This is a genomic window from Kineosporia sp. A_224, from assembly GCF_002198655.1.
GTDB lineage: Bacteria > Actinomycetota > Actinomycetes > Actinomycetales > Kineosporiaceae > R-H-3.
Window position 1 is genome coordinate 1 of record NZ_MWLN01000178.1, and the last position, 56,936, is coordinate 56,936.

General features: G+C 75.0%; 47 protein-coding genes and 1 pseudogene (1 of these 48 running past the window's edge). 18 read left to right on the plus strand and 30 right to left on the minus strand.

Annotated elements, in window-relative coordinates; translation table 11 throughout:
* The coding region (locus tag EDJALFJO_RS34415; protein WP_088287670.1) for a hypothetical protein at positions 1–1,026 on the plus strand (1,026 nt) is incomplete at its 5' end.
* Positions 1,027–1,083: 57 nt separating this feature from the next.
* On the opposite strand, the gene EDJALFJO_RS17850 is transcribed toward EDJALFJO_RS34415, so the two are convergent.
* Both EDJALFJO_RS17850 and EDJALFJO_RS17855 read right to left on the minus strand, forming a co-directional pair.
* Positions 1,084–3,444 carry a (Fe-S)-binding protein gene (locus tag EDJALFJO_RS17850; RefSeq protein ID WP_088287671.1) on the minus strand — a complete coding sequence of 787 codons (2,361 nt, stop codon included), beginning with the start codon at positions 3,442–3,444 and terminating at the stop codon, positions 1,084–1,086.
* Positions 3,445–3,623: 179 nt separating this feature from the next.
* The gene (locus EDJALFJO_RS17855; protein WP_088287672.1) at positions 3,624–6,185 is read right to left on the minus strand and encodes a beta-glucosidase; all 2,562 of its coding nucleotides are present in this window, start codon (positions 6,183–6,185) and stop codon (positions 3,624–3,626) included.
* Positions 6,186–6,298: 113 nt separating this feature from the next.
* Here EDJALFJO_RS17855 and EDJALFJO_RS17860 point away from each other — a divergent pair, with 113 nt between their 5' ends.
* Complete coding sequence (locus EDJALFJO_RS17860) at positions 6,299–7,510, plus strand: FAD-dependent oxidoreductase (protein WP_088287730.1); 1,212 nt, start codon at positions 6,299–6,301, stop codon at positions 7,508–7,510.
* A 28-nt stretch (positions 7,511–7,538) separates the two neighbouring features.
* On the opposite strand, the gene EDJALFJO_RS17865 is transcribed toward EDJALFJO_RS17860, so the two are convergent.
* Together EDJALFJO_RS17865 and EDJALFJO_RS17870 are read right to left on the minus strand one after the other, a co-directional pair.
* Positions 7,539–7,988, minus strand: a complete 450-nt coding sequence (locus tag EDJALFJO_RS17865; RefSeq protein WP_088287673.1) for a DUF3291 domain-containing protein — start codon at positions 7,986–7,988, stop codon at positions 7,539–7,541.
* Between the two features lie 4 nt (positions 7,989–7,992).
* Complete coding sequence (locus EDJALFJO_RS17870) at positions 7,993–8,376, minus strand: helix-turn-helix domain-containing protein (protein WP_088287674.1); 384 nt, start codon at positions 8,374–8,376, stop codon at positions 7,993–7,995.
* 112 nt (positions 8,377–8,488) lie between these two features.
* Between EDJALFJO_RS17870 and EDJALFJO_RS17875 the strand changes: the two genes are divergently transcribed.
* The 3 genes from EDJALFJO_RS17875 (at position 8,489) to EDJALFJO_RS17885 (ending at position 11,092) form a co-directional block, all read left to right on the plus strand.
* The gene (locus tag EDJALFJO_RS17875) at positions 8,489–9,616 is read left to right on the plus strand and encodes a sensor histidine kinase (protein ID WP_088287675.1); all 1,128 of its coding nucleotides are present in this window, start codon (positions 8,489–8,491) and stop codon (positions 9,614–9,616) included.
* Positions 9,613–10,302 carry a response regulator transcription factor gene (locus EDJALFJO_RS17880; protein ID WP_233149929.1) on the plus strand — a complete coding sequence of 230 codons (690 nt, stop codon included), beginning with the start codon at positions 9,613–9,615 and terminating at the stop codon, positions 10,300–10,302. Before EDJALFJO_RS17875 ends, EDJALFJO_RS17880 begins: the two co-directional genes overlap by 4 nt.
* Before the next feature lie 118 nt (positions 10,303–10,420).
* Positions 10,421–11,092, plus strand: coding sequence for a DUF2306 domain-containing protein (locus EDJALFJO_RS17885; RefSeq protein ID WP_088287676.1), 672 nt, complete (start codon positions 10,421–10,423; stop codon positions 11,090–11,092).
* Here EDJALFJO_RS17885 and EDJALFJO_RS17890 read toward each other — a convergent pair.
* The 7 genes from EDJALFJO_RS17890 to bktB all read right to left on the minus strand — a co-directional run bounded on the left by EDJALFJO_RS17890 (position 11,050) and on the right by bktB (position 17,298).
* Positions 11,050–12,279: a DUF3141 domain-containing protein gene (locus tag EDJALFJO_RS17890; protein ID WP_158220471.1), complete on the minus strand. Its 1,230-nt coding sequence runs from the start codon at positions 12,277–12,279 to the stop codon at positions 11,050–11,052. The two genes, EDJALFJO_RS17885 and EDJALFJO_RS17890, sit on opposite strands and share 43 nt — an antisense overlap.
* Positions 12,276–13,046: a 3-hydroxybutyrate dehydrogenase gene (locus EDJALFJO_RS17895; protein WP_088287678.1), complete on the minus strand. Its 771-nt coding sequence runs from the start codon at positions 13,044–13,046 to the stop codon at positions 12,276–12,278. Before EDJALFJO_RS17895 ends, EDJALFJO_RS17890 begins: the two co-directional genes overlap by 4 nt.
* Before the next feature lie 169 nt (positions 13,047–13,215).
* Positions 13,216–13,506, minus strand: coding sequence for a hypothetical protein (locus EDJALFJO_RS17900; protein ID WP_088287679.1), 291 nt, complete (start codon positions 13,504–13,506; stop codon positions 13,216–13,218).
* Between the two features lie 138 nt (positions 13,507–13,644).
* Positions 13,645–14,502: a 3-oxoacyl-ACP reductase family protein gene (locus tag EDJALFJO_RS17905; protein WP_088287680.1), complete on the minus strand. Its 858-nt coding sequence runs from the start codon at positions 14,500–14,502 to the stop codon at positions 13,645–13,647.
* Complete coding sequence (locus EDJALFJO_RS17910) at positions 14,499–15,677, minus strand: alpha/beta fold hydrolase (RefSeq protein WP_198950410.1); 1,179 nt, start codon at positions 15,675–15,677, stop codon at positions 14,499–14,501. Before EDJALFJO_RS17910 ends, EDJALFJO_RS17905 begins: the two co-directional genes overlap by 4 nt.
* Complete coding sequence (locus EDJALFJO_RS17915; protein ID WP_088287681.1) at positions 15,674–16,090, minus strand: hypothetical protein; 417 nt, start codon at positions 16,088–16,090, stop codon at positions 15,674–15,676. The genes EDJALFJO_RS17910 and EDJALFJO_RS17915 overlap by 4 nt, the downstream gene beginning before the upstream one ends.
* Positions 16,087–17,298, minus strand: a complete 1,212-nt coding sequence (bktB, locus tag EDJALFJO_RS17920; protein ID WP_088287682.1) for a beta-ketothiolase BktB — start codon at positions 17,296–17,298, stop codon at positions 16,087–16,089. The genes EDJALFJO_RS17915 and bktB overlap by 4 nt, the downstream gene beginning before the upstream one ends.
* A gap of 1,123 nt (positions 17,299–18,421) precedes the next feature.
* Here bktB and EDJALFJO_RS35050 point away from each other — a divergent pair.
* Complete coding sequence (locus tag EDJALFJO_RS35050; RefSeq protein ID WP_198950411.1) at positions 18,422–19,126, plus strand: G5 domain-containing protein; 705 nt, start codon at positions 18,422–18,424, stop codon at positions 19,124–19,126.
* 13 nt (positions 19,127–19,139) lie between these two features.
* Here the strand turns inward: EDJALFJO_RS35050 and EDJALFJO_RS17930 are convergent, their stop codons facing one another.
* The 7 genes from EDJALFJO_RS17930 to EDJALFJO_RS17960 all read right to left on the minus strand — a co-directional run bounded on the left by EDJALFJO_RS17930 (position 19,140) and on the right by EDJALFJO_RS17960 (position 27,917).
* Positions 19,140–20,291, minus strand: a complete 1,152-nt coding sequence (locus tag EDJALFJO_RS17930) for a ring-opening amidohydrolase (RefSeq protein ID WP_088287683.1) — start codon at positions 20,289–20,291, stop codon at positions 19,140–19,142.
* A 36-nt stretch (positions 20,292–20,327) separates the two neighbouring features.
* Positions 20,328–21,284 (minus strand): carbamate kinase, encoded by a 957-nt coding sequence (locus EDJALFJO_RS17935; RefSeq protein WP_088287684.1) that lies wholly within the window; start codon positions 21,282–21,284, stop codon positions 20,328–20,330.
* A 10-nt stretch (positions 21,285–21,294) separates the two neighbouring features.
* Positions 21,295–22,398, minus strand: a complete 1,104-nt coding sequence (locus tag EDJALFJO_RS17940) for a hypothetical protein (RefSeq protein ID WP_143448636.1) — start codon at positions 22,396–22,398, stop codon at positions 21,295–21,297.
* Positions 22,399–22,521: 123 nt separating this feature from the next.
* On the minus strand, positions 22,522–24,513 hold the full coding sequence (locus EDJALFJO_RS17945) for an alpha/beta fold hydrolase (protein WP_088287686.1): 1,992 nt from the start codon (positions 24,511–24,513) through the stop codon (positions 22,522–22,524).
* A 74-nt stretch (positions 24,514–24,587) separates the two neighbouring features.
* Positions 24,588–25,772: a CaiB/BaiF CoA-transferase family protein gene (locus tag EDJALFJO_RS17950; RefSeq protein ID WP_088287734.1), complete on the minus strand. Its 1,185-nt coding sequence runs from the start codon at positions 25,770–25,772 to the stop codon at positions 24,588–24,590.
* A gap of 84 nt (positions 25,773–25,856) precedes the next feature.
* Positions 25,857–27,035: a pyridoxal phosphate-dependent aminotransferase gene (locus EDJALFJO_RS17955; RefSeq protein WP_088287687.1), complete on the minus strand. Its 1,179-nt coding sequence runs from the start codon at positions 27,033–27,035 to the stop codon at positions 25,857–25,859.
* 51 nt (positions 27,036–27,086) lie between these two features.
* Positions 27,087–27,917 (minus strand): tetratricopeptide repeat protein, encoded by an 831-nt coding sequence (locus tag EDJALFJO_RS17960; protein WP_088287688.1) that lies wholly within the window; start codon positions 27,915–27,917, stop codon positions 27,087–27,089.
* Between the two features lie 229 nt (positions 27,918–28,146).
* Between EDJALFJO_RS17960 and EDJALFJO_RS17965 the strand changes: the two genes are divergently transcribed.
* The gene (locus EDJALFJO_RS17965) at positions 28,147–29,844 is read left to right on the plus strand and encodes a formate--tetrahydrofolate ligase (protein WP_088287689.1); all 1,698 of its coding nucleotides are present in this window, start codon (positions 28,147–28,149) and stop codon (positions 29,842–29,844) included.
* 24 nt (positions 29,845–29,868) lie between these two features.
* Here the strand turns inward: EDJALFJO_RS17965 and EDJALFJO_RS17970 are convergent, their stop codons facing one another.
* From EDJALFJO_RS17970 to EDJALFJO_RS17980, 3 genes are all read right to left on the minus strand, one after another.
* Complete coding sequence (locus EDJALFJO_RS17970) at positions 29,869–31,812, minus strand: glycosyltransferase (RefSeq protein ID WP_088287690.1); 1,944 nt, start codon at positions 31,810–31,812, stop codon at positions 29,869–29,871.
* 147 nt (positions 31,813–31,959) lie between these two features.
* Positions 31,960–32,577 carry a hypothetical protein gene (locus tag EDJALFJO_RS34420; RefSeq protein ID WP_088287691.1) on the minus strand — a complete coding sequence of 206 codons (618 nt, stop codon included), beginning with the start codon at positions 32,575–32,577 and terminating at the stop codon, positions 31,960–31,962.
* Positions 32,578–32,762: 185 nt separating this feature from the next.
* Positions 32,763–33,929, minus strand: a complete 1,167-nt coding sequence (locus EDJALFJO_RS17980; RefSeq protein WP_088287692.1) for an IPT/TIG domain-containing protein — start codon at positions 33,927–33,929, stop codon at positions 32,763–32,765.
* A gap of 418 nt (positions 33,930–34,347) precedes the next feature.
* On the opposite strand from EDJALFJO_RS17980, the gene EDJALFJO_RS17985 reads away from it, so the two are divergent.
* The gene (locus EDJALFJO_RS17985; protein ID WP_088287693.1) at positions 34,348–35,331 is read left to right on the plus strand and encodes a hypothetical protein; all 984 of its coding nucleotides are present in this window, start codon (positions 34,348–34,350) and stop codon (positions 35,329–35,331) included.
* A 79-nt stretch (positions 35,332–35,410) separates the two neighbouring features.
* On the opposite strand, the gene EDJALFJO_RS35055 is transcribed toward EDJALFJO_RS17985, so the two are convergent.
* Positions 35,411–39,445, minus strand: coding sequence for a hydantoinase B/oxoprolinase family protein (locus tag EDJALFJO_RS35055; protein WP_198950413.1), 4,035 nt, complete (start codon positions 39,443–39,445; stop codon positions 35,411–35,413).
* 229 nt (positions 39,446–39,674) lie between these two features.
* Between EDJALFJO_RS35055 and EDJALFJO_RS17995 the strand changes: the two genes are divergently transcribed.
* Entirely contained in the window at positions 39,675–40,370 is a 696-nt protein-coding gene (locus tag EDJALFJO_RS17995) for a hypothetical protein (RefSeq protein WP_088287694.1), read from the plus strand.
* A 9-nt stretch (positions 40,371–40,379) separates the two neighbouring features.
* Here the strand turns inward: EDJALFJO_RS17995 and EDJALFJO_RS18000 are convergent, their stop codons facing one another.
* The gene (locus tag EDJALFJO_RS18000) at positions 40,380–41,780 is read right to left on the minus strand and encodes a WD40 repeat domain-containing protein (RefSeq protein WP_088287695.1); all 1,401 of its coding nucleotides are present in this window, start codon (positions 41,778–41,780) and stop codon (positions 40,380–40,382) included.
* Positions 41,781–41,955: 175 nt separating this feature from the next.
* Between EDJALFJO_RS18000 and EDJALFJO_RS18005 the strand changes: the two genes are divergently transcribed.
* The 4 genes from EDJALFJO_RS18005 (at position 41,956) to EDJALFJO_RS18020 (ending at position 45,079) form a co-directional block, all read left to right on the plus strand.
* Positions 41,956–43,023: a type III polyketide synthase gene (locus EDJALFJO_RS18005; RefSeq protein WP_088287696.1), complete on the plus strand. Its 1,068-nt coding sequence runs from the start codon at positions 41,956–41,958 to the stop codon at positions 43,021–43,023.
* A gap of 51 nt (positions 43,024–43,074) precedes the next feature.
* A complete protein-coding gene (locus EDJALFJO_RS18010; RefSeq protein WP_088287697.1) occupies positions 43,075–43,608 on the plus strand; it encodes an isoprenylcysteine carboxyl methyltransferase family protein in 534 nt (177 codons plus the stop codon).
* Between the two features lie 61 nt (positions 43,609–43,669).
* Positions 43,670–44,689: an NAD(P)/FAD-dependent oxidoreductase gene (locus EDJALFJO_RS18015; RefSeq protein ID WP_233149930.1), complete on the plus strand. Its 1,020-nt coding sequence runs from the start codon at positions 43,670–43,672 to the stop codon at positions 44,687–44,689.
* A gap of 96 nt (positions 44,690–44,785) precedes the next feature.
* Complete coding sequence (locus EDJALFJO_RS18020; protein ID WP_088287698.1) at positions 44,786–45,079, plus strand: hypothetical protein; 294 nt, start codon at positions 44,786–44,788, stop codon at positions 45,077–45,079.
* A gap of 79 nt (positions 45,080–45,158) precedes the next feature.
* Here the strand turns inward: EDJALFJO_RS18020 and EDJALFJO_RS18025 are convergent, their stop codons facing one another.
* Both EDJALFJO_RS18025 and EDJALFJO_RS18030 read right to left on the minus strand, forming a co-directional pair.
* Entirely contained in the window at positions 45,159–47,633 is a 2,475-nt protein-coding gene (locus tag EDJALFJO_RS18025; protein WP_233149931.1) for an ATP-binding domain-containing protein, read from the minus strand.
* A gap of 113 nt (positions 47,634–47,746) precedes the next feature.
* Positions 47,747–48,259 carry an NUDIX domain-containing protein gene (locus tag EDJALFJO_RS18030; RefSeq protein WP_158220472.1) on the minus strand — a complete coding sequence of 171 codons (513 nt, stop codon included), beginning with the start codon at positions 48,257–48,259 and terminating at the stop codon, positions 47,747–47,749.
* 179 nt (positions 48,260–48,438) lie between these two features.
* Here EDJALFJO_RS18030 and EDJALFJO_RS36480 point away from each other — a divergent pair.
* Both EDJALFJO_RS36480 and EDJALFJO_RS36485 read left to right on the plus strand, forming a co-directional pair.
* The coding region (locus EDJALFJO_RS36480; RefSeq protein ID WP_369812553.1) for an alcohol dehydrogenase catalytic domain-containing protein at positions 48,439–48,685 on the plus strand (247 nt) is incomplete at its 3' end.
* 1 nt (position 48,686) lies between these two features.
* Positions 48,687–49,413, plus strand: a pseudogene (locus tag EDJALFJO_RS36485) (NAD(P)-dependent alcohol dehydrogenase); the annotation flags it as partial.
* Positions 49,414–49,420: 7 nt separating this feature from the next.
* Here EDJALFJO_RS36485 and EDJALFJO_RS18040 read toward each other — a convergent pair.
* The 3 genes from EDJALFJO_RS18040 to EDJALFJO_RS18050 form a co-directional block, all read right to left on the minus strand.
* The gene (locus EDJALFJO_RS18040; RefSeq protein ID WP_143448637.1) at positions 49,421–49,696 is read right to left on the minus strand and encodes a hypothetical protein; all 276 of its coding nucleotides are present in this window, start codon (positions 49,694–49,696) and stop codon (positions 49,421–49,423) included.
* A 175-nt stretch (positions 49,697–49,871) separates the two neighbouring features.
* Entirely contained in the window at positions 49,872–50,543 is a 672-nt protein-coding gene (locus tag EDJALFJO_RS18045) for a carbon monoxide dehydrogenase subunit G (RefSeq protein ID WP_088287702.1), read from the minus strand.
* Between the two features lie 127 nt (positions 50,544–50,670).
* Positions 50,671–52,671, minus strand: coding sequence for an ATP-binding cassette domain-containing protein (locus EDJALFJO_RS18050; RefSeq protein ID WP_143448638.1), 2,001 nt, complete (start codon positions 52,669–52,671; stop codon positions 50,671–50,673).
* 92 nt (positions 52,672–52,763) lie between these two features.
* Here EDJALFJO_RS18050 and EDJALFJO_RS18055 point away from each other — a divergent pair, with 92 nt between their 5' ends.
* From EDJALFJO_RS18055 to EDJALFJO_RS18065, 3 genes are all read left to right on the plus strand, one after another.
* Positions 52,764–53,630, plus strand: coding sequence for a PHP domain-containing protein (locus EDJALFJO_RS18055; protein WP_088287704.1), 867 nt, complete (start codon positions 52,764–52,766; stop codon positions 53,628–53,630).
* A 199-nt stretch (positions 53,631–53,829) separates the two neighbouring features.
* On the plus strand, positions 53,830–55,041 hold the full coding sequence (locus EDJALFJO_RS18060) for an MFS transporter (protein ID WP_088287705.1): 1,212 nt from the start codon (positions 53,830–53,832) through the stop codon (positions 55,039–55,041).
* A complete protein-coding gene (locus tag EDJALFJO_RS18065) occupies positions 55,038–55,310 on the plus strand; it encodes an Ada metal-binding domain-containing protein (protein ID WP_088287706.1) in 273 nt (90 codons plus the stop codon). The genes EDJALFJO_RS18060 and EDJALFJO_RS18065 overlap by 4 nt, the downstream gene beginning before the upstream one ends.
* A gap of 70 nt (positions 55,311–55,380) precedes the next feature.
* Here EDJALFJO_RS18065 and EDJALFJO_RS18070 read toward each other — a convergent pair whose 3' ends face one another.
* Positions 55,381–55,668, minus strand: coding sequence for an immunity protein Tsi6 family protein (locus tag EDJALFJO_RS18070; RefSeq protein WP_088287707.1), 288 nt, complete (start codon positions 55,666–55,668; stop codon positions 55,381–55,383).
* Between the two features lie 42 nt (positions 55,669–55,710).
* On the minus strand, positions 55,711–56,936 hold the 3' portion of the coding sequence (cutA, locus tag EDJALFJO_RS18075; protein WP_369812554.1) for an aerobic carbon-monoxide dehydrogenase large subunit. 1,120 nt of this gene lie beyond the right edge of the window; 1,226 of the gene's 2,346 nt are visible here — the last part of the coding sequence; its start codon lies off the right edge, out of view; the stop codon is at positions 55,711–55,713.

The window sequence follows — 56,936 nt, forward strand, 5'->3', positions numbered from 1 at the left end:
TCCCCGTCCCGCCCCGCTCCCCGGCTCGCCGCCCGGCTCGTCACCGTGACCCTCGCCGTGACGGCCACCGCCGCGGCGTCAGCCCTCGCAGCCGCCCCGGCGTCCGCCGCCGCCCCGGCCACGCTCGCCGACCGCCCGGCGACGGCGTCGCACCACCGGGACGCCCGCGTCCTCGCGCTGCCCGCCGGGTTCCGGCCCGAGGGCGTCGAGGCCGGTCCCGGTGACCGCCTCTTCGCCGGGTCGCTCGCCGACGGCCGCATCCAGGTGCTCGACCGCAGGACGGGCGAGAGCCGGGTGCTCCTGCCCGGGGTGGCCGGGCGTGCGGTGCGCGGCCTGCGCTACGACGGCCGCAGCGGTCTGCTCTGGGCGGTCGGCAACGACGGCCCGACCGGCATCGTCCTCGCCGTCCTGGCCCGGACCGGCACCGTCGAACGACGGGTCGAGGTGCCCGGTGCGGTCTTCCTCAACGACCTCGACGTCACCCGTTCCGCGGTCTGGGTGACCGACTCCCGGGTCGACCGGCTGACCCGGATCGCGTTGCGCAGCAACGGACGCCCGACGTCGGCGGCACCCGTGAACCTGGCCGTCACCGGTGACTGGCCGGCACCGGACGGCAACCGGGCCAACGGGATCCGGTCGCTCGACCGGCACACGCTGCTCGTCGTCAACAGCACCGGCGCGGTGCTGCGGACGATCGACACCCGGACCGGGGCGGCCACCCCCGTGCGGGTCACCGGCACGACCCTCGCCGGCGGCGACGGCCTCGTCGTCCGCGGCAGCACGCTCTACGTCGTGCGGGGCACGGGGCAGAACTCGGTGGCGCAGTTCCGGCTCGCCGCCAAGGGCCACGGGAAGCACCGCGTGTGGACGGCCCGCTACGTCCGTGACCTGACCGACCCCGCGCTCGACGTGCCCTCGACCGCGACGCTCGCCGGTGGCCGGCTCTGGGCGGTCAACGCCCGCTTCGGTGTCGGCGACCCGGCGACCGCCGCCTACCAGGTCGTCGGTCTCCCGCTCGGCGGCTGACGAGACGACTCAGGCACCTGCCCGGTACCGGGCGGGTGCCTGAGCGGCGTCCGGAGATCAGACCGTCGCTGCGGCCGGCGTCTTGTCGTCGTCCGCGCGCTTCACCGCGGCGAGGAGCATCTGGGCGACGTCGACGACCTCGACCTCGTCGGAGGCCTTGCCCGCCGCCTGCTGCGTGGTGAGCCCGTCGGAGAGCATGACCCGGCAGAACGGGCAGCCGACGGCGATCTTGTCGGCGCCGGTCGCGACGGCCTCCTCGGTGCGGTTGGAGTTGATCCGCTGGCCGAGCTTCTCCTCCATCCACATCCGGGCCCCGCCCGCGCCGCAGCAGAACGAGCGGTTGGAGTTGCGCGGCATCTCCTCGAGCGTGACGCCGGGCAGGGCGCCGATGAGCTCGCGGGGCGGGGTGTAGACCCCGTTGTGCCGGCCGATGTAGCACGGGTCGTGGTAGGTGACCTTCGCACCGCCGGTCGGAGCGGCAGCCCCGGCCACGGGCGCCTTGGGTGCGTCGACGGACGCCTTCGACAGCGGCGCCACCGGCAGCAGCCGGCGCTCGCGGACGAGCTTGTTGAGCAGCTGCGTGTGGTGCACGACCTCGTAGCTGCCGCCGAGCTGCGGGTACTCGTTCTTCAGGGTGTTGAAGCAGTGCGCGCACGAGACGACGACCTTCGTCGCCTTGACCTCGTTGAGCATCTCGACGTTGGCCTGCGCGAGCATCTGGAAGAGGAACTCGTTGCCGGAGCGCCGCGCCGGGTCACCGGTGCAGCCCTCGCCGTCACCGAGGACGGCGAACGTCACGCCGGCGGTGTTCAACAGCTCGGCGATCGCGCGGGTCGTCTTCTTCTGCCGGTCCTCGAAGGCACCGGCGCAGCCGACCCAGAACAGGTACTCGACCTCGGACAGGTCCTCGACGTCCGTGCCGACCTGCTTGACCTCGAACGGCAGGCCCTTGGCCCAGTCCATCCGCAGCCGCGGGCTCATGCCCCACGGGTTGGAGTTCTTCTCGAGGTTCTTGAACAGGCCGCCGAGCTCGCTGGGGAACGCGGACTCGATGAGCACCTGGTTGCGGCGCATGTCGACGATGTGGTCAACGTGCTCGATGTCGACGGGGCACTGCTCGACGCAGGCGCCGCACGTCGTGCACGACCACAGGACGTCCGGGTCGATGACGCCGAGCCCTTCGGCACCCTCGCCGCCCGGGTTGTACGCCCGCAGGACGTCGCCGCTCTCGGCCCAGCCGGTGTCACCGACGAGCGGGCGCTCGGCGGCGATCTTCGTCGCGGCGTCGAGGGCGTCCCGCTGCTCCGCGCCGCCCGGGGTCTGGGCGGCGAGCAGCCACGGCGCCTTGGCGTGCGCGTGGTCGCGCAGCGCGAGCACGAGCAGCTTGGGGGACAGCGGCTTCTCGGTGTTCCACGCCGGGCACTGGGACTGGCAGCGGCCGCACTCGGTGCACGTCGTGAAGTCGAGCAGGCCCTTCCAGGTGAAGTCCTCGACCTTGCCGACGCCGAGGGCGTCGTCCTCGTCGAGCTCGTCCATCTGCTCGAAGTCGAGCGGGACGCCCTTGACCATGACCGGCTGGAGCGGGCCGAGCGAGGTGACGAGGCCGCGCTCGGCGTCCTTGCCCGGGTGCCGCTTGAACCAGATGTTCGGGAACGCGAGGAACCGGTGCCAGGCGACACCCATCGTCGGCTGCAGCGCGATCGTGATGAACCACGCCATCGAGACGACGATCTTCAGCGCCGCGACGAGGACGATCGCGGTCTCGAGGGCGCCGGCCGACGCGCCGGAGAAGAGGTTGCCGATCCAGAAGGTCAGCGGGAAGTGCACGGCGCCGTGCGCGCTCTCGCCGCCCAGCGCCTGGCCGAGGGCGTACTCGAGCCCGCGCAGGGTGATGACGCAGACGGCGACCGCGGCGATGGTGAACTCGACGTAGTACGCCTGCCAGAACGTCGACCCGAAGAACCGCGACCGGCGGCCCGCCTCGCCGCCGGCGCTGCGCGGGTGCGCCTTCTGCCGGATGGCGACGAGGGTGACGATCGCGACGAGGGTCAGCCAGCCGATGACCTCGGTGATCCACTCGTAGACGACCCAGCGCCCGACGAGCGGCAGGGCGAACTCGGGGTCGACGACCTGGCCGTAGGCCGTCACGAGGGTGAAGAAGAGCGCCCCGAAGCCGACGAAGACGAGCCAGTGCATGATCCCGACGAGCGGCCACTTGCCGAGCCGGGCGTGCCCGAGGCTCTCGGCGAAGAGGCTGTAAGCCCGGGCGCCGGCCTGGCCGCCGCGCGTCGGGTCGGGCTGACCGACCCGGATCACCCGCACGAGGTGGCCGACCGTGCGCGCGAAGAGCGCGACACCGACGACGGACAGCACGGCGATGACCGTGACGACGGCGATCTGCAGGCCGCTCAGTTCCATGGGTCCGACTCTCCCGTCGGGGCAGGGGTGACGTCTCCCGGCGCGCCGGTGGTTCGGGTCACACTACGCACCCGACCAGCGGTGACTGTCGCCGGGCCTGCATCCTACTGACGGGTAACAAACGGTGTTCCACGAGGTGGCACCCGGGCCCCCGGACGGTGCTCGACGCGGCCTCCGGGCTAACCCGTGACCGGCACCGTGGCGGTGAGCGGGCGGTCCGCGGACGACGCCCCGACGCCCAGGACGAAGTCGCCGGGCTCCACGACCCACCGGTGGGCGGCGGCGTCCCAGTGCTCGAAGGCCCGCGGGGCGAGGACGACGTCCACCTCGACCTGCTCGCCCGGCCCGGCCTCGACGGCCGCGAAGCCGGCGAGCCACAGCGGCGGGCGGGCCACGGCCGAGTCGGGCCGGGACAGGTACGCCTGGACGACGGTCCGGCCGGCCCGCGCGCCGCTGTTGCGGACCTGCACGCGGGCGCGCAGGTACGTGCTCGGACCGTCGGCATCGGGGGCGACGACCTGCACGCCGGTGTGCTCCCACGTCGTGTAGCCCAGGCCGTGGCCGAACCAGTACGCGGGCGCCGGGCCGCCGTCGCTGCCCTGGTGGCTCCACGCGCGGTAGCCGACGAGGAGGCCCTCGGCGTACTCCAGGACGCCGTCGACGGGCGTCGTCGAGAGCACCGGGCAGTCCTCCTGCGCGACCGGCCACGTCGTCGGCAGCCGGCCGCCGGGCTCGTGACGGCCGAGCAGGACGTCGGCGAGCGCGTCGCCGAACTCCTGGCCGCCGAACCAGCCCAGCAGGACCGCGGGCACCTCGTCGCGCCACGGCAGCAGGACCGGGGCGCCGGCGTTGACGACGACGACCGTCCGCGGGTTCGCGGCGACGACGCGGCGGACGAGCTCGTCCTGGGCGCCGGGCAGGTCCAGGGACGTCCGGTCGAAGCCCTCGCTCTCGACGGCCGCGGTCGTGCCGACGACCACGACCGCCACGTCGGACGACGCGGCCAGCGCCGCGGCCTCCTCGAGGCCCGCGACCGGGTCCGGCACCGGCGGCTCGACGCACAGCTCCGCGACGCACAGCGCCCCGTTCATCCGCAGCGGGTCGACATGGAGCACGACGCGGACCTCGCGGCCGGCCTCGAGCGCGACCGTCGTGGCGGCCTGCGGCGGGGTGACGAAGTGGACGAAGTCCGGTTCGCCGCCGTCCGGGACGACGACCTCGGTCTCGACCGCGATCGTGCCGTCGACCTCGAGCCGGTGCCGGCCGAGGCCGCCGGCGGCGACCTGCCAGGCGCCGGCGACCGCAGGGGTGACCAGGGCCTCGATCCGGGCCGTCGCGGCGTCGTGCTCCAGGCCCGGGTCGCCCCAGCCGATCCGGCCGAACCGACGGTGCTCGCTCGCGAGGTCCGCGCCGTCCGCCCCGACGTAGGTGACCCGCACGCCCGGCTCCCCCGAGACCGGGTCCCGCACGAGCGGCGGCTCGGCGTAGGCGACGACGTCGCGGGTGTGCACGCCCGGGGCGTGGACGACCTCGACCCCGTCGTCGAGGGCGGCCCGCAGGCCGTCCAGCGGCGCGACGGTGTGCGGCGGGTAGACCGTCGCGCTGCCGCCGCCCTGGGTGCGCGCCTGCGCGGCGTTCGGGCCGATGACGGCGACGCGGCGCAGGGCCGGGCCGTCGAGCGGGAGCAGCCCCTCGTTGCGGACGAGGACCATGCCCTGTGCGGCCGCCGCCCGGGCCGCCGCGCGGACGGCCGGGGCGTCGGGCAACGGCAGCCCGGCCGGGTCGGCCGCCGGCACCGCCGGGGCGACGCCGTCCAGCGCGCCGACCCGGGCGGCCAGCACGAGGATCCGGCGGACCTTCTCGTCGATCGCGTCCTGCGGCACCTCGCCCGCCTGCACCGCGGCGAGCAGCGCGTCGCCCCAGGGGCCGGTCGGGCCGGGCATCGCGAGGTCGAGGGCGGCGCGCGCGGACTCGGCGGTCGAGCGGACGGCGGTCCAGTCGCTCATGACGAGGCCGTCGAAGCCCCACTCGCCCTTGAGCGGCTCGGCGAGCAGGTCGTTCTCGGTGAGGGTGACGCCGTCCACCTTGTTGTAGGACGCCATGACCGCCCACGGCCGCGCCGCGGCGACGATGTGCTCGAACGGCGCGAGGTAGACCTCGCGGAGCGTCCGCTCGTCCATCCGGACGTCGACCGTCATCCGGTCGGTCTCGGAGTCGTTGGCCACGTAGTGCTTGACGGTCGCGGCGACGCCACCGGCCTGGACGCCGCGGACGAACGCCGACCCGACCCGGGCGGTGAGCAGCGGGTCCTCGGAGAAGCACTCGAAGTGCCGGCCGCCGAGCGGGCTGCGGTGCAGGTTGACCGTCGGGGCGAGCAGGACGTCGACCCCCTTGCGGCGGCTCTCGCCGGCGAGCAGCAGGCCGAGCCGCTCGACGAGGTCCTCGTCCCACGTCGCGGCGAGCGCCGTCGGCGACGGCAGGTTGAGGCCGACGTCCCGCTCGTCCCAGGCCTCGCCCCGGACGCCGACCGGGCCGTCCGACGTGACGACCTGGCGCAGCCCGGCGTCCGGTGCGCCGAAGACCCGCCAGTTCGTCTCCCCCTGGAGCAGACGCACCTTCGTCGCGAGGTCGAGCCGCGCGAGGCGCTCCTCGACGACCGCGTCGAGGCCGGCGCCCGGGGCGGGGGTGCCGGCGGCGCCAGGGGCGGTGGCGGCCGGCGAGGGGGTCGGAAGTGTGTCCACGACGTAAACGCTCTCACGACACCCCCGGCCGACCCCGGCAGCGCTGCGGACGGCGCGTCCCGGTGGTGCGCCCGTCGACCGTAACGGTCGGGCCGGCGGGGACACTCATGGGCATGACCATCCTCATGTACGGCACGACCTGGTGCTCCGACTGCAAGCGGGCCAAGCAGTTCCTCGGCGAGCAGCGGGTGCCGTACGACTTCGTCGACGTGGACGGCGACCCGGCCGGCCGGGCGGTCGTGCAGGCGCACAACGGCGGCAAGGACGTCATCCCGACGATCGTCTTCGACGACGGCTCCGTGCTCGTCGAGCCGAGCAACGCCGAGCTCGCCGCCAAGCTCGGTCTGCAGACCACGGCGAAGAACGCGTTCTACGACCTCGTCGTCGTCGGCTCGGGACCCGCAGGGCTCACCGCGGCCCTCTACGCGGCGCGCGAGGGCCTGTCGGTGCTCGTCGTCGAGCGCGGCGGCGTCGGCGGCCAGGCCGGGGTCACCGAGCGGCTCGACAACTTCCCGGGCTTCCCCGAGGGGGTCACCGGTGCCGAGTTCGCGGACCGGCTGCGCGCGCAGGCCGAGCGGTTCGGCGTCGAGATCCTCTCCGCCCAGGAGGTCACCGCCGTCGGCACCGACGGGCAGTACCGCACGGTGACCACCGGGGACGGCGCGACGTACGCGGCGTTCGCCGTCCTCCTCGCGCTCGGCTCGACGTACCGCCGGCTCGGGATTGACGGCGAGGACGACCTCATCGGTGCCGGGGTGCACTTCTGCGCGACGTGCGACGGCGCCTTCTACCGCGGCCGGCGGGTCGTCGTCATCGGCGGCGGCAACAGCGCCGGCGAGGAGAGCGTCTTCCTCACCCGGTTCGCCGAGCACGTCACGGTCGTCACCCGGGACGACGCGCTCACGGCGTCCAAGATCGTCGTCGCCAAGCTCGAGGAGCACCCGGCGATCGACGTCGTCACCGGCGCGAACCCGGTCGGCTTCGCGACGGACGACGCGGGTCGGCTGCGGGCGCTCGTCGTCGAGCGGGCGGGGGAGCGCTCCGAGATCGCGGCGGACGGCGCGTTCGTCTTCATCGGGCTGTCGCCGAACAGCGCCCTCGTGCGCGACCTCGTCGAGGTCGACGGCGCCGGCTTCGTCGTCGCCGACCCGGGGATGCAGACGAGCGTGCCGGGCGTCTTCGTCGCCGGGGACGTCCGCAGCGGTTCCACGAAGCAGGCCGCGAGCGCGGCCGGCGAGGGCGCCGCGGCGGCGCTCGCGGTCCGGCGGTACGTCGAGCCGCTCGCGAGCGGCGTGCGGACGACGCTCGTCGAGGCCGGGGTCTGACGGCTCGTCGGGCCCGGCCGGGCGGCGATCAGCCGGGCGGCGGGAACGGGCTGCGGAACGTGAACGCGTCCGCGGTCGGGCCGTCGTCCGCGAGGCGCCGGAGCCGGTCGAGGGCCTCGTCGACGTCCGGACGGTGCCCTGCCGGTACCCACCACAGGGCGGCGGGCGGCCCCTCCCAGGGCGAGAACCACTCGCGCCGGCGGCGCAGGAAGCCGGCGTGGTCGGAGCGGAAGACGAACTCCCGCAACGGGTCGAGCCCGGTCCAGACCGAGAGGTTGACGATGACGAGCGGGTCGTCGCCGACACGGACGTCGGTGGCGTCGCCGGTCTCGGTCTGCAGCCGCCAGACGAAGCCGGGTGCGGCGTCGGCGAGGGCGTTGACGGGCTCGAGCCCGGTGACGAAGTCCGCGACGGCGGGGTCGCCGAGCGGCGCCACGAGGCGGGCCACGTTGACCTGCGCGAGCTCCTGCTCCGCCACCGGCTCAGGCCCCCTTGCGGCGCCGCCGGACGGCGTTCGCGTCGACGAAGCCGCGGTAGACCTCGGCGAGCGCGCGGCGTTGCGCGGGGGTGAGCTCCTCGGCGGCCTTGATGGCGTCGAGCAGCGAGACCGCCTCGGGCTCGTCGTCCGTCTCCGGCTCGACGTAGCCGGCCTCGGTGTAGAGCGCGTCCGCCGTCGTCGCGAGCGACTCGGCGATCGCGTCGAGGACGGCCTCGCTCGGCTCGCGCAGGCCGCGCTCGATCTGCGACAGGTACGGGTTGGAGATGCCGACGGCGTCGGCCAGCTGGCGCATCGGCAGCGCCGCGAGCTCGCGCTGCCGGCGGATGATCTCGCCGAGCGAGGTGTGCGGGTAGGCGCGGTCGGGCATGGCGCCAGGCTACGTCGTCGGGCGGGTCGTCCGGCGGGTCGTCCGGCGGGTCGCCGGGACGGGCGTACTTTCGGCCGATCAGCGCAGGGCCGGGTACTCCTAGCATCGAGGGGTGCGCGACCTCCTGCGCTCCGTCTGGAGCGAGCCCCGGCCCGCCCCGCCGCCGCGGCAGCCGGTCGGCCGGGACCGGCTGCTCGTCGCCGTCGTGGTCCTGCTCGTCGGGGTCGAGTGGGTGCTGCGGCCGGACCTGCCGTGGCGGACCTTCTCGGCGGTCCTCCTCGTCCTGCTCGCCCCGACCCTGCTCCTGCGGCGGACCCGGCCGCTCGTCGCGGTCGCCGTCGCCTTCTGGGGGAGCCTCCTCGCATCCGCCGTCTCGCAGGGCGACGGGCTGCAGAACTACACCGCGGCCGCCCTCCTGCTGCTGCCGTTCGCGCTGTTCCGCTGGGGCTCCGGCCGCGAGATCGTCCTCGGGTCGTTCGTCATGCTCACCAAGCTGGCCGCGGCGGGCGCCCTGCGCTTCGTCGACCTGCTCGCCGGGGTGGCCGTCCTCGTGGCCGTCTCGGCGCTCGGTGCCGCGTCCCGGTACCGCGCCTCGGCCCGGGTGCGCATCCTGGACCGGGTCCGGCTCGCGGAGCGCGAGGCACTCGCCCGCGACCTGCACGACACCGTGGCGCACCACGTGAGCGCGATGGCGATCCGCGCCCAGGCCGGGATCGCGACGGCTCCGGTGCGTCCCGAGGCCGCCGTCGAGGCGCTGCACGTCATCGAGTCCGAAGCGGCGCGCACCCTCGCCGAGCTGAGGAGCATGGTCGGCGTGCTGCGCAGCAACGAACCGGCGGCGCTCGTCCCGGCCCCCGGGCTCGGCGACCTGCCGCGTCTGGCCGAGCCGGACGGTGCCCCGCGGGTCGACGTCGTCGTGGCGCCGGACGTCGGCGACCTCGCGCCGGGGGTCGGGGCCGCGGTCTTCCGGCTCGCCCAGGAGGCGGTGACGAACGCCCGGCGGCACGCACGGCGCCCGACCGTCGTCGAGGTCCGGGTCAGCGCCGACGGGGACGTCGTCCACCTGCGGGTGCACGACGACGGCGCCGCGACACCGCCACGGCGCCCGGACGGCGGCGGCTTCGGGCTCGTCGGGATGGCCGAGCGGGCCCGGCTCCTCGGCGGCACGTGCGCCGCCGGGCCGGACCCGGCGGGCGGCTGGACCGTGACCGCCGTCCTGCCCCGGCCGGTGACGCCGTGACGGCCTCGCCGACCGGGACCGTGCGCGTCCTCGTCGCGGACGACCAGGAGATCGTCCGGACCGGGCTGCGGATGATCCTCGACGCCCAGCCCGGCATCGAGGTCGTCGGGGAGGCCGCGGACGGCCGGCGGGCCGTCGAGCTCGCGCGCCGGCTGCGCCCCGACGTGTGCCTGTTCGACATCCGGATGCCCGGCATCGACGGGCTCGAGGCCACCCGGCTCGTCGCCGGGCCTGACGTCGATGACCCGCTCGCGGTCGTCGTCGTCACGACGTTCGACCTCGACGAGTACGTCTACGGCGCGCTGCGCGCCGGCGCCCGCGGGTTCCTCCTCAAGGACGCCGGCCCGGCCCTGCTCGCGCAGGCGGTGCACGCCGCGGCCGCCGGGGACGCGCTCATCGCGCCGAGCGTCACCGGCCGGCTGCTCGGGGCGTTCGCCGTGGCCGGTCCGGGAGCGACGCCCGCGCAGCCGGTCGAGCCGCTCACCGAGCGCGAGGAGGAGGTGCTCGCGGCGGTCGCACGCGGGCTGACGAACGCCGAGGTCTGCGACGGGCTGCACATCTCGCTGAGCACCGTCAAGACGCACGTCGCGAGCCTCATGGCGAAGCTCGGCGCCCGGAACCGGGTCGAGATCGCGATCTGGGCGTACGAGACGGGCCGGGCGGGCGGCTCCGCAGCCCGTCGCTGAGCGGCAGCAGCACGGCGGTCGGTCGGCCGGAAGGACGACGCCGCGCGGCCGTTCGGCCGGGACGGCGGCCGCACCCGCGGCCGATGTGCGGCAGCGGCGTCCTCGCGACGATCGGGGCATGAGAAGCCACCGCCTGCAACGGTTCGTGCCCGCCGGTCTCGCGCTGCTCTGCGTCGTCCCCGTGACGGCCGGGGGCGTCCGGCTGGCCTCGCTCGCCTCCGGGGCCGTGACGCCGGAGAACGCGCGGTTCTTCGACTCGCCGGTGCCGGTCGTCGTCCACGTCGTCGGCGCGAGCCTGTTCCTGCTGCTCGGGATCGGCCAGCTGCACCCGGCACTGCGCCGGCGCTCGCCCGCCTGGCACCGCCGCGCCGGCCGGGGGATCGTGCTGGCCGGGCTCGCCGCGGCCCTCTCCGGGCTCTGGATGTCGGTCTTCTACGCCCTGCCCGCCCACGACAACGACCTGCTCCTGGGCTTCCGGCTGCTCGCCGGTACCGGGATGGCCGGCGCGCTCGTGCTCGCCGTCGTCGCCGTCCGGCGCCGGGACATCGCCGCGCACCGGGCCTGGATGCTCCGAGGCTATGCGCTGGGGCTCGGGGCTGGGACCCAGGTGCTCACGAACCTGCCGTGGGCGCTTCTCGTCGGCCCGCCGGCAGGCACGGTGCGGGCGGTGCTCATGGGTCTCGGCTGGGTCGTCAACCTCGCCGTCGCCGAGGCGCTCATCAGGGCGCCCCGGCGACGGATCGTGCGTCAGCCGCGGGCCGCGATGGCGGCGAACACCGGCGCCCAGTGACCGCGCAGCGCCTCGTGGCCCATGAAGAGCCCGAGGTGCCCGCCGGGGACGACGAGCCGGGTCACGTCGTCCGCCGGGGTCGACGCGAAGTCGGCGAGCGCGAACACCTGCGGCGGCGGGGTGATGTGGTCGCTCGACCCGGCGAGCAGGTAGAGCGGGCACGAGATCGCCGAGAGGTCGACGATCCGGCCCTCGACGACGAGGGTGCCGGAGACGAGCTCGTTGCGCTGGAAGAGGTGCTCGACGATCCACAGGTAGAACGCGCCCGGGATCGGCTGGGTGTGCTGGAACCAGTTCTCGAACGTCGCGTACCGCGCGAGGTACGCCGGGTCGTCGAAGTGCGCGAGGACGCCGAGCTGGCGGTCGGTCTCGCCCTGCGGCTGCATCGCCTTGAAGCCGTCGAGCAGCACCTGCCCGGGCAGGACGCCGCCGCCGGACGCGACGAGCGCGCGGTAGAAGTCCATCCGGCCGTCCGGCGACAGCAGCTGGATCCAGTCGTGGATGAGCGGCTCCCCGGCGTGGAAGTCGACCGGGGCGCCCGCGATCGTCAGCGTGGCCACGGTCTCCGGGTGCAGTGCGGTGTAGATCACCGCGAGCCAGCCGCCCTGGCAGTCGCCCACGAGGTGGACGCGGCCGCCGAGGTCGGCGACCGCCTCGCGGATCACCGCGAGGTACGCCTCGACGCCCTCGTCCTTCGTCGCCGGGGTCGCGCCGACCCAGTCGAGGGACAGCACCCGGGTCAGGCCCGCGTCGAGCGCCGTCCGGATCTGCGACTGGCCCTGCGCGTAGTCGACGATGCACGAGTCGTGTCCCGCCTGCGGCGGCAGCACGAGAACCGGGACGCCGGAGGCCTTGCCGCGCGGGCGCTTCGGGGAGAAGTCGCGCAGCCGGGCGACCGGCCACTCGCGGACGACGGTGTGCGGCGTCGTCCACGTCGGCGGCTCGCGGCGGGTGACGACGCTGCCCCACTCGAGCACGTCGGCGGCGACGTCGAACGGGGTCGCACCCCGCTCGAGCGCGCCGCACCAGTAGTCGACGCTGTGCCGGACGACGCTCGACCAGACGTCGAAGACCGAGGTCAGGGCGGCGTCGACGATCCCGTCCGGGTAGGTGCCGGGCCGCGGCGCGGGCCGGACCGTGGGCTGCGCGGCGCTGACCGGGGCGGCGCTGACCGGCGGAGTGCTCATCGGGCGGTCCATCCTTGGTCCATCGGGATCGCGACGCCCGTGACGGAAGCCCCGCCCGGGCCGAGCAGGAAGGCAGCCATGGCCGCGACCTCGTCGGGTTCGACCATCCGCTTGACCGCCTGCGGGGCGAGGATGACCTCCTCGAGCACCCGCTCCTCGGGCAGGCCGTGCGCCTTCGCCTGGTCGGCGATCTGCTTCTCCACCAACGGGGTCCGGACGTAGCCCGGGCAGATCGCGCACGTCGTCACGCCGACCGGGGCGCCCTCGAGCGCGAGGGTCTTCACGAGGCCGAGAACGCCGTGCTTGGCCGACACGTAGGCCGCCTTGAACGGCGACGCGACGAGGGCGTGCGCCGAGGCGACGACGAGGAACCGGCCCCGGCCGGACGCCACCAGGTGCGGCCAGGCGTACTTGGCGAGCAGGAACGGGCTCGTGAGGAGGATCGCGAGGATCGCGTCCCAGCGGTCCTCGGGGAAGTCGGCGATCGGCGCCACGTGCTGGAAGCCGGCGTTCGCGACGACGACGTCGAGGCGCCCGAACCGTTCCACCGCCGCCGCGACCGCCGCCGCGTTGCCCTCGCGGGTCGTGAGGTCGGCCGCGAACGGCACGCCGGGTGCGGCGCCCGGGCCGTCGGGGACCGCGATGTCGACGGCGAGGACGTCGTAGCCGTCCGCGACGAGGCGGGCCGTGACCGCCGCCCCGATGCCGCTGCCGGCGCCGGTGACGATCGCCGCCCGGCGGACAGGGCTGCCAGGGCTGCCGGTCATGGAGCCCTCCTCCAGGGGTAGGTGTCTCGCGCCCCGCAGTTACTAGCGCGTATGACCCGATCAGTGGGTCATACGCGCTAGTAACTGCAGACGGCGGACGGCAGGCGGCGGGCAGGTGCCCCGTGTCCCTGCCCGCCGCTGGTTCTGTCGGTCGTTGGTGCGCCGCCACTCAGGCGAGGAGCTCGCGCGCGGCCTTCGTGTAGACGGCGGTGACGTCCTGGACGAACGTCGCGTGGGTCTGTGCGACGGCGGTGACCCAGTCGAGGTTGCTCGCGCCCGCGACCTTCTGCTCGAAGTCGACGAGGCTCGTCAGCGCCTTCTCGTAGGCGTCGATCGACGTGAGGCCCGCGGCCTTCGAGCCGGCGATGATGCGCTCGTTGAGCTCACGGACACGGCCCGCGGCCTCCTCGAACGCGGCGGCGTCGAACGTCGGGACGGTGGGTGCGGTCTTCGTGGCCATGACGGCCTCCCTGAGGTTTGTGGGTGGGATGAGATCCTTGGTGGCGCAAGGGTTTCGCGCCGGCGGGACTCTTCCGAGGTCTGACTTCAGATTAGCAAGTATTCTGCTAACTTGCTAACGATCCGGGTGTCGGGCGGGTCACATGTCCAGACCGCCGTTGACGCCCCACACCTGCCCGGTGATGTAGGCGGACGCGTCCGCGGCGAGGAAGTGCACGACCCGGGCGATCTCGTCGGGGTGGGCGAGCCGGCCGACCGGGATCTGGCCCTTGATCTTGTCGAGCACCTTCTCCGGGATGTGCTCGAGCATCTCGGTCGCGACGAAGCCGGGCGTCACGGTGTTCACGGTGATGCCGATCGAGTCCTCGGTGAGCTTGCCCGCGCGGGCCAGCTGGAACGTCGCCTCCCGGGCGAGCGTCTTCGTCAGGCCGAAGAGGCCGGACTTCGACGCCGCGTAGTTCGCCTGACCGATGTTGCCCATCTCGCCGATGACCGAGGAGACGTTGACGATGCGGCCGGAGCCGCGCTCGACGAAGTGGTTGAGCGCCGCCTGCGAGAGGTAGAACGCACCGGACAGGTTGACCGACAGCACCTTCGTCCAGTCGTCGTCGGTCATCTTCGCGACGGTCTTGTCGATGGTGATGCCCGCGTTGTTCACGAGGATGTCGAGCCGGCCGTGCTGTTCGATGACCTCGGCGACCGCGCGCCGGCAGTCGTCCCCGGAGGCGATGTTGCCCTGGTGCAGGGTGACCGAGATGCCGTCCTCGGCGTGCTGGGCGCGGAAGTCCGCGGCGAACGCCTCGGCCTTCTCGGCGTTGCCCGCGTAGCCGGCGGCGATCGAGGCGCCCTGGCTCGCGAGGCTGCGCGAGATCGCGGCGCCGATGCCGCGGGTGCCGCCGGTGACGAGCGCGACCCGGCCGCGGAGCTTGCCGCTGAGGTCGGGTTCCGGTTGCTGCCGGACGAGCGTCGGGGTGTCGAGGCGGTCGGACACGGTCATGGCGTTCTCCTGTCGGGGGTCGGGGCATCGGGGCGTGCGGTGCGCGTGCGTGCGGGACGTGCCGGGCGTGGCGTCCGCGCCGGGCGGGAGCGCTCGGCGAGCCAGCCGGCGATGTCCGGCCAGATGAGGCCCTTGGCCTTGGAGCCGGCCATGAGGCCGATGTGGCCGCCGGGCCGGTCGAAGTGGGTGAGGTCGTCGGTCGTGACCATGGACAGCACGGGCAGGGTGCCCGCGCGCGGGGCGATGTGGTCGCCGGCCGCGGTGACGACAAGGACGGCCTGGCGCCGGATCGCGCCGAGGTCGACCTGCCGTCCACGCAGGGTCAGCGTGCCGTCGACGAGCCGGTTCTCCTTGTACATCAACCGGATCCAGTCCCGGAACGCGGCCTGCGGGAACCGCGGGTTGTCGGCGACCCACTTGGCCATCGCCTGGTAGGCGACCTTGTTCGCCGTCCCCTGCCGGACCTGACCGAAGAGCCGGCGCTTGGTCGTCAGGTAGTTCGTCACCGGCTTCATGAGCTTGTTCGCGGTGTCGACCATCGGGCCCGGGACGCCCTCGTGCGCCGTCGCGACCCGGTCGGCGTCGAACGACGGCCGGCCGACCCACTGCCGGTAGAGGCTGCCGGAGGTGTCGAGCGGCATCGTCAGCAGCACCAGGTTGCGGACGGCGCCGTCCGGGTGCAACGCGGTGTACATCGCCGAGAGCGCGGCGCCGATGCACCAGCCGACGACGGAGACGTGCGGGCTGCCGCTCGCGCGGACCGTCTCCCGGACCGCCCAGTGCAGCTCGTCGCAGACGTACTCGGCGACGCCCATGTCGGCGTCCTCCTCGCCCGGCACGCCCCAGTCGACGAGGAAGACGTCGAAGCCCTCGGCGAGGAGGAACTCGACGAACGAGCTCCCGGGGCGCAGGTCGAAGATCTCCGGCCGGTTGATGAGGGCGAAGACGAGCAGGATCGGGACGGCGTGCCGGCGGTCCGTGCTGCGGTACCGGTAGAGCGTCGTCTTGCGGTGGGTCCAGACGACGTCGCGCGGGGTCGCACCGATGACGGCCCGGTCCGTCGTGAGGAGGATGTCCGCCGTCCGGGCCACGTCGAGGGGCAGCCGGACGGTGCCCTTCGCGACCGAGACGGCGTCCTGCACGAGCCCGCCCACGAGCCCCGTGAGAGTGCTCACCGGGGGGTCCGGACGGTGGCACCGTTGCGCGGCGCCGCCGAGCGGGCCGCGCGGGCCGGCCGGGCGGGCGGTGCGTCGTCCGGCGGGAAGTCCGGGACGGCGAGCCGGTCGGAGAGCTCGTGCACCTCCTGGAGGAGCCGCTCGAGCTTGTCCTCGGTGCGGGCGAGCTGGCGGGCCAGCCCGGTGACGTCCGCGCGGGCCGCGACCCGGGTCAGCCGGACACCGCGGTCGACGACGGCGTTCGCGAGCCCGGCGAGGGCCATCGCGTTCGTCGCCGTCGTCGCGAGGAGCTCGGCGAAGACGTTCGAGCCGACGGCCTGCTCGGCGAGCGCCGCGGCCTTCGCCTCGGCCTGCTCGTACACCGCGAAGAGCTGGTTCAGCGGGGACGCCGGCGCTGCTGTCTTCTCGCTCATGCCGTCGCCTCGCGCTCGAGCAGCGCCGCGATGCCCTGGCCGCCGCCGATGCACATCGTCACGACGGCGTAGCGGCCGCCGGTGCGGGCGAGCTCGTGGAGCGCCTTGACGACGAGGATCGCGCCCGTGGCCCCGATCGGGTGGCCGAGACCCACACCGCTGCCGTTGGGGTTCGTGCGGTCGGCGGGCAGGCCGAGGTCGCGGGCGACGGCGAGCGCCTGCGCGGCGAACGCCTCGTTGACCTCGAAGACGTCGATGTCGTCGACGGTGAGCCCGGCGCGGTCGAGGAGCTTCGTCACGGCCGGCACCGGGCCGATGCCCATGTACTTCGGCTCGACGCCGACGTGCGAGTACGCGACGAGGCGGCCGAGCGGGGCGACCCCGAGCCGGTCGGCGGTCGCCCGGTCGGCGAGGACGACGGCGGCCGCGGCGTCGTTGACGCCCGAGGCGTTGCCCGCGGTGACGCTGCCCTCGCGGGCGAACGCCGGCCGCAGCTTCGCGAGGTCCTCGACGGTGACGTCGGCGCGGGTGTGCTCGTCGGCGGAGAAGAACGTGGAACCCTTGCGGCTCTTCAGCTCGACAGGGACGATCTGCCCGGCGAACCGGCCCTCGCCGGTCGCTGCCGCCGCCCGGTGGTGGCTCTCGACGGCGAGCGCGTCCTGGTCCTCGCGGCTGATGCCCCACTTCTCGGCGACGTTCTCGGCGGTGACGCCCATGTGGCAGTCGTCGAACGGGTCGGTGAGGGCACCGACCATGGCGTCGATCGTGCCGCCCGGGCCCATCCGCTGGCCCCAGCGCAGCCCCGGCAGCCAGTACTGGGCGCGGCTCATCGACTCCGCGCCGCCGCCGACGGCGACGTCCGTCTCGCCGAGCGCGACGGTCTGGGCGGCCGAGATGATCGCCTGCAACCCGCTGCCGCACAACCGGTTCACGGTGAGGGCCGGCGTCTCGACCGGCAGTCCGGCGTTCACGGTCGCGACCCGGGAGAGGTACATGTCGCGGGCCTCGGTGTGGATGACGTTGCCGAAGACGACGTGCCCGACGCTCTCGGGTGCGACGCCCGACCGAGCGACGGCCTCCTTCGTCACGAGGGCGGCGAGGTCGGCGGGCGGGGTGTCCTTGAGGCTGCCCCCGTACTTGCCGATCGCCGTCCGGACGGCGGAGAGGACGACGACGTCGCGTCGTCCGGGTGCGGTCTGGTCGGTCATGGGACCTCCTTGGGGTGCGGCGAGGACGGCCCGGGAGGCCGCGGCACGGGTGCGGCGACGGTGAGGACCGGTGCGAGGGTGGACGGCGACGGGTGGGACCGGTGGCGCAGGTGCGGTGGCACGGGTGGCGCTGGTCGGGCGCGGGAGCGTGGACGAGGCGGTGGCCGGGGCCGGCTGCCGCGCCGGCCGCCGCCTCGTTCTGTCTTCGAGCGTGCGTGCGTGCGGGACGCATCTCAAGGCGCGTGCGGCGCGGTCGTGCCGGGCGCGCGGCCTGCGGCGTCACACGGTCGTGATCCCGCGACGAGCGGTCGGACATGACCGTTACGCGCATGTGATCCCGACGACACACGCCTCGATTGCACTACCGGGCGGTAGGGACAGGGCCCGGGCTGCCCCCTCCGGCGCGCTCGTGCCCCGTTCCGGCACGCGGAACGGGCCCCGGCCCGACCCTGTGGTCGGACCGAGGCCCGTTCACCCCGCCCCCGGACGCAGCAGACACCCGCCGACGCCCTCTTCCGGCGGGTGCCCCCGTGCCTGCGCCCGTGGAGAGCCTTCGCCGTCGACGCCCCGGCTCCTAGGGGGCGAACGGCCCGCACCGGCGTGCGGCACCCTGCCGCGCCGTAGGGTCACCGCCGGACGACGAGCGGGCGGGGGCGCGATGCCTCCTCCCCGGGACCTCGGCGGGGGATGCCCTCGCGGGTGCTTTGCTCTGCCATCAGGAGCGAGCCACCTCCTGGGCGTGCGTGAGGGCGAGGGTGCGCACGAGCGTGATGCAGGTTGACGTGACTGCACAGGCTCGCACTCACCATCGCGCGCACGCCCTCGCCGGCTCGCTCGTGATGGCAGAGCAAGCGCTCCGGTGGCTCGCTCGTGATGGCAGAGCAAAGCACCCGGTCAGGCTCCCCGGCGATGCGGCCGGGCATGGCCGGGCCGCGTCACGCCGAAGACTTCCGTCGTCCTGTGTGGTGGAAGTCTTCAGCGTGACGTCGCGTCGTGTTGCGTCGCCGCGGCGCGCTCAGGGGGCGGAGCGACATCGCGTCAGAAGGCTGCCCGGTCTCGTCCGTTCTGCCGGTCTCGGGGCGATTCGGTGCCCTGCGGTCGTGGCGCGGCCTACGGTGCCGGGGTGGGACGGAACCGACGACGCCTCCTGACCCCTGCTGCCACGGCGGCCGGTCTGCTCGGCCTGTGCCTGGCCGTGGCGACCGGCTGCGCGGCCGGCACCCCGGGCACCGGGGCGGCCTGGGCCGACCAGGTGGGGAGCGGCCGGACGGCGACCGGGTCGGGCACCCCGACGGCCCGGGCCACGTCCACGGCGAGGTCCCCGCGGTCGTCCACGAAGTCCGCCGCGGCGACCCCGCGCGCGACCGCCGCCGTGCGGCCCGCGGCGGGTGCCGGATCGGCGACCGCTTCGGTGACGGTGCGGACCGAGCGCGTGACCAAGGCGGTGAAGTACCGCACCGTGACCCGCAAGGACCCGGACCTGGACAAGGGCGAGACCCGGGTCGTGCGCGACGGCGTCAAGGGTGTGCTGGAACTGGTCTTCCGGGTCACGTACACCGACGGGGTCAGGAGTGGCCGCGAGCTGGCGTCCAAACGGACGGTGCGTGCGCCGGTGGACCGCGTCGTCGCCGTCGGGACCCGCGTCCCGCAGCCCGAGGGTGCCGACTGCGACCCGAACTACTCGGGCGACTGCGTGCCCGTGGACACCGACGTGGACTGCGCCGGAGGCAGCGGCAACGGGCCCTCGTACGTCGAGGGCCCGGTGCGCGTGGTCGGTACGGACATCTACGGGCTGGACCGGGACGGCGACGGCGTCGGCTGCGACTGAGGTCGCCCTGCCCTCACAGGGCGGGCGGTCGGTAGCCCGTCGGCTCGCCGGGGCCGAGGTCGACGACGGCAGCGACGGGGCCGCCGCCGTCCGGGCCCTGGTGGGCCGCCGAGACCGAGACGAACGCGGCGGGGTCGCCGGTCACCGACGCAGTGACGCCGCCGACGCACGACTTGATCTGGCGGTGCCAGTGCACGTCGGAGTCGTCGAGCATCGCGTTGCGGCGGCCGCGGACCTGGCCGTCCTGGGACGCCTCGCACTTGAGGAAGACGTTGACGAGCCGGCCCGCCAGGTCGCTGTGGTGCGGGCGGTCGGGCAGGTCGAGGCCGGCCGCCCTGATCGCGTCCCAGATCCCGTCGGCGTCGAGGGCGTCGCGCATGACGGCGTGGCCGATCCGGTACCGGCCGCCGACCCCGACCGCGTTGCCGACGACGACGACCTGGGCCTGGTCGAGCTCGACGCCCGACGAGCACGACGCGACCGAGGAGTACAGCGTGCGGTCGTGCATGACCTGCTCGTCGGTGACACCGTCGATCTCCCCGAGCGCGAGCGCGATGCCCAGCGCCGTCGTCCCGTTCGAGAGGTCCATCGACTCGTGGGTGTGCTCGGTCCAGACGCTCTTCCCGCGGGACTTCGCGTCGCGGATCGTGTGGATCGTCAGGAGCGGGGTCTTCGTCTGCACGTAGTGCACGTCCGCGACGTCGGTGATCCCGGCGCGCTCCATCGCGACCCTCACGGCGGCGGCGACCTTCTCGACCATCGTCACCCGGCCGATGTCCTCGGGGAGCAGCTGCTCGCTCATCGCGAAGCCGACCGTGAGCCGCGGCTCGTCCTTCGCCAGGCCCGCGTCCGGGTGGTCGGCGGGGATCGTCGCGAAGATCGTCGCGTGCGGCGAGAGGACGCCGTCCGTGCCGCCGGACCAGACGATCGGCACCTGCATGACGGCGTCGTGGTCCCGCGTGCCCTTCGCCATGAGCACCTCGCGGAACGCCCGGTCGGCGATGATCCGGGTGTAGTCGTTGACCCCGCCGTTGCCCTCGGTCTTGCCGATGACCGCGACGACCCGGTCGGCGTCGAGCACACCGGCGTCGACGAGCTCGGCGAGACCCGAGGCGTCGCTCACCGTCTTCAGGGCGACCTTGCGGACCTCGATGGCGTCGGGCATGGGATGTCCTTGTCTCTCAGGGGTTCTGACGGGGTCTCAACCGTGCGTTCCGGCGGTGACGACCGTACCGGCGACGCCGGCGACGGCCTCGCTGATCCGGCCCAGTGACGTGATGGCGGCGCGCGGCCGGCCGGCCTCGACGAAGCGGCAGACCGCCTCGACCTTGGGACCCATGCTGCCGCTCGCGAACTCGCCTGCGGCCGCGTGCTCGCGCAGCTGCGCCGCGGTGACGTGCCCGAGAGGGCGCTGCGACGGCGTCCCGAAGCCGACCATGACGTGGTCGACGTCGGTCGCGACGACGAGGACGTCGACGCCGAGCGCCCGGCCGAGCAGCGCGGCGGTGAGGTCCTTGTCGATGACGGCCTGGACGCCGACGAGCCGCTCCGCGCCGTCCGGGTCCTGCTGCCGCACGGTCGGGATGCCGCCGCCGCCCGCGCAGACGACGACGAAGCCGGCGTCGAGCAGGGCGGCCGCCGCGGGCGCGTCGAGCACCTCGAGCGGCTCCGGGCTGGCGACCGTCCGGCGCCAGCCGCGCTCGCCGCGGTCGGCCCAGACCTGGCCGTGCTCGACGAGCACCGCGGCCTCGGCGGCGGGCAGGTAGCGGCCGATCGGCTTGGTCGGGTGCGTGAAGCCGGGGTCGTCGCCGTCGACGACGGTCCGGGTGACGAGCGCGGCGACCCGCGCGCCGAGCCCGCGCGCGCCGAGCTCGGCGTCGAGGGCGTCGAGCAGGAGGGCGCCGATCGTGCCCTGGGTCTGGGCGCCGCACCAGTCGAGCGGTACGGGCGGGACGACGGCCGCGGCGAGCTCGTTCTTCACGAGGAGGTTGCCGACCTGCGGCCCGTTGCCGTGGGTCACGACGAGGTCGTGCCCGTCGGCGACGACGCGGGCGAGCGCGGGGACGGCCGCCTCGACGGCGGCGCGCTGGTCGGCCGGCCGGGCGCTGCCGTCGGGCGCGGTCATGGCGTTGCCGCCCAGCGCCACGAGAACCCGCATGGCCGCCAGGCTAGGAGGCGGCGCGTCCGGAGCGGGACGGCACATCCTGACGCGGCGGGCGCGCCGGCGTTGTCACGTCGTGGTCCGCCGGCCCGTGGCGCAGCCACGCCCAGCGGTCGACGGGGGCCGGCCCGCGCAGGTCGAGGTCGCGCCGGCCGGTGCGCTCCGGGCCCGGCAGCGGCTCGACGGGCTCGAACGGTCCCCAGGAGACGTCCGCCCGCCGGTCCACGGCCAGACCCTCGAACCGGACGGCGCCGCCGTCGACGCGGGCGCCGTCCAGACTCATCCGGCCGTCCTCGACGTGGGTCATCGTCAGCGAGACCAGGCCCGACGCGACCCGCAGGTCGTCCAGCCGCAGCGCGCCGGACTCCACCGTCGCCGCGCTCACGTGCACGTGCCCGCCGTCGACGGCGAGGTTGTCGAGCCGGACCTCGCCGCCGCTGACCCGGGTCTCGTGGAGCGACAGGTGGCCGCCGGTGACGTGCACCCCGCGCAGCGAGAGCGTGCCGGTGCCGATGCTGCCGTCGCGCAGCCACAGGCAGCCGTCGGCGAGCCGGGCGCCGTCCAGGGTGACCCGGCCGTGCCCGGTGACGACGAGCCCGTCGACGCAGGCCTCGCCGCCGTCGACGGCGAGCCCGGTCGCGTCGAGCCGGCCCGCGACCTCCAGCCGCGTCATGGAGAGCGCCCCACCGGTGACCCGGACGTCGCGCACGTCGAGGGTGCGCCCGGCAGGCACCCGGACGCCGTCCAGCCGGACGGTGCCGGCGCTGACGACCATGCCGGACAGGTCCCCGTCGAGCGTGCAGCGGGACAGGTCGACGTCGAGCCCGCACCAGGTCGTCGGGGCGTCCGGGTCGGTGAGGTGCTCGCGGAGGGTGCGCAGGACCTCCCGCCGCGCGTCGCGGTCCGCGCGCACCTGGCGCTGGCTGCCGGTCGTCGCGGGGCTGCGCAGGTAGGCGCCCAGGACGTGGACGACGGGCTGCCGCAGGGCCGCGTGCTCGTCGGCCAGCCGGACGAGCCGCAGCAGCCCGCCGAGCCGGACCCGCGCGACGTCGTGCTCGACGAGCGCGGTCGCCGCCGTGAGCTCGTCGCGGGCCTGCGGGTCCAGTGCCATGCCGTCGACGGTACGGAGCGTGACCCGGCACGCACAGCGGAGCAGCGCGAGGTTCGCCCGTGCGGGGGACACCGCGGACCTGTCCGTGGGCACGACCACCCGGACGGCCCAGCGGCCGCCGGCTCAGGGCGCGAGGACCGTGCCGGACACCCTCCGCCCGCCGACCGTGCCGGCCACCCGGGCACCGGCACCGGGGCGACGGGTGTCCCAGCGGGCGGTGAGCCGCCCGGCGGAGGCACCGCTCCCGGTGAGGACGAGGGTCGCGCGGACGGTGCCGCGCCGGCGGTCCCACACGACGGTCCCGCTCACCGGGACGTCCGTGCTGAACCGGTACCGGTCGAGGGTCACGGTGACGACCTCGTCGCCGTCCGCGGCCCAGGTGCCGCCGCGCAGGCCGAGACCCCCGGACTCGAAGGTCTGCCACCAGCGCGCGGTCGCGTCACCCGCGGTCGCGACGGCCACCGAGGCCGCCCGGAGCCGGGCCGGGTCGGTCGTCGAGTGCCGGCCCGGTGCGGCGGGCACGGCCGCGGCCCGGGTGCGCCAGAACGGCGGCGCCGTGCGCAGCGGGGCGAGGCGCTTCGTGCAGGCCGTGGACGGCGTCCGCGTCGTCCGGACGAAGCCGACGACGATCGCGCTCGCGCAGCCGTCGAGGTCGCCGACGGCCGTCACGTGCAGCCCGGCAGGGATCTGCACCCACGTCGCCCGCGGGAACTGCGACCGGACGAGGCGGCCCTCGGCGGGCGTCGTGATGGTGTCGAGCTCACCGGAGAGGACGAGCGTCGGGACGGGTGCGTAGACGCCGCCGGGCGGTCGTGGCGGCCGCGGCCGGTAGCCGGCCGGCGGGGCCGCCCAGCCGGTGCACCAGTCGACGTACGTCCAGCCCGAGTCGAGGAACTCGTCGATCGTGAACGGGGCGTAGACGTCGGGGTCGGTCCGCTGCTTCGCGGCGACGGACGCCGCGAGCTGGGCCCGGCGGGTCGCCGGGCGCGCGGTGAGGTCGAACAGCTGCGGGTAGTCGCGGCACGTGACGGCGGCGTCGAGGCCCTCGCTGTAGTCCTCGACCGCGTCGACGCCCCCGCCGGGGAACTGCGCCTCGGCCGCGAGCCGCAGCAGCGGAAGCGCGTCGCCGGCCCGGGCGGCGCGGACGGCGGCGTCCAGCTCGCGGTAGGTCGTCGGCACGTAGGTCGCGTTGAAGGCGACGTACGCGAGCGTCGGGGCGTCGACGACGACCCGGTGCCGGGCGCCGTCGGCCCCGGGTGCCGTCCCGCGCAGGGGGTGCGTGCGCACCCGGGCGAGCAGCCGGTCGAAGCGGCGCAGCGCCGAACCGCCCTCCCCTGCGCACCAGGGGCTGCGCCGGCAGGCCGTCGCCATCGCCGAGCGCAGCGCCGGGCCCTGGCTGTCGTACCAGGCGTCCTCGCCGAACGTCGGGTACGCGGCGTCGAGGGTCAGCGTGCGCAGCAGACCCGGGTGCCGGCCGGCGAAGGTCTGGGCGAGGAAGGTGCCGTACGAGTCGCCGTAGAGGTCGACCGGCCCGACCCGCAGCGCCGTGACGACGGCGGCCAGGTCGTCGGCGGCGAGGACGCTGCCGAACAGGTGCGCCCGCGGCCCGAGGCTGCGGGCGCAGCGCGCCGCCGCCGGGGCGTACGCACCCTCGAGCACCTGGAGCTCCGGGCAGTCGACGGGCGACGAACGACCCGTGCCGCGCTGGTCGACGAGCAGCAGGTTGCGGCGTCCGAGCAGCGGGGCGAACAGGTCCGCGTAGGCCGCGGCCGACGACGTCGTCGCGTACCCGGGGCCGCCCTCGATCGCGACGACGGTGCCGAGCGCGGGCCGGGACGTGTCCGACGCGGGCACGAGGACGAACCCGACGCCGAGGGTCCCGGGGACGGCGCCCGTCGGGTCCCAGGGCCGAAGGACCGACCCGCAGCGCGCTCCGTCGAGGACGTCGGGGCAGGGCACGGTCCTCGGCGCCGCGACCACGGTCGTCGGTGTCGCGGCCACGGCCGGACCGCCCGGTGCAGCGGCGGCGACGTCGGTGCCGGCCGCGCCCGTGGCCGCCGTCAGGAGCACGATGACGGCGGCGACCATCCGGAGCCGGTGCGCCCGTCTCGTCATGGCCGATCACCCTGGCACGATCCGGGCAGAACGGGAACACCCCGGCGGCGCTCGGCCGACGGTGCCGGACCGGGTCAGAGCCCGAGCCACTCCCGGATCGAGGCGCCGTGCTCGTCGAGCACCGGCGGCGCGAGGTGCGCCGTCCGGGTCACCTCGGCGTCGTCGGAGAAGAACCGCAGCGGCGGCCCGGGGATCCGCAGCGCGCCGAGGGTCGCGTGGTCGACGTCGACGACGAGGCCCTGGGAGAGCGTCTGGTCCCACGTGTAGACCTCGTCGAGGGTCCGGACCCGGCCGGCCGGGACGCCGATCTCGGCGAGCCGGGGGAGCAGGTCGGCGCTGTCCCAGCCGGCGAACACGGCCTCGATCGCGGCGATGACCTGCTCGCGGTGCGCGACCCGCTCGGCGTTCGTCGCCATCCCGGCGGCGTCCGGGTCGAGGCCGAAGCCGGTGCACAGCCGCTTCCACAGGCCCTCGCTGCCGACCGAGATCTGCACGGCGCCGTCGCGGCAGTGGAACAGCCCGTAGGGGCAGATCGAGGGGTGGTGGTTGCCCTGCGCCTGCCCGACCTCGCCGGCGACCGTGTACCGGGTGCCCTGGAAGGCGTGGACGCCCACGATCGAGGCGAGCAGGGACGTCCGGACGACCTGCCCGCGGCCCGTCCGCTCGCGATCGAGCAGCGCCGCGAGGACGCCGTACGCGCCGTACATCCCGGCGAGCAGGTCTGCGATCGGGACGCCGACGCGCTGCGGGTCGCCGGGGTCCGAGCCGGTGAGCGACATGAGGCCGCCCTCGCCCTGGGCGATCTGGTCGTAGCCCGCGCGGCCGCCCTCGGGGCCGTCGTGCCCGAAGCCGCTCACCGAGAGGATCACCAGGCGCGGGTTGAGCTCGTGCAGCCGTGCGACGTCGAAGCCGAGCCGGTCGAGCACCCCGGTGCGGAAGTTCTCCAGCAGGACGTCGGCCCGCTCGACGAGCCGGGCGAGCACCTCGCGCCCGTCCTCGGACTTGAGGTCGAGCGCGATCGACTCCTTGTTGCGGTTGCAGGACAGGAAGTACGTGGACTCGCGGGCGCCCTCTGCCGGGTCGACGAACGGCGGGCCCCAGCCACGGGTGTCGTCGCCGGTGCCCGGGGTCTCGACCTTGAGCACCCGTGCCCCGAGGTCACCGAGCATCATCGCGGCGTGCGGTCCGGCGAGGGCGCGCGTGAGGTCGACGACGACGGTGCCGGCGAGCGGGCCGGCGGAGGGCTGCGGGTCGGTCATGGCCGCCACCCTAGGGCGGCGGCGGCCGGGTCCGACCGGCCGGTCGGGCGGTGCCGGGCAGCCTGGACCCGCCCGTCGGGCGACCTACAGGCCCTGCTGCCAGGCGGCGATCCGCTCGAGCGCCTCGGCGACGACGTCCGGCGCCGGCGCGAAGGACAGCCGCACCCAGTCCCGGCCGTCGGTCCCGTCGAAGTCCGTGCCCGGCGTGAGGGCGACACCGGCCTCGTCGAGGAGCCGGGCGCACCAGGTCACGGAGTCGAGCCCGCTCGCCGAGACGTCCGCGTAGACGTAGAACGCGCCGTCCGCGGGGGCCGCCCGGTGCCACCCGAGGCCGGGCAGCCGGTCGAGCACGAGCTGCCGCGAGCCCGCGTAGCCGCGGACGTTCGCCTCCGCCTCGGCGTACGACGCGTCGGTGAACGCCTCGACCGCGGCGTGCTGCGCGAGCGTCGGCGGGCAGAGGGCGAGGTTGCCCGCGAGCGCGTCGACCCCGGGCACGAGGTCGTCGGGCAGCACGAGCCAGCCGAGCCGCCAGCCGGTCATCGCCCAGTACTTCGAGAACGAGCTGACGACGAGGGCGCCGCGGTCGGTCGCGCCCGCGGCCGTCGGGGCACCGGCCCCCGGCACCGCGCCGCCGGGGCCGTACGTGATGCCGTGGTAGATCTCGTCGCTGACGAGCCGGACGTCGTGCGCGGCGCACCACCCGACGAGGTCCTCGAGGGCGCGGGCGTCGACGAGCGTGCCGGTCGGGTTCGCCGGGCCCGCGACGACCAGGCCCTGCACCGGCCGGTCGAGCGCCTCGAGCTGCTCCACCGTCGGGCGCCAGCGGGTGTCCGGCCCGCACGGCAGCTCGACGACCTCGCACCCGAGCGAGGCGAGGATGTTGCGGTACGCGGGGTAGCCGGGGCGGGCGATCGCGACCCGGTCGCCGGCGTCGAACGCCGCGAGGAACGCCAGGAGGAACCCGCCGGACGACCCCGTCGTCACCGCGATCCGGCGCGGGTCGACGTCCACGCCGTACCAGCGGCGGTAGTGCCCGGCGAGCCGCTCGCGCAGCGCCGGGACGCCGAGCGCTTCGGTGTAGCCGAGCGGCCCGGCGCCGAGCAGCTCGGCGGCCCGGCGCCGCACGGCCGTCGGCGCGGCGGACGACGGCTCGCCGACGCAGAGGTTGAGCACCTTCTGCCCGGCGGCGCGGCGGGCGTTCGCCGCGGCGATGATCTCCATGACGGTGAACGGGGGCACCGCCGAGCGTCTCGAGGCCTGCATGCGGCTCATCCTGCCGCTCGCGCCGACCGGACGGCGCGCAGCCGGTCGTGGCTAAGGCTGCTCGCCGTCCGCGGCCGCGGCGGTCTGCCGCGCCGCGTAGTGCGCCGCGCGCGCGTCGTCCCCCTGCGCGCGGAAGATCGCCTCGAGCTCCTCGAAGACGTACGGGTCGGGCTCGCCGTCGGCGTCCCACTCGGCCTCGAGCCGCAGCTGTACCGCCTTCGCGTCGTCGAGCCGCCCGAGGTGCCGCAGCGCGGACGCGACCATCCACTCGGCGATCCGGGTGCGCGTCGGGTCGCCGAGCGGGCGCACGAGGTCGAGCGCGCGCTCGTAGTCCGCGAGCGACTCCTCGTGCCGGTCGAGCTGCCCGAGGGCGATGCCGCGGTTGTTCCGCAGGGTCGCCTCCCAGCGACGGGCGTCCGGCTCGTCGGAGGCGAGGGCGACCTCGAGCCCGACGTCGGCCCAGCGGACGCCGGCCTCGGGCGTCGGGTCGGCGAACGCGAGCATGTGGACGGCGTCGACGACGAGCCCGTCGAGCCCGCCAGCCGTCGCGACGGCGATGCACCGCTCGAAGGCCGCCCGCGCAGCGGCCCGGACCTCGTCCGTCTGCGACGCCGGTTCGTGCGTGGCGGAGGAGTACGTGCGGCCCAGCTCGAGCCAGTAGTACGCCGTGGCCCGGGGCCCCGCGGCGTCGAGGTGCGGCTCGACCCCGGCGAGCACGGCCCGTGCGGTGTCGAAGTCCCGGGCCAGCCCGTGGGTGCGCGCGACCTGGGTGCGCAGCACGAGGGCGTCGTCGCCGGTGGCCTCCTCGAGGGCGGCCTCGAAACGGGCGCGGGAGCCTCCGGGGTCACGGAAGTCCCAGAGGGCGCGGACGTCGGTCGTCATCGCGCCAGGGTAGTGATCCACTCCGAGAGGCCGTCCGACCGGGACGCCCGTGGAACAATGATCATGATCGGCTCGTGCTCAGGATCCCATGATGTGGAACTGTGAAGGGCTGCTGGACACAACTGACCCGCCGGTCAGTCCAGGGTGTGGACGGCGGGGAGGCGTGGCCGTTACCGTCCGCTCGGGGCGCCTCGACGAGGAGACGCCCGCCCCGATGAAGGATGCTGACATGGCCTTCCCCTCGGACCTGCAGATCGCGCAGGCTGCGACCCTCAAGCCCCTGCCCGACATCGCGGAGCAGATGGGCATCCCGACCCACCTGCTCGAGCCGCACGGCGACAGCGTGGCGAAGATCCGCCTCGAGGCCATCGACGAGATGGCCGATCGCCCGCGGGCCAAGTACGTCGTCGTCTCGGCGATCACGCCGACCCCGCTCGGCGAGGGCAAGACGACGACGACCGTCGGCCTCGGGCAGGCCTTCAAGCACATCGGCAAGCGCGCCACGATCGCGATCCGGCAGCCCTCGATGGGCCCGACGTTCGGCATCAAGGGCGGCGCGGCCGGCGGCGGGTACAGCCAGGTCGTCCCCATGGAGCTGCTCAACCTGCACCTGACCGGCGACTTCCACGCCGTGACCGCCGCGCACAACCTGCTCTCCGCGATCGTCGACAACCACCTCTACCACGGCAACGCGGCCGGCCTCGACGACCACAACATCACCTGGCGGCGGGTGCTCGACGTCAACGACCGGGCGCTGCGCAACATCATCGTGGGCCTCGGCACCCGGGCGGACGGCGTCCCGCGGCAGACCGGCTTCGACATCACGGCGGCGTCCGAGGTGATGGCGCTGCTGTCGCTGTCGTCGTCGCTCGCCGACCTCAAGGCCCGCCTCGAGCGCATCGTCGTCGGTTACACCCGGGCCGGCGAGCCGGTCACGGCCAAGGACCTCCAGGCCGCCGGGGCGATGGCCGCGATCCTGCGCGAGGCGGTCAAGCCGAACCTGCTGCAGACCCTCGAGCACACGCCTGTGCTCGTCCACGCCGGCCCGTTCGGCAACATCGCGACGGGCAACTCCTCCGTGCTCGCCGACCTCATCGGGATCCGCTCCGGCGACTACCTCATCACCGAGGCCGGCTTCGGCGCCGACATGGGCGCCGAGCGGTTCTTCAACATCAAGTGCCGGGTCTCCGGGATCACCCCCGACGCGGCCGTCGTCGTCGCGACCGTGCGCGCGCTCAAGGCGCACTCGGGCAAGTACAAGGTCGTCGCCGGCCGGCCGCTGCCGCCCGAGATGCTCGCCGAGAACCCGGACGACGTCCTGGCCGGCGCGGCCAACCTTCGCAAGCAGATCGAGAACATCCGGCTCCACGGCGTCTCGCCGGTCGTCGCGATCAACGCCTTCCCGACCGACCACCCGTCGGAGTGGGCGGCGATCGCCGAGGTCGCGGCCTCGGCCGGTGCCCGGTCCGCGGTCTGCAAGCACTTCTCCGAGGGCGGCGCCGGTGCGATCGAGCTCGCCGAGGCGGTGGCCGAGGCGGCGAACGAGGCGTCGACGTTCGAGGTGCTCTACCCGGACGACGTCCCGCTGCGCACCAAGATCGAGACGATCGCGACGAAGGTCTACGGCGCGGACGGCGTCGACTACTCGCCGGTCGCGTCGAACCAGCTGGACTCCTACGAGCGCAACGGGTTCGGCCACCTTCCGGTGTGCATGGCGAAGACCCACCTCTCGATCTCGTCGGACTCCAAGCTGCTCGGTGCGCCGACCGGCTGGCGGCTGCCGGTCCGGGAGGTGCGGGCATCGGTCGGTGCGGGGTTCGTCTACGCGATCTGCGGCGACATGCGGACGATGCCGGGCCTGGGGACGAAGCCGGCGGCGTTCGGGATCGACCTCGACGAGAACGGTGAGATCGTCGGCCTCTCGTGACCCGCGGCGCTGGGGGCGTCAGGTCTACCGGCGCCGGTGCAGCGTGAGGGCACCGGTGTCGGTGTAGGACACCTCGTCCTGCATCGTCAGCCACCGCGGGCGGTGCACCGTGCTCTCCCACGCCGAGTTCTCCCAGACGAGGCGCAGCCGCAGCCGCAGGCTCGTCGCCGACCCGGCGCGGGCGAGCAGGTCTGCGACGTCCGCCTGCGAGGACAGCTCGAAGCCGCCGTCGACCCGGCGCACGGTCAGCGGGAGCGGGACGACGTCCCCCGTCCGGTCGCTCACGGCGTCCAGTGCGAGCACGGCGTCGTCCAGCGTCGCGGCGCGGCTGCGGCCGCTCACCTCGAGCGTGGCCCGGAGCTCGAGCCGCCGCGACCGCCGCCCGGCGGCCGCGGCGGACCGCGCGCGCCCCCAGCGCCGCACGAGCGGCACCCGGTCCAGCGACCGGGGCACCCGCACCCGCCGTCCGGTGCCGAGCGAGTGGACGACGAGCCGGACGCCCTCGAGGGTCGTGCGTCGGGGCCGGGCCTCGACGACGGCATGGAGCACGTGCGCCCAGTCCTCGAGGAACGCGGCCGGGCCGTGCCGGCCCGCGGTCGCCCGGGCCCCGGCGCTGACCCGTGCCAGCAGCCCGGGGTCGCGGGCGAGCGCGACGAGCCGGTCGGCCATCGCGGCGCGGTCGCCTGCCGGCACGACCCAGCCGTCGAGCCCGTCGGTGACCTGTTCGCGCGGGCCGTACTTGACGTCGTACGCGACGACCGGGCAGCCGCGCGCCATGCTCTCGAGCGTCGCGAGCGGGTAGCCCTCCAGCCGGCTCGTCATGACGAAGGCGGTCGCGGTGAACAGGTGGTCGCGGGCCTGCGGGTCGTGGCCGCGCAGGACGACGTGGCCGCCGAGCCCGAGTGCCTCGATCTCCGCCTCGATCTCGGGGCGCGTCGGCCCTTCGCCGTAGATGTCGAGCCGGGCCGCCGGCTCCCGGGCGACGACGAGCGCGAAGACCCGGACCGCCTCGACGAGGTCCTTCTGCGGCGACAGCCGCGCGACGACCGCGAAGCGGCACCGTTCCCGGGCCGGGGCCGGCACCCGCACCGGCGCGGCCTCGACCGGGTTCGGCACGACGTGCAGGTTGCTGCGGGCGCCGCAGCGGGCCGCGACGTCGGCGCGCTGCCGGTGGGTCAGCGTCACGAGGGCGTCGAGGTGCTCGAGCGAGTCCAGCAGCGGGCCGTACCCGGGCTGTGCGGGGGACGACCAGTGCCGCGGGGCGCACACGTGGACGTTGTGCATGAGGTGCAGGACGTGGAACCGCTCGTCGTCGAACGGGACGACGTGCGCGAGCGCGAACCGGCTGTCGCTGATGACGAACGCGCGCTCGTCCGGGGCCACCAGGCTGCGCAGCCAGTCCTGCCGCCAGGCCCGCTGGTCGGCCCACCGCCGCACGACGTCCCCGTGCTCGTCGACCAGGACGACGCCGCGGACCGGGCTGTCGGAGGGCTCCCCCGCGGTGGTCCGGAGGAAGACCGAGCCGTCGGCACGCAGGTACTCGTGCACGGCGTCCGCGTGGCTGCTCGGGTGCACGAGGCGCCGCCGGTACGCAGCGCCGTCGTCCGCGTGGTCGTACCTCGTCTCGAAGCCCGGCAGCGGTTCGAGGGGTCCGTGCGTCCCGCGCGGGACGGGGCCGGCGTGGTCCTCGTAGAGGTTGCGCAGCGTCACCGGAGAGGCGAGCTGGCCGGCCGCGGTGAGCCGCTCGCGCGTGCGCGGGTAGTGCGGGCGCGGGTCGAAGGTGACGATCGTCGGCGCCACCCCGCCGTGCGCTGCGAAGAGCCGGTTGCGCATGAGGAGCGCGCGCGTCTGGCCGCCCGTCGTGGCGGTCACCATGCCGCTCAGCGACAGGTAGCGGCCCTGCGGCAGCGAGAAGGACCCGGGCGGAGCAACCGGTCTGCCCCGCGGCCCCCCACGGGCGTCTTCCATGGATCGATCATGCCGACGCAGGGGGACCGGCCGCCAGTTGTCCCATCGGGCTACGACCCGGTCGCCGCAGCACGCGCGGCGCGAGAACGGCGGCGCGGCACCCCCTCGGGGGTGCCGCGCCGTCGCCGGACCGTGCGGGGCCGACCGTCAGGCCTTGCCCCAGATGTCGTCGATCGCCCGGACGGCGTCCTCGGTCTTCGGCTTGTGGTCGAAGTCGATGACGATGCTGTAGGCGCTGAAGGTGTCGCTCGTGCGCCAGCACATGAGCATCGTCGGGCGGACCTTGGCGGTGCCGGCCTCGGTGAGCTTGAAGTTCTGCGTGCAGCGCGCGTCGCCGACCTTCGTGCCCTTGTCGGCCGGCCACTTCAGCTCGAGCTTGCCGGTGAGGTCCGCCCGGGCCGCGACGACGCGGATCGTCTTGCGGGCCTTGGCGGAGCCGTACTGGCGGCCGATGACGGTGGCGCCGCCGACGGCGGCCTGCGCCTTCTCCTGCCAGGCCGGCTGGCTGCTGAAGTCCTGCGCCTGCGGGGCCGCGGCGAGGCCGCCGACCTTGTCCGGGACGGCGACGGACGCCTTGGTGTCCGCGGACGGCTTGTGGTCGAAGACGCCGGCGTACCAGACGGCGCCCGCGCCGCCCGCGACGACGGCGAGGACCGCCGCGCCCGCGGCGGCGGCGCGCCCGATCCGGCGGCCGCGGCGCGGGCGTCGGCCCCGCGACGGGACGATGTCGGCGACAGCGGTGCGCTCGTCGTGCTGGATTGCCATGGTTCCTCCGGGATGCGGCCGAACGGGTCCGTGCGCGCCCACTCGGGTGAGCGCTGCTTGGGGTGTCTTCGGGACGCCCGCCGGGAACCTTGAGCCGCCGGGACGAACGACGACGGCCCGGGCCAACAGGCCCGGGCCGCCGCTCACTCCTCGGTCAGGTCATGACCGCGTCGTGGGATCGTCCGTCAGTACGGGGCGACCGTGAAGGTCGAACCGCTGCTGATGATCGACTCGCTGTAGTCCACGTTGTTCACGACCGCGTCGACCTGACCGTCGTTGACGACCGTGATCGTGTAGACGCCGTCGGCGATCGCCGGGTCACCGGACTGGTTGTACTTGTCCGCCGTGTTCAGCGTGCAGATGAGCTCGGTGTCGCTGACCACGAGGACGTTCACGCACTCGCCGGCCTCGGCGAGCGTCTTGGCGCTCGAGTTGTCCGTCGAGTCGTAGTCGCCCTGGACGATGAAGACGTGGGCACCGGCGTCCGCAGGCGCCGTACCGTCGGTCTTGAAGACGCCACCGGAGACGGCACCCGCGAAGTCGAGGCCGGAGAAGCCGACGCCCTGGATGTCGAGGTCGGTCGCCGCGGTCGCGGTCGGCGTCGTGTTCGGCGTGACGATGATGCCGTTGGTGTACGTGTACGCCGCGGCCTTCGTCGCGGTGCCACCGGTCGTGGTGACCGACAGGGACATGGCCGAGCCGGCCGCCTGCGGCGGGACGGTGGCCGTGAACGTCGTGCCGCTGGCGACCGTGATGCCGGTCAGCGCGACCGAGCCGATCTTCGCCGTGAGGCCGGTGATGAAGTTCGTGCCCGTGACGGTGACGGTGCCGCCGCCGAGGGCCGGGCCGCTCGCCGGGGCGATCGGGCTGACCGCGAGCGTCGGCTTCGCGGCGATGGAGTAGGCGGCGCTCGCCGAGAGCAGGCTCGTCGTGGTGTTCGAGCCCGGGTAGACGCAGACGAGCCAGTTGGCCGACGTCGCGCTGCCCTGGAGGGCGACCGTGCTCGGGACCGTGATGGCGACCTTCGTCGACGAGAGGATCTTCGGCGTCGCGAGGACGATACCGGCGGTCGAGGTGACCGCGACGGCCGCGGAGTACGCGGCGGAGCAGGCGGTCGTCGCCGTCGCCTTGTACTGGAACGAGACGAGCGTGCCCGTGAAGAACTTGGCGGCGGTCGTCGTCATCGTCAGCGTGTTGAGGCCGCCGGACGGGCCGGACGTGGCGCTCAGCGTGCCGGCGACGGCAGCGGCGGACGCCGGGCCGGCGCCGATGCCGGTGGCGAGCGCGGCGAGGCCGACGGCGGCGATCGCGCCGATGGCCGTGCGCCGCGAGCGGCGGGTGGTGAGCTTCATGCGGTGTGTCTCCTCCGTGAGATGACTGACGGGGTCTTCGTGACCCCGGAGTGGGGACCGAGCCATACCCCTCGGCGGTCTGTATCGACCCGGGGTCCGGAGGCATGACGTGCCGGGGACCGACATCACGCGATCGGTCCAACGGGCCGGGCGCGCGGTCACCGTCCGCGACCGCGCCGAGGTGGTCCCGGCCGCGGGGAACGTGCTGTACCGGGGCGTCCGGCGCGAAACGGACGTCGCGGGTGGCCACGTGTCACGGCCCTCCTCGTCCGGCTGCGCCGTCCGGGTGAGGGCTGCGCCGTCCGGATCACCCGCGAGCGCTCAGGAACCGGGGGAGGGCTGTCGAAGAAGTCCTCGGCCGCGTCCACGGCCGCCCGGCCGCACGGTGCGGCCGCCTCTCGACGGCATGGAGAAAGAGATGACGACGCCCGTGACCTCCCCGCTGCGCTACGTCCTGTCCGCCACGGCCCTGACGGTCGGGACGACGCTGCGCCTGGCCGTCGTCTCGGACGACCGCGGCGGGCACCTCGAGCCCGAGGTCGTGGTGAGCCTCGGCTCGCTCGCGCGGGTCCGGCCGGTGGCCTCCGCCCAGTCGGTGCCGGTCGAGGTCGGCTCCCCGGCCTGGACCGTCCCCGGCAGCCTGCGCCGCGTCTTCGACAAGGCGCACCCGCGGACGGCGGCGCTCGCGGCCGACCTCGCGGCGCGCGCGGAGCAGTTCCTCGCGGGCCTGCGGATGAGCGAGGACCTCTCCGAGGTCGTGACGATCGGGCAGGCCCTCGAGGTCGTCCACCGCGAGCTCGCCGCCGCCGACCGGATGCGCCGCGAGTGGGTCGCCGGGCAGGGGCACGACGTGCGGACGTCGACGTGGGACCTCGGCGCCGACGACCTGCTCCCCGTCGAGGGCGCGCCCCGCACGCTCCCGGCCGGCACCGCCCTGCCGAGCGAGACCGCGGACGCGCTCGCCCGGGAGTACGGCGTCCTCGTGGCGCTGACCGGGGGCGAGTCCGACAGTGCACTGGGCGGCTCGGCCGTCGCCGTCTACCGCCGCCCGCCGGCCGGCCTGCCGGAGGGCGCGACCGCGGTCGCGGACGACGTGTGGCGCCGCGACGACGCGCTCTCCCACCTGCAGCTCATCGAGACCTCCGGCGCGCACCCCGTGGCGCCGGGCGTCGTCCCGGCGCCGCGGGCCCCGGAGGACCGCTGGGTCGGCTCCGGGCACGTGCCGTCGGCGCCGGCCCCGGAGGCCGCGCTCGCCGCGGTCGAGATCGCCCGCACCCAGCTCGAGCTGCTCCAGGGCTCCGACGAGTACGCGCGCCTCGCGGCGACCCACCACCGCGCCGAGGAGCTCGTCGCGCTCGAGCACGAGGCCCGGCTCGCGGACGGCCGCACCCGCCGCGCCTGAGCCCCGCCCGTTCAGCGCCTCTGAGGTAGATCGCCGTCTATACGCACGGCGATCTACCTCAGAGGAGATCGAGCGGAGCTCAGAGGTAGTCGTACACGCAGGCGCTCGCCCCGTCGGGCGCGAGCCGGGCATAGCCCGGTCCGCGGTCGAAGAACGGGGCGGGCGCCTGCGCGGCGTCCCGGGTCGTGCGCCGCCCGGCGCGCAGCGCGTCGGACGCCACGACGTCCACCACCGGTGCGCCGTCGTCACCGCGGACGACGACCACGCCGTAGTCCTCGCGTGCGCCGGCGTCCGACACCTTGCCCCAGAGCACGTCCCGCGCCACCTCGTCGTACGGCCGGTCCAGCGGGTCGCCCCAGCCGCCGCCGCCCGTCGTCCGGATCCTGACGACCTCGCCGGCCCGGACCGGCTCGGCGTCGGTGAGGGCGTCGACCTCGCGCTCGTGCGGGCCGCCCGGGTCGATCGTCACCTGGAACGGACGCCCCGCCCTCCCGCCCGCGACCCCCCAGCACGACAGGATCGACCGGTCGGCGATCGACATGAACGAGGCGTCGCGGAGCATCCGGACGTGCTTCTCGTAGCCGAGGCCGCCGCGGTGCCGGCCGGGGCCGCCGGAGTCGACGGCGAGCCCGAGCCGCTCGACCCGCAGCGGGAACCGGCTCTCGCTGAACTCGGTGGGGATGTTCCGTGAGTCCGGGACGACGTGGATCGTGTCCTCGCCGTCCGCGTAGTAGCGCCCGCCCGAGCCGCCGCCGAGCACCTCGCGCATGAGGTAGTGCCGGCCGTCCGCGTCGTGGCCGTGGACCCCGGTGTACCGGATCGTCTCCTGGTCGGCGGGCATCCTTCCCGCCGTCGCCTTCGCGAGCACCCCGGCGAGGACGCCCAGCAGGCGCAGGATGACGAACGTGCGGGCGTTCGTCGGCGCCGGGAAGACCGGGGTCAGCAGCGTGCCCTTGGGCGGGAACCGCATCTCCACCAGCGGGACGACGCCCTCGTTGACGTCGAGCTCGGCCATCCGCTCCGGGGTGTCGGCGAGGTTGCGCAGGATCGGGGCGAGCCACTTGACGAGGAAGTTGCCGTCCGCGTAGTCGCCGCAGTGGTTGATCGGGCCCTTCGCCTGCGGCGCGGTGCCGGTGAAGTCGATGACGAGCTTCGGGCCGCCGCCGGGCAGCACGGGGTCCGGCCCGCCCGTCGAGGTCTTCGTCAGCGTGATGCGCTGGGTGTGCAGCCGGGGCTCGTCGACGCCGTCGTGCTCGGCGTAGTCCTCCCAGACGTACTCGCCGTCCGGGATCTTCGAGAGGATCTCGCGCTGGTAGGTCCGGGTCGTCTTCGCGAGCACCTCGTCGAAGCACGCCTCGACGACGTCCCGCCCGTACCGGTCGAAGAGCTCGCCGAGCCGGCGGGCGCCCATGAGGCACGCCGAGCACTCGGCGTCGAGGTCGGCCGCGAGCGAGTCCGGCATCCGGGAGTTGCGGGTCATGATCCGCAGCGCCGCCTGGTTGGGGACGCCCTGGTCCCACAGCCGGATCGGCGGCACCATGAGCCCCTCCTCGAAGACGGACGTCGCGCCGCTCGGCATCGAGCCCGGGCAGGCGCCGCCGATGTCGTCGTGGTGGCCGAACGCCTGGACGAACGCGACGACCTCGGGACCGTTCCCGCTGTCGTGGAAGACCGGCACCGTGACGCACAGGTCCGGCAGGTGGCCGATGCCGCCCTCGGACTCGTAGACGTCGTTGTGGAAGAACACGTCGCCGGGCCGCATCGTCGTGAGCGGGAAGTCGCGCGCCACCGGGTGCACGAGTGCGCTGTACGAGCGGCCCGTGAGCTTGCGCAGGCGCGCGTCGTGGATCCCGGCGCGGAAGTCGTGGGCGTCCCGGATCATCGGGCTGCGCGAGGTGCGGCCGATCGCGGTCTCGACCTCCTTCTCGACGCTCGCGAGCGTGCCCTCGACGATCTCGACGAGGATCGGGTCGGCGGTGACGGGCCCGGAGACCTCTTCCGTTGCAACGGGTTCGCCTGTTCCTGTGCGCCGCAGCACGAGGTTGCCGTAGCCGTCGACCGTCGCCGCGAACCCGGGGTGCACCGGCAGCGTCGAGCCGAACTCCTCGACGACGGCGGGCCCGGTGACGACGTCGCCCGGCAGCAGGTCCGGGCGCCAGAACACCGGTGCGTCGTCGTGCGCGGCGTCGAAGACGACCCGGCGGGCGCCGCTGCGGGCCCGGGCGGCGTCCGGGGTGCCGGTCGCGGCCCGCTCGGTGAGTGCCGGGCGCTCGATCGGGCCGACCCCGGTGACCCGCAGGTTGACCCACTCGACGCTCTGGTCGGCGCGGCCCGCGAACGAGTAGCCGTAGAGCCGCTCGTGCGCCGCGTGGAAGGCCGCGACGACGTCGGCCGCGAAGCCGGCGTCGACCGGGCCGGACGGCGCGGGCACCCGCACCTCGTAGGCCTGGCCGGTGTAGCGCAGGTCCGCCGTCCGGGCGAGCCGCTGCTCCGCGGGCGAGAACCCCTCTGCTGCAAGGGCCTGCGCAGCCTGGCCCTCCAGGTCGGCGAGGACGTCGGCCACCCGGACGAGGTCGAGCGCGTCGTCGCGCTGCACCGCCGTCCGGACGTGGTCGGTCCGCACGTCGACCGTGAGCAGGCCGAACGCCGAGACGTTGCCCGGGTCCGGCGGGACGACGACCCCGGCGAGGCCGAGGATGTCGACGAGCCGGCAGGCGAGCAGCGAGCCCGAGCCGCCGAACGTCACGAGCATGAAGTCCCGGACGTCGAGGCCGCGCTTGACGCTGATCTGCCGCAACGCGTTCGCCTGGTTCCACGCCGAGATCTCGAGGATGCCTCGGGCGCACTCCTCCAGGCCCAGCCCCAGCTTCGCCGCGAGCGCCGAGACCCCCTCGCGCGCCGCGTCGACGTCGAGCGGGATCTCGCCGCCGAGCAGGTGCGGGGGGATCCGGCCGAGCACCAGGTGGGCGTCGGTGATCGTCGGCTCGGTGCCGCCCTTGCGGTAGCAGATCGGCCCCGGGGCGGCGCCGGCGCTGCGCGGCCCGACCTTGAGCGTGCCCTCCGCGGAGAGCCACGCGACCGAGCCGCCGCCCGCGCCGACCGTGACGACGTCGATCATCGGGATCCGGCTCGGGTACGCGCCGACGGTGCCCTCGGTCGTGATCGTCGGCTCACCGTCGAGGACGACGGAGACGTCCGTCGACGTGCCGCCGCCGTCGCAGGTGAGGACCTTGTCGTAGCCGGCGGTCCGGGCGATGAGCGCGGCGCCGAGCGCGCCGGCCGCGGGCCCGGAGAGCACCGTCGTGATCGGCTGGTGGACGATCTCGGCCGCGGAGAGCACGCCGCCGTTCGACTTCATGACGGCGAAGGGCACCGGGCCGCGCGGGTCGTCCGCGGCGCGCAGCCCGGCGAGCCGCTCGGCGATGCCCGCGACGTAGCGGGCGACCCGCGGCTTGACCGCGGCGTCCACGAGCGTCGTCATGCTCCGCTCGTACTCCCGGTACTCGCGCAGGACGTCGCTGCTGATCGACACCACGGCGTCCGGGTGCTCGGCGGCGAGGACGTCGCGCATCGCCCGCTCGTGCGAGGGGTCGGCGTAGGAGTGCAGGAAGCAGACGCCGATCGTCGTCACGCCCTGCGCCCGGAACGCCCGGGCGACCGCGACCGCCTCGTCGCGGTCGAAGGGCTCGACCTGCGCGCCGGTGACGTCGAGCCGGCCGCCGACGGTCCGAACGAGGTCGGCGGGGACGATCCGCGGCGGCTTCACCCAGAAGTAGCTGTTGCCGTAGCCGTCGGGCACGGACTGCCGGGCGATCTCGAGGATGAACTCGTAGCCCCGGGTCGTCACGAACCCCAGCCGCTCGACCTTGCCCTCGAGGAGGTGGTTCGTCGCGACCGTCGTCCCGTGCGAGACCGACGCGACCTCGCCGGGCGCCGCGGACATCAGGGCGAGGATCTTCTCGACCCCGGTGAGGAAGCCCACCGCCGGGTCGGACGGCGTCGACGGGGTCTTCGTCGTCACGAGCCGGCCGGTGCGCTCGTCGAAGCCGACGACGTCCGTGAACGTGCCGCCGGTGTCGACGCCGATCCTGATCCCGGGCTGCCGCTTCGCCATGGCCTCCATTGAAGACGGCGGTTCCGGTCCGCTCCCCGGCACAACATGCCAACCGTGCCCTCGCGTGTTGGGCCATGTCCGAACCCGGCGGGCCCCGTGCCCGCATCCCCCGTACGGGCGGTTCCCACATGTATCGTGCCGGGCCGGACAACCGGCGCGGCGGGCGGCGCGTCATCGGTCCGTCCCCCTGCCGACGGCGGGCGGGACGGCACGAGCCAGGAGGCCTGCCATGACGACCCTGCGGACCCGAACCGGCACCATGCTCGTCGCGCTCGGCGCGGCGGCGCTGTTGATCTCCGGGTGCGGGGGCGGCGGCTCGGATAGCGTGACCGGCGTGACGACGACCCCCGGGGCGGACGGCGGCACCACGTCCGCCGGGCCCGAGCCGACGACCGACAGTGGGACCGCCGCGGGCGACGAGACCGGCACCGCCGACGGCACCCCGGCGCCCGACGCCGCGCCCGCCGAACCGGCACCGACCGGCACCGACCCGGTGACCGACCCGGCCGGCCCGACGGCCCCGGCCGCCGTCCTGGCCAACATCCGCTGGTCAGACCGCGGCACCTACGACCGCCTCGTCCTCGACTTCACGGGACCCTTCGGCGGGTACCAGGTGCAGTACGTCGACAGCCTCACCGAGGACCCGACCGGCGACCCGGTCGAGGTCGCGGGCGGCGCCGTCCTTGCGGTGAGCATCCAGGGCGCGACCCGGAACAACGCCTTCCAGACGAGCGACACGACCCCGCTGCAGACCTACGGCGGTCCGGCACGGGTGGCCCCGGGCCTGCCGAACCTCAAGGAGGTCGCCGACGCCGGCGACTTCGAGGCGGTGCTGACGTTCGGGGTCGGCCTCGACCACAAGGCCGGCTTCAAGGTCATGCACCTCACGGGTCCGGAGCGGCTCGTCATCGACGTCGCGCACTGACGGACGACGTCACTCCGTCGCCGGGACCGGGTACCTGCGGGCGGACGCGATCCCGACGACGACCAGAGCGTCGCCCGGCCCGTCGAACCGGAGGTCGACGACGCGTGGCACCGCGGCGACAAGGACCGTCTCGCGGCGCGCGACGTCCCAGATCCTGAGCACGGCATCGTCCACGACGGTCGCTGCCCGGCGGGCGTCGTCCGACACGGCGACGGCCGTGACCAGGTCCTGGTGCGGCAGCATCCCGTCGCACTTGCCCCGGGCGAGGTCCCACAGGCGGACGCCGGGCCCCTCGACCCAGAGCACGAGCCGCCCGTCCGGTGTCGCGACGAGGGGACAGGGGGCGAGGTCGTGCTGCGCCGCCGAGAGGTGCACGCGTGGTCCCTCGACCCCGGGGCTCCACCGGCAGACGTGCCGGCGCAGGTCGGGCCGCAGGCCGCGCAGGCCCGCCCAGAAAGGCTCGTCGGTGACGTGCGCCGTGACGACGTCTCCTTCCGCAGCGGGCAGGGCCGCGCAGGTCGACGTCGCGAGCGGGCCGCGACGTCCCGGGGTCGTCACGCGCAGAGTCGTGCGCACCTCGCCGGTGCGTGCGTCGCGCAGCGCGGGGTCCCCGCCGGCGAGCACGAGGACCTGCTCGTCGTCGACGTAGAAGCCCTGGGCGCGGGGCGCCTGGTCGACGACCTTGCCGACGACGAAGTGCGTCTCGCCGTCCGGGCCGACCGCATGGACGAACGTGCTCCCGACGAGCAGTCGCTGCCGCAGGTCCGGGCGCAGGTCGACGACGGCCCCCTTGGCGGCTCCCCGACCCACCGGCGGTGGGAGACGCCCGATCGTCCCGCCCGTCACAGCGTCCACGACCACCGTGTCCTTGCCGTCGGCGAGGCTGACCACGCCTCGCTCGGTGACCCCGAGGAGCACGCCTCGCCCGGAGGCGCCCCAGGGTGCTTCCCCTGACTCCAGATCGAACAGCGCGATGCCGTGCGACGCCGCTGCGAACGACAGGAGCACCTGCCGTGCGCCCGGCAGGACGACGGCGTCGTCGACCGGTTCGGGGAGGGCCCACTCGCGGAACTCGGCGGCCACCGAGCCCTGCCCGGGATGCCCTGTGATCTGCGCGGCCCGGCTCTGTCGCGGGTCGGGCCTACGCGCCCGGACCACTTCGAGCACGGCGTGGCAGAGCCCGATCGCAGAGCACACCAGGACGGCGACGACGACAGCACGGACACTCGACCGCGGCGGCTCCAGGATCATGGAGGCAGCCACGACCGCGGCCGACGCGCCCCAGAAGGTGAGGACCTGCACGAGGGTCCTGCGCAGCTCCAGCGCCCGGGCGCTGCGCGCGACCCGCCGGACGTCGCCCGACGTGTCGGTCGGAGGCGGTGGCGTCCCCCACGGATCAGGCTCGGTCACGGGACCACACGTCCTTGTCGGGTCGGGGCCGGCCGCGCGCCGGCCGGCCCGAGGTCGTAGACCATGATCACCGGCCCGGCGGGGTGGACGGAACGGGACCTGCCTCCCCCGCACGGCTGCGAACGTTCCCCGCGCTCGAAGGGCTGTCTCGCGGCTGCGCAGGTACCGTCAGGAGATGTCGACCATCGCTGCGGTGCGCGGGGCCCTGCCGGGGAACGTCCACGCCCAGGCGGACATCACGGAGGTGCTCGCCGAGGTCGTGCTCCGCGACGACGCCAAGGCGGAGAAGCGTGCGCTGCTGCGGCGGGTGCACGCCTCGGCCGGGGTCAGCACGCGGCACCTGGCCCTGCCGCTTCAGGAGTACCTCACGCTCTCCGGATTCGGGGCCGCGAACGACGCGTTCATCGAGGTCGGCACGACGCTCGGCGAGAGGTGCATCGGTGACGCGCTCGCGGCGTGCGGACTCGCGCCGTCCGACGTCGACCTCATCGTCTCGACGTCGGTCACCGGGATCGCGGCCCCGAGCATCGACGCGCGGCTCGTCGCCCGGCTCGGCCTGCGGGACGACGTCAAGCGGGTGCCGGTGTTCGGGCTCGGCTGCGTCGCCGGGGCCGCCGGGATCGCCCGGCTGCACGACTACCTCGTCGGGCACCCGGACGGCGTCGCCGTGCTGCTGTCCGTCGAGCTGTGCTCGCTGACCTTCCAGCGGGACGACGACTCGACGGCGAACCTCGTCGCCACCGGCCTGTTCGGGGACGGTGCGGCGGCCGTCGTCATGGTCGGCGCGCAGCACCCGCTCGCCGGCTCCGGGCCGCGCGTGGTCGACACCCGCAGCCGGATGTACCCGGACACCGAGCGGGTCATGGGCTGGGACATCGGGGGCAGCGGGTTCCGGATCGTCCTCGCCGCGACCGTGGCCGACGTCGTCGAGAAGTACCTGCGCGACGACGTCGACGCCTTCCTCGGGGGGCACGGGGTCGCGGTCGCGGACGTCGCGACCTGGGTCGCGCACCCGGGCGGGCCCAAGGTGATCGAGGCGATCGTCCGGGCGCTCGAGGTCGACCCCGGAGCGCTCGACGTGACCCGCCGCAGCCTCGCCGCGATCGGCAACCTCTCCTCGTCGTCCGTGCTCCACGTGCTGCAGGGGACCCTCGCCGAGGGCGGGCTCGCGCCCGGGACCACCGGGGTGCTGCTGGCGATGGGGCCCGGGTTCTGCGCCGAGCTGGTGCTGCTCGAGGGCTGAGCGCCGGCCCGTGCGCTGCGGCGTGCGCTGATCGCCGCTAGCGTGCCGGGCGTGAGCAGCCAGGTCTGGTACGTCGCCCTCGTGCTGCTCGTCGTGGCCGCCCGGCTCGTCGAGCTCGCGGTCGCGCAGCGGCACCTCGCGTGGGCCCGCGCGGCCGGCGGCGTCGAGTTCGGCGCCCGGCACTACCCGGTCATGGTGCTGCTCCACAGCGCGTTCCTCGTCGGCTGCCTCGTCGAGGTGCCGCTCGCCGACCGGCCGTTCCTGCCGTGGCTGGGCTGGCCCATGCTCGCCGTCCTCGGCGCCGCGCACGCGCTGCGCTGGTGGTGCATCACGAGCCTGGGCAACCAGTGGAACACCCGCGTGCTCGTCGTCCCCGGGCTGCCGCTCGTGACCCGCGGGCCGTACCGGTGGCTCAGCCACCCGAACTACGTCGCGGTCGTCGCGGAGATCGTCGCGCTGCCGCTCGTGCACACGGCGTGGGTCACGGCGCTCGTCTTCACGGTGGCGAACGCCGCCCTGCTCGTCGTCCGGATCCGGGTCGAGAACGCCGCGCTGGCGACCGCGGCCGGCGGACCGGACCACTGACCGGACCGCGGGCGAGCTGCCACCGGTCGCCGCGCGGCCCGCGGGCGGCGACGATGGCCGGGTGGACGTCGACCTGCTCGTCGTCGGTGGCGGGCCGATCGGCCTGGGCACCGCGGTCGAGGCCGCGCGCGCCGGCATGTCCGTCGCGCTCGTCGAGCGCCGCGAGGGCCCGGTCGACAAGGCGTGCGGCGAGGGGCTCATGCCGGCCGCGCGGACGTCGCTGCACCGGCTCGGCGTCGAGCCGGACGGCGTCGAGTTCCGTGGCATCCGCTACCTCGCCCGCGGCCGCGAGGCCACCGCGCTGTTCTCCGCGGGCCCCGGCCTCGGCGTCCGGCGGACGACGCTGTCGGCCGCGCTCGGCGCCCGCGCCGACGCGCTGGGGGTCAAGCGGGTCCGGGCGAACGCCGCGCCCCCGGTGACCGGCCCCGGCTGGGTCGAGGCGGCCGGGGTCCGGGCCCGCTGGTTCGTCGCGGCCGACGGCCTGCACTCGCCCGTGCGGCGCGCGCTCGGGCTCGACGTCCCGGCCCGCGGCGCCGTCCGGTACGGGCTTCGCCGGCACTACCGGGTCGCCCCGTGGAGCGACCTCGTCGAGGTGCACTGGGCCGACGACGCCGAGGCCTACGTGACCCCGGTCGCCGAGGACCTCGTCGGGGTCGCGGTCCTGTGCCCGGGCGGCGGGTCGTACGACACCTGGCTCGCCCGCTTCCCGGCGCTCGCCGATCGTCTCGCGGGCGCGGAACCGGCGTCCGACGTCCGCGGCGCCGGGCCGCTGCGCCGGACGGCGGCCCGCCGGGTGCAGGGCCGGGTGCTGCTCGTCGGGGACGCGGCCGGGTACGTCGACGCGCTCACCGGCGAGGGGATCTCGGTCGGCCTCGCGTGCGCCCGCGAGCTCGTCGCCTGCCTCGTCGCGGACCGGCCGCAGGACTACGAGGCCGCGTGGCGGCGGACGACACGGCGGTACCGGGTGCTCACCGGCGGGCTGCTGCGGGCCGCGCAGCGGCCGGCGCTGCGGCGGGCGATCGTGCCCGCGGCGTCCCGGCTGCCGCGGGTCTTCCGGGGGATCGTCGACCAGCTCGGGTAGGTGTGAACGATCACCCGGCGCCCTGCACGGGGCCGTCCGGCGGGATCCGGGACGAAGGTCTCAGGGGTACGCGTCCCGGATGCCGACAGTGGTGCGGTGAGTCTGCACAGCCACGCCGTCCCGCGGACGACGCACACGATGAACCTGGACCAGGTCGCCGAGATCAACGAGCGCCTCTCGACGACCAGCGTCTCGACGTCCGACGTGGGCCTGGGGTCGCCTGCGGGCGTCCTCGCCGAGATCGTCCTCGAGGGCTCGCCGACCTTCGGCTACCTCTGGGCCCGGCTGCGGGCCGGCGGCCAGGAGGCCGGCCGGGTGCTCCTGCACACCGACCAGCTCACGGCGATCAGCCGGGCGCTGCACCTGCCGCACCACCACTGGGGCCTGTGAGCCGCGACCGGTGATCCCGACGAGTCGACCCGATCCGCGGTCGGCGCCCGGGATCCGGTCGACGACTGCGGATCAGCGCTCAGAAGAGCGTGTCCCGGTGCTGCTCGGGCGGCTCGGGCTCGGCGGCGCGGGGCGCCGGCGCGCCGGTGCGTGACGCACTGCGCGAGCCGTTCGTGGAGCCGTTGGAGCCGTTGGAGCCGTTGGAGCCCGCCGCGGCCGTGCCCGCCGCCGGCACGAGCCCGTCGAGCCCCGGCGGCAGGTCGCCGTGGTGGAGGACGGTGAGCCGCTGGGTGGGGCGGGTCAGCGCGACGTAGAGGTCGTTGACCCCGCGCGCCGACTGGGCGACGACCGCGGCGGGGTCGACGACCGTCACGCCGTCGTACTCCAGACCCTTGGCCTCGTCGACGGTGACGACCTCGACCCGGTCGGCGAGCGGCCCTGCGAGCAGTGCCCGCAACGCGGCCGGGAAAGCCTCGTAGCCTTCGCGCGGGACGACGACGGCGAACCGGCCGCCGTCGAGCACCGCGTCGTCCGCCCGTACCGCGTGCGACGCCGACGCGACGACGGCGTCCGCCTCCCGCGACGGCAGCAGGACGGCGAGCGGGTCGTGGTCGCCCTCGCGCGCTGCGTTCGGCGGGGCGACCTTGATCCCGTACGCCTCGAGCAGCGCGGTCGCGACCGCCATGACCCGGGCCGGCGTCCGGTAGTTCACGGTGAGCTGCTCGAGCACCCAGCGGTCGGCGCCGATGTGGTCGTCGAGGACCTCGGCCCAGGACGTCGTCCCGGCCGCGGAGCCGGTCTGCGCCACGTCCCCGACGACGGTCATCGAGCGCGACGGGACCCGCCGCGCGAGCAGCCGCCACTGCATCGGCGAGAGCTCCTGGGCCTCGTCGACGACGGCGTGCCCGAACGCCCACGTGCGGTCGTCGCGGGCGCGGTCGGCGAGCGGGCCGACGCCCGGGCCGCCGGCGAACCGGTCGGCGAGCATCTCGGGCGTGAGCATCTCGGCGGCCTCGCCGGCGGTGCCGAGCACCTGCTTGGCGAACTCGAGCGCCTCGGCGCGCTCGGTGGCGGCCATCGCCGCGGCCCGCCGGGCGGCGTCGGTCACCGCGACGTCGGCGCCGAGCAGCTCGGCGGCCTCGTCGAGCAGCGGGACGTCCCCGGGCGTCCACGGCGCGAGCGGCCCGCGCAGCAGCAGGGCCTGCTCGCGCTCGGAGAGGATCCCGTCGGCGGCGAGCGCGAGCCGGTCGGGGCGGGTGAGCAGCTCGGTGACGACGCCGGTCGCCGACAGCGGCAGCCACAGCAGGTTGACCTCGCGCCGGACGTCCGCGTGGGTGCGCAGCTCCTCGAGCAGCGCACCGCGCTCCTCGGCCTCGCCGCCGACCCCGCGGGCGGTCGCGAGCTGGCCGGCGAGGTCGTCGAGCAGGTGCCGGACGAAGGTGACCCGGGCCTCGTTGTGCGGCTTGCCGGACTGCCGGGCCCGGCCGCGGGCGTCGGCGACGACGCGCGGGCGCAGCTCCACGACGTCCCCGTCGACGTCGAGCGGCACCGGCCGGACGAGCCGCCGCTGCCGCCGCCGGACCGCAGCCTTGACGACCTCGGCCATCCGCAGGTCGCCCTTGACGACGGCGACGTCGGCACGGTCCCGGCCGGTCGCGTCGACGCCCGGGAACAGCTGCCCCGGGGTCGACAGGACGACCCCGGTCTCGCCGAGGCTCGGCAGGACCTGCTCGATGTACCGCAGGAAGACCGGGCTGGGGCCGACGACGAGGACACCGCTGCGGGCGATCCGGTCCCGGTGCGTGTAGAGCAGGTAGGCGGCGCGGTGCAGCGCGACGGCGGTCTTGCCGGTCCCCGGCCCGCCCTGGACGACGAGCACCCCGGCGAGCGGCGCCCGGACGACCCGGTCCTGCTCGGACTGCAGCGTCGCGACGATGTCCTTCATCCGGCCCGTGCGGTGCGCCGTGAGCGCCGACATCAGCGCGCCCTCGCCGGTGATCGTCGCGAGGTCGGCCCCGGCGGCGACGGCCTCCTCGAGGCCCTCGGCGTCGAGGACCTCGTCGTCGAGACCGCTGACGGTCCGGCCGCGCAGCGCGATGTGCCGGCGCCGGACGACGTCCTGCGGCTGGGCGGCGGTCGCCTGGTAGAAGGCGGACGCCGCCGGCGCCCGCCAGTCGAGGAGGAGCTGAGCCCGGTCGTCGTCCGACAGCCCGATCCGGCCGACGTACCGGCTCTCGCCGGTGCGCAGGTCCAGGCGCCCGAAGGCGAGCCGCTCCTCGACGGCACCGAGCTGGCGGAGCCGCTCGGTGTGGAGGGCGTCGAAGGCGTCCCGCTCGGCGCGGCCGCCGGGCGTCGGGACGACGGGGGCGCGCCGGACCTGCTCCAGCGAGCGCGCCGTGCGCTCGCGGAGCCCGTCGAGGTGGTCGTACAGCCGGTCGACGTACGCCTGCTCCCGGGTCGCCTCGCGGTCGAGGTCGCGGTGCAGGTCTGCGGTGCTCAGCGCGTCCTCCCCGGGGGCGTCGGAGCCGGAGCGGCCCGGGCGGTGCGACCGCACGGACCGCGGAACAGCGGCATCCAAGTATGGGCGACGGGCCGCCGGAGCGCGACGGCGGGGGCGGTAGGAGCACCCGGGCGGCCCACCGGGGCCGGTGCACGCACCGGAGCTCGTCAGTTCACGTTGCCCAGGTACCGGGGGCGGTCGCCCTGCGGGGTCGTCAGCCAGTGCGCGACCGCCTTCGGCCACAGCGGCTCACGATCCAGTCCGTCCAGCGCGACCCAGGCGATCCCCGTCTGGTGGAGGTCCCCGACGCCGTCGAACCGCGGCTCGGCACCCGGGGCGAGGTCGCAGAAGAAGAACGCCTCCCGTTGGTGGAACCAGCCGTCGTGCTCGGCGAACTCGTGGTCGGCGCCGATGTAGTCACGCAGGAAGGCGAGCTCACCCACGACCACGTCGCAGCCGATCTCCTCACGGCATTCCCGGCGCAGCCCTGCGTGGGCGTCCTCGCCGTGGTCCTGACCGCCGCCCGGGCAGAGGTAGAAGGTGGGGAAGTCCCCCGAGTTGACGGTCACGAGCAGTCGGCCGTCACGGATGATGAGCGCCTTGTTGGCCACCCGGATGGTCGGGGCCGCCCCGAGGCGGACCGGCGCGGCATGCGCGGCGCGCCCCGCTTCGTCGGTCACCGCGGCATCGTCGCACGCGCGGCGGGTCGGTCGCAGGCTGCGGGCGGAGCACCCGGGCGGACCACTGGGGCCAGCAGGAGTGCGCGGCGCGGGCGGCGTCCGCTGGGATGTGGGTCGGGCGTCCGTCGGGACGCCGACCGGGTCTGCCGGGCGGGACGAGGAGGTCGACCGTGCGCGCGATGGTCTACGACAGGTACGGCGGGCCCGAGCGGCTGCGCCTCGCGGACGTGCCCGCGCCCGAGCCCGGCCGGGGCGAGGTGCTCGTCCGCGTGACCGCCTGCTCGGTGAACCTCTCGGACTGGGAGTACCTCACCGGCAGCCCGGCCTACGCGCGGCTGGCCGGGCTGCGCCGGCCCCGGGCCGGCCGGCGGGTCCTGGGGTCGGACGTCGTCGGGCAGGTCGTCCGGCTCGGCGAGGGCGTCGGGGNCGTCGGGGCGGGCGGCGGCGCGGGCGGCGACCTGGCGGTCGGGCAGCGCGTGATGGCCGACGTCGTCATGCGGCCGTGCGGCTTCGCCGAGCTGGCCTGCCTGCCGGCCGCGCTGTGCACCCCGGTCCCGTCCGGGCTGGGCGACGAGGCGGCCGCCTGCCTGCCGCAGGCGGGAGCGATCGCGGTCCAGGGGACGGCCGGCGTCTCGGCGGGGCAGCGGGTGCTGCTCAACGGGGCGGGCGGCGGGTCCGGGACCCTCGCACTGCAGGTGGCGCTGGCAGCGGGCGCGCACGTGACGGCGGTCGACAACGCGGGGAAGCTCGAGTGGCTGACCGCCCTCGGTGCCCACGAGGTGCTCGATCACCGGGTCAGCGACTTCGCGGCGTCGGGGCGGCGCTGGGACCTGGTCCTGGACATGGTGGCGACCCGCGGGCCGCGCCGCGTCGCGGCGGTCGTGGCCCCGGGCGGGCGCTACCGCGCGGTCGGCGGCCGGCTCCGGGTCGTCGTGCCGCTCGCGCTGGCCGGCCCGTTCACCGGCGGCCGCGTCGGGATGCTGGCCGTGCGGACCGGGGCGGCCGAGACCGCGCGGGTGGCGGCGCTGGCCGTGAGCGGCGCGCTGCGCCCGGTCGTCGAGGAGGTGCTCGCGCTGGAACGGCTGCCCGAGGCCCTGGCCCGCACGGGGGCCGGCGCCGTCCGGGGCAAGCTCGTCGTCCGCCCGAACGGGTGAGCGGCGGTCAGGCGTACAGGTCGAGCGCGGCGCCCGCGTCGGCGTTCGCCCGGCTCAGCGCGCTCGGCGGCAGGGCCCCGAGCATGACCCGGAACTCCTGCGTCGAGACCGGCTTGAGCGGTGGCAGGCGCACGGGTTCGGGCTCCGGCTTGCGCGCCTGCGCCGGATGCCGGGACGCCTCCCGGGACCCGGCGTCCGGCGCGTTCTGCGGGGCGACGGGTCGCTGGACGGGGAGCGGGGCCGGAAGCGGCGCCGGGGTGGCACCCACACTGGTGACGTTCATCGCCGATCCTCCTTCCTCCGGTCTGCCCGGGTCCCTCATACCGGGGTCCGAGCGGTCGACATAGGCGCGTTATCGACCGGGGTCCCGCGGGCTATGAGGGGCCGTCCGGGTGAATCCGCGTTCGCCGGTGGCGAAATGCCCGGTTCGTCGCACGGCGCGATCGTTCCCTCGCCGGTCAGCCGCGCCGGCGGGCGATCCGGTAGCCGAGCCAGACCCCGGCGAGCGCGATCGCGGCGCCGACCGCCACCCCGCCGAGCTGGTAGCGCACGTCGAGCGGCACCCCGCCGGTCGCGGGGACCGCCGGCCGGGTGAAGACCGCGGGCGCGGCGGTGGACGGCGGCGCGGCCGGCAGCAGGCCGGCCGCGGAGACCGGTTCGGACCCGGGCGCGGGCAGGGCGGCCGGACCACCCGCGGCGAGCAGGGCGTCGACGGCCGCGAAGAACTCCCCGGCGGTCTTCCGAGCGACTCCGGTGAGCACCCGCTGCCCGACCCCGCCGACCGCGCCGCCGACGACGGCGTCCGCGTCGTAGCGCAGCAGCGTCGTCCCGTCGCCCGGGTCGTCGAGGTGCACGCGGACGTCGGCGCTCACCGTGCCCGGCGCGCCCGACCCGGACGCCTTCAGGGTGAAGGCGGACGGCGGCGTCCCGTCGGAGAGGGTGACGTCGCCGAGGTAGCTGCCCTTGATGCTCGCGACGCCCGCGGTGACGGTCATCCGGTACCGGTCGGCGCCGACCGCCTCGAGCTGCTCGCAGCCGGGGATCGTCCGGACGAGGACCGCCGGGTCGTTGAGCGCGGCGTAGACCCGCTCGGGGGACGCGTGGAGCGTCGCGGTTCCGCTGACCTTCACAGCTGCTCCCTGGTTGGTGTCCCGCGTCGCGGCACGGGCAGGAACGTCGGTGGCACGACGCTACTGCCGGGACCCGGCCCCGTGGTCGGCGAAGTGTGACAACGCGACGGGGGAGCGGACCGTCAGGTCAGCGGCGGCGGCCGCACTGCCGGGTCAGCAGGAACATCGCGGCGACCGTGTAGGTCACCCCGAGGGACGCCATCGACGTGATCGCGTCGGTGAGGTGCCCGACGTCGTGCACCCAGAGCGCGTCCTGCAGGCTCGTGTCCCCCGGTGCCATGCCGGGCAGCGGGTCGGGGACGTAGCCGACGTAGGACGCCAGCGCCGCGGTCCCCCAGCGGCTCGGGGTGGTGTGCGCGATGAGTGCGAGCGTGTGCCCGCCGAGACCCTCGGGGTGCGCGAGCGGGATGAGCAGGCCGCTGAGCACGACGAGCAGCGCGACGCTGCCCATGAGCAGCAGGATCGCCCGCTCGAGCGTGCGCGACGAGGCGCTGATGAGCAGGCCGAGGGCCGCCGAGCTGAGGCCGAGCATCATGAGCGACCCGGTCATGACGAGCAGCGGGGTGCCGACGTCGAGCGGCCGCTCGGGGCCGTCCCGGAGCGCGAGGTACAGGCTCATGGTCACGAGCGACTGGAAGGCCACCGGCCCGGCGAGGGCGAGGGCCTTGGCGAGGACGACGGCCACCGGCCGCACGCCCCACCGGTACTCACGCTCGATGACGTCCCGGTCGCCGACGATCGTGCCGAACGACATCGCCATCGCGAAGAACGTCGTGCACGTGACGACGACGGACAGCGCCACGCCCTGCCAGGGGTTCGGGTCGTCGGGGGTGCCGGCCAGCCCGCGGTCGGCGGCCCACGCGGTGAGCAGGCACGAGAGCACGGGCAGCACGAACAGCCCGCGCAGCAGGGTCAGCCGGTTCGCGGCGAACCGGGTCAGCTCGCGCCGGGTGAGGACGGCCGAGGTGTGGACGAGGCCGATCTCCGGGGCGGTCCCGGCCGGGGCCCGCCGGGTGCGCCGGGCGACGGCGGCGGAGATCTCCGCGGACCGGGCGCGCGCGCCGTCGGTCGCCGGGCGGCTGTCGTCCCGTCGCGCGGCCGGGGTGCCGACGGTCTCGGCGGTCGCCGTCCCGTTCCGCAGCGCGGCCATCGCCTCGGCGTACGTCGTCACCCCGAGGGCCTCGAGCAGCCCGTCGGGCGGGCCGCTGAACGCGACCTTGCCGTGGATGTCGAGGGCGAGGACGACGTCGGCGAGGTTGAGGTTCGCCGTCGAGTGGGTGACGACGATGACGCCGCGGCCGTCGTCCGCGACCCGGCGCAGCAGCCGCATCATGACGAGGTCGAGGCCCTCGTCGAGGCCGGACGTCGGCTCGTCGAGCATGAGCAGCCGCGGGTTGCTCAGCAGCTCCATGGCGACGGCGACCCGCTTGCGCTGGCCGCCGGAGAGCTGGCCGATCCGCCGGTCGGCGTGCGAGGCGAGCTCGAGCAGGCCGAGCACCTCGGCGACGCGGCGCTCCCGCTCGGCCTTCGGCACGGACGGTGCGAGGCGCAGGTCGGCGGTGAGGCCGAGCGCCTGCCGCGGCGTCAGCTCGTTGTGGAGGGCGTCGCGCTGCGGCACGAAGCTCACCAGGCGCGGGGCGAGGTCCGGCGTCTCGAGGATCGCGACGCCGTCGACGAGGACGTGGCCGGAGACGTCCTCGACCTCGCCGAGGATCGCGGCGCACAGGGTGGACTTGCCCGAGCCGGACGGGCCGACGACGGCGAGCACGCCCTGCGCCGGCAGCACGAGGTCGATGCCGGAGATCGTCGGCGTCCGCCGGTTGCGGTAGCGGGCGCCGACCGCGGAGCACACGAGGGCCGGCGGCGGGGCCGCGGCGCGGTGCGGCGCGACGGGCCGGTCCGCCGCGAGGAGGCCGCTCGACGGGGTCGCGGTGGCGGTGTCGTGCGGCACGGGGCTCCTCGGTGCGGCGGCGGGGCGGGGCCGCAGGTCGCGGAGCAGGTCGACGCCGACCTGCGGCCAGCTGCGGGCGGGCTCCGCGGCCCGGGTGCGTGCACGGACGGTGCGCAGCCCGACGGACCCGCCGACGGCGGCGTCCGCGTCGAGGGGCTCCGACACACGCGCGGGCACGCCCACCTCCTGTGATCTGACCAATGTTCGATGGCAAAGTAGCGTGTCGACGGCGCAAGGAACACCCATGAGGGCGCCGTACCGTGTCAGCCATGACCGGAACGGCGGAACGACCGCGGCTGCCGGGCGACTCGCACGTCCACTCCCAGTTCTCCTGGGACACCCTCGAGGGCGACATGGCGGCGACCTGCGAGCGTGCCGTCGGGATCGGGCTGCCGTTCGTCGCCTTCACCGAGCACGTCGACCTCACGGACGTCGTCCTCGAGCCGTACGAGCTGACCGTCCTGCCGGCGCACATCTCGGCCCACGCGGGTGACGACCTCGTGCTGCGGGCCCCGCCGCTCGACGTCGAGGGATACCTCGCCGCCGTCGAGCACTGCCGGAGGCGGTTCCCGGGCCTGACGATCCTCACCGGGCTGGAGATCAGCGAGCCGCACTGGCACCCGGACGCCGTGGCCGACCTGCTCGCCGGTGGCCGCTTCGACCGGCTCCTCGGCTCGCTGCACTCGCTCACCGCGCGGGGCGCCGCCGCGGACATCCATGCCCTCATGCACGAGCGCGGGTGCGACGCCGCGATGCGCGCGTACCTGGAGGAGGCGCACCGGCTCGCGTCGTCGACCGCGCCGGTCGCCGTCCTCGCGCACGTCGACTACCCGGTCCGGGCCTGGTCGACGTTCAGCACCGACCCGTACGACCCGTTCCCCTTCGAGGCCGAGTTCCGCGAGGTGCTCACGGCGCTCGCAGCCTCCGGCCGGGCCCTCGAGCTGAACACGGTCGTGCCGCTCGCCGCCCAGGTGCTGCGCTGGTGGCACGAGTGCGGCGGGGCCGAGGTCACCTTCGCGAGCGACGCGCACCGGCCGGACGACGTCGCGCGGGGCTTCGCGGACGCCGCGGCGCTCGCCGCGGCCGTCGGGTTCCGGCCCCGGCGGGACCCGCGCGCCCCGTGGGGCCGCGGCTGACGGAGCCGCCCGGCGCACATCCACGGGGGCCGCGGGCGCGATTCCGGACCATTCCCTGGCACGACGTGACAACTTCGCGGGTGTTTCTCCGTATCGCGGCCACGCAGCCGCGCGCCGTCGGCCACCGTGATGATGGAGCGCCGGTGGGTGCCGGCAGGACGCCGCCGGCCCGGCGGCCCGACGCGACGGACGGGACGAGATGAGCCTGCGCACCGGCGGTCCGGCCCTGGCTCCCCTGCGGACCGCCCGCTGGGCCCTGCTCGCGGCGTTCGGCCTGCTCGTCGCCTCGACCCAGCTGCTGTGGATCTCGCTGGCTCCCGTGACCGGGGAGGCCGCCCGGGCGCTCGGGGTCTCGGAGGGGGCGGTCGGTGACCTCGCCGGCCTCGAGCCGGTCGTCTACGTGCTCCTCGCGATCCCGGCGGGGCGCTGGATGGACCGCCGGTTCGGTCCGGCGCTCACGCTCGGTGCGCTGCTCACGGCGGGCGGCGCGCTCGTCCGGGCGGCCGGGCCGGGCTCGTACGGGTGGGTCCTCGCGGGCCAGGTCGCGATCGCCGTCGGGCAGCCGCTCGTGCTCAACGCGACGACCAAGGTCGCGGCCCGGTGGTTCCCCCCGGCGGAGCGGGCGACGGCGATCTCCGTCGCGAGCGCGGGGCAGTTCGTCGGCATCCTCGTCGCGGCGACGACGGGCGGACTGCTCCTCGACGCCGGCGGGCTGCGGCTGCTCCTCGCCGTCCACGCCGCGGTCGCGACGGCCGGCGCGCTCGCCGTGCTCGTCGCGCTGCGGCTGCCCGCGGCGTTCGAGGCCGACGCGACCGGGCCGACGTCCCTGCGCTGGCTGCGGCACGACCCGCTCATGTGGCGGCTCGCCGCGCTGCTCTTCGTCGGGGTCGGGGTCTTCAACGCCGTCGCCACGTGGCTCGACCCGATCCTCGACGCCTTCGGCCACCCCGGGGTCGGCGGCGGGCTCATCGCGCTCATGACCGTCACCGGGATCGCCGGGGCCGCCGTGCTGCCCGGCCTCGCTGCCCGCCGCGACCGCCGGCGGCTCGTGCTCGTCGCGACGACGGGCCTCACCGTCACCGTCTTCGGGCTGCTGTCGGTCGTCCACGCGCTCTGGCTCGTGACCGGCGCGCTCGCCGTCCTCGGCTTCTTCCTGCTGGCGGGGCTGCCGGTCGCGCTCGACTGGTCCGAGCTCGAGGCCGGCCCCGGCCGGGCCGCCACCGCGACCGCGTTCCTGCTGCTCGCGGGCAACCTCGGCGGCGCCGTCCTCGTGCTCGTCGTCCAGGCGCTCATGGGCACCCCGCACCTGGCCCTCGCGGCGCTCGCGGTCGCCGCGGTCCCCGGAGTCCTCGTCGCCCTGCGCCTGCCAGACCGCGCCCCGGTCGCCGAGCCGGCGGCGCCCTCGCCGTGACCGGGCGGACCTACCGGCTCGTCGGCGCCGACGGGCGCCCGTACGACAGCGACGTCCCCGGGACCCTCGGCGGCCACCGCAGGAACCGGATCTACGGCCGGCTCGACTGCCCGGGTGCGCTGCGCTGGATCGCCAAGGGCCACTACGTGACGCAGCGGGTCTTCTTCCTCGACGAGCCGGCCGCCCGCGCCGCCGGGTACCGCCCCTGCGCGAACTGCCTCCCCGTGCAATACAGAGCCTGGAAGGCCTCGCTCCCGTCCCTGCCATGACCGGGCCATGACCGCGCCGTGACCGAGCCTGACCGCCCGTGCCGGCGTCCGTCGGGCGGCAGCATCGTGCTCACAGCTGCTTGAACGTGAAGACCGCGTCGCAGACGGCATCGCAGTAGGCGAGGTCCGACGCCTCGAACTCGCGCACCGCGATCACCCCGAGCGTGAGGCGGTTGATGTCGTCGACGGCAGGGCTCGCCCCCGAGGCGAGCGTGTCGCGCATGTACTCGAGCTGGCTCCGGATCGAGGTGAAGACGTTCCGGACCGACCCCGGTGGCGCAGCCGCGATGCGTTCGTCGGTCATGGCCCGGGCACGGTCGACGAGGGCGGCTACCTGCGATCGCTGGATCTGCGACATAGATAGGTCCTCGGTGCCCTCGGTGTGCGTCGTGGGTCGCGGTCAGCCGCCGCCCGCCGTCCGCAGGTCGTACAGCTCGGACGGCGAGATCGGCATCCGTCGCACCGTCAGGCCTTCGGCGTCCTCGATCGCGGACGCGAAGACGGCCATCCCGGGGATGACGCCCGCCTCGCCGGCGCCCTTGATGCCCAACGGGTTGAGCGGGGACGGCGTCTCGAGGTGGTCGGTCTCGATCGTCGGGACCTCCGTCGAGTACGGCATGAGGAAGTCCATGAAGGACGCGTTGAGGATCTGCCCGTTCTCGTCGTAGGCGATCCGCTCGTACAGCGCACCGCCGACGCCCTGCGCGACGCCGCCGTGCACCTGGCCCTCGACGATCATCGGGTTGACCAGAGTGCCGCAGTCGTGGACGACGCAGTACCGCAGCACCCGGATCTCGGCGGTCTCCGGATCGGTCTCGACGACGGCGGCGTGCATGCCGGAGGCGAACGTCGACCGGACCGGCGAGTAGTAGTCGGTGCCCTCCAGCCCCGGTTCGTCGTCCTCCGCCACCGGCGGGGCGTCCGGTGAGCCGCCGCCGGCGAACTGGGTGGCCGCGGCGGCGCTCGCGTCGAACGCGTAGCGCAGCGGGTTCGAGAGCACGGCGACGGTCTTCAGCGGGATGTGCGTCGTCGGCGCACCCTTGACCCGGATGTCGCCGTCGACGATCTCGAGGTCGCTCGCCGAGACCTCGAGCGCGTCGGCCGCGATCCGCAACGCCTTCTCGCGGACCTTGCCGGCGGCCAGGCCGACGGCGTTGCCGCTCATGACGGCGGCCCGGGAGGCGAAGGTGCCGACGGCGTAGCCGAAGCGGCGGGTGTCGCCGGACGTCACGTGGACGTCCTCGATCCGGACGCCGAGGACGTCGGCCGCGATCTGCGCGAACGCCGTCTCGTGGCCCTGGCCCTGCGTCGTCAGCCCGATCGCGACGTTGACCCGGCCCGACGTCTCGACCTGCACGTGCGCGCCCTCGTACGGGCCGACCCCGGTGCCCTCGACGTAGCAGGCGATCCCGATGCCGACCCGGCGCCCCTGCGCCGTGGCCTGCTGGCGCAGTGCCGGGAAGTCGTCCCAGCCGACGAGGGCCTTGAGCTTCTCGAGCATCTGCGGGTAGTCGCCGGAGTCGTAGATGAGCGGCCGGCCGTCCTGGAAGGTGAGCCCCTGGTCGTAGGGGAACTCGTCGGGCCGGATGAAGTTCGTCGCGCGGACCTCGGCGCGGTCCTTGCCGA

Coding starts and splice junctions, on each gene's coding strand:
- EDJALFJO_RS18055 (WP_088287704.1), top strand. CDS start 52,764: ATGACCGGAACGGCGGAACGACCGCGGCTGCCGGGCGACTCGCACGTC.
- EDJALFJO_RS17940 (WP_143448636.1), bottom strand. CDS start 22,398: ATGGCACTGGACCCGCAGGCCCGCGACGAGCTCACGGCGGCGACCGCG.
- EDJALFJO_RS18040 (WP_143448637.1), bottom strand. CDS start 49,696: ATGAACGTCACCAGTGTGGGTGCCACCCCGGCGCCGCTTCCGGCCCCG.
- EDJALFJO_RS17980 (WP_088287692.1), bottom strand. CDS start 33,929: ATGAAGCTCACCACCCGCCGCTCGCGGCGCACGGCCATCGGCGCGATC.
- EDJALFJO_RS35055 (WP_198950413.1), bottom strand. CDS start 39,445: ATGGCGAAGCGGCAGCCCGGGATCAGGATCGGCGTCGACACCGGCGGC.
- EDJALFJO_RS17930 (WP_088287683.1), bottom strand. CDS start 20,291: ATGCCCGACGCCATCGAGGTCCGCAAGGTCGCCCTGAAGACGGTGAGC.
- EDJALFJO_RS17890 (WP_158220471.1), bottom strand. CDS start 12,279: ATGAGCACTCCGCCGGTCAGCGCCGCCCCGGTCAGCGCCGCGCAGCCC.
- EDJALFJO_RS17935 (WP_088287684.1), bottom strand. CDS start 21,284: ATGCGGGTTCTCGTGGCGCTGGGCGGCAACGCCATGACCGCGCCCGAC.
- EDJALFJO_RS17915 (WP_088287681.1), bottom strand. CDS start 16,090: ATGAGCGAGAAGACAGCAGCGCCGGCGTCCCCGCTGAACCAGCTCTTC.
- EDJALFJO_RS34420 (WP_088287691.1), bottom strand. CDS start 32,577: ATGGCAATCCAGCACGACGAGCGCACCGCTGTCGCCGACATCGTCCCG.
- EDJALFJO_RS17945 (WP_088287686.1), bottom strand. CDS start 24,513: ATGACGAGACGGGCGCACCGGCTCCGGATGGTCGCCGCCGTCATCGTG.
- EDJALFJO_RS17985 (WP_088287693.1), top strand. CDS start 34,348: ATGACGACGCCCGTGACCTCCCCGCTGCGCTACGTCCTGTCCGCCACG.
- bktB (WP_088287682.1), bottom strand. CDS start 17,298: ATGACCGACCAGACCGCACCCGGACGACGCGACGTCGTCGTCCTCTCC.
- EDJALFJO_RS17900 (WP_088287679.1), bottom strand. CDS start 13,506: ATGGCCACGAAGACCGCACCCACCGTCCCGACGTTCGACGCCGCCGCG.
- EDJALFJO_RS17965 (WP_088287689.1), top strand. CDS start 28,147: ATGGCCTTCCCCTCGGACCTGCAGATCGCGCAGGCTGCGACCCTCAAG.
- EDJALFJO_RS17895 (WP_088287678.1), bottom strand. CDS start 13,046: ATGACCGGCAGCCCTGGCAGCCCTGTCCGCCGGGCGGCGATCGTCACC.
- EDJALFJO_RS17905 (WP_088287680.1), bottom strand. CDS start 14,502: ATGACCGTGTCCGACCGCCTCGACACCCCGACGCTCGTCCGGCAGCAA.
- EDJALFJO_RS17885 (WP_088287676.1), top strand. CDS start 10,421: ATGAGAAGCCACCGCCTGCAACGGTTCGTGCCCGCCGGTCTCGCGCTG.
- EDJALFJO_RS17950 (WP_088287734.1), bottom strand. CDS start 25,772: ATGACCGACCCGCAGCCCTCCGCCGGCCCGCTCGCCGGCACCGTCGTC.
- EDJALFJO_RS17850 (WP_088287671.1), bottom strand. CDS start 3,444: ATGGAACTGAGCGGCCTGCAGATCGCCGTCGTCACGGTCATCGCCGTG.
- EDJALFJO_RS18005 (WP_088287696.1), top strand. CDS start 41,956: ATGTCGACCATCGCTGCGGTGCGCGGGGCCCTGCCGGGGAACGTCCAC.
- EDJALFJO_RS18060 (WP_088287705.1), top strand. CDS start 53,830: ATGAGCCTGCGCACCGGCGGTCCGGCCCTGGCTCCCCTGCGGACCGCC.
- EDJALFJO_RS18070 (WP_088287707.1), bottom strand. CDS start 55,668: ATGTCGCAGATCCAGCGATCGCAGGTAGCCGCCCTCGTCGACCGTGCC.
- EDJALFJO_RS17955 (WP_088287687.1), bottom strand. CDS start 27,035: ATGCAGGCCTCGAGACGCTCGGCGGTGCCCCCGTTCACCGTCATGGAG.
- EDJALFJO_RS17995 (WP_088287694.1), top strand. CDS start 39,675: ATGACGACCCTGCGGACCCGAACCGGCACCATGCTCGTCGCGCTCGGC.
- EDJALFJO_RS17960 (WP_088287688.1), bottom strand. CDS start 27,917: ATGACGACCGACGTCCGCGCCCTCTGGGACTTCCGTGACCCCGGAGGC.
- EDJALFJO_RS17870 (WP_088287674.1), bottom strand. CDS start 8,376: ATGCCCGACCGCGCCTACCCGCACACCTCGCTCGGCGAGATCATCCGC.
- EDJALFJO_RS17860 (WP_088287730.1), top strand. CDS start 6,299: ATGACCATCCTCATGTACGGCACGACCTGGTGCTCCGACTGCAAGCGG.
- EDJALFJO_RS17970 (WP_088287690.1), bottom strand. CDS start 31,812: ATGGAAGACGCCCGTGGGGGGCCGCGGGGCAGACCGGTTGCTCCGCCC.